Genomic DNA, 57671 nt, shown 5'->3' with positions numbered 1-57671 from the left:
TCCAGCGTGCCCCGCTCTTTTTCGCCGGCGACCAGATCGGTGGCGGCCGCCACCCCGCCGGAAGCGAGCGACAGCACCACCATCAGGGGAATGATCCCGGCCAGAATGCCGCCGGTCTGCCGTTCGTCGGACGCAGCGTTTTCGTACGTCGTTTCAATTGGCTCGATCGCTTCCACAGACAAACCCGCCTGCCTGAGCCGCATGCTGACGATGTCGGAGCTGTACTGCTGCACTGCGCTGTCGATCACGCTTTTTGCGTACACCGACTTTTGGTTGGTGTTGTCGTAGGCGACATGCAGCTGGACTCTCCCCCCGCTCCGCAGTACCTGGTCGAAATGATCAGGGATGGTCACAATTGCCCGCAGTTCTCCCGCCTTCAGCGCCTCCATCGGTCTGTCCGGCGACAGGATGCGGACGCCTGGCTGAGAGCGGAGATGATCCACCAGTTTCGACGTGCCTTCAACGGCGATCGGTACGTAGGAGCGCGCTTCCTTTTCCACGTTGCTGTACGACATGCTGAGCAAAAAGAACACAAACGGTATCACGACAAGCGGTATGAGAAACGTGCCGATCAAGGTCTTGCGGTCACGCAGCAGATCGAGCATCTCCTTGGCGAATATGGTCCACACGACATTTTTGTCCATCAATGTCTGCCCTCCTCGACCATCGCCATGAAGATATCGTCCAAGTCATTCATGCCGCAGCGCTCTCGAAGCGCTGCCACCGTACCCGCATAGCGGATGCTTCCCTTGTGAATGATCGCGATGCGGCTGCACAGCTTTTCAATTTCCCCCATATTGTGGCTGGAGAACAGGATAGTCTTTCCCTCTTCCCGGAGCATCGTCACCATGCGCCGAAACATGTTGGCCGCCGTCACATCCAGTCCGGTCGTCGGTTCGTCCAGCAGTATCACGTCAGGATCGTGCACCAGTGTGCGGGCGATCGCTACTTTTTGCTTCATCCCCCGGGAAAACCCGCCGACCCGCCGATCGATAAACGCCTCCATTTGAAGCATCCGGCTCAACTGATCGATGCGTTGGTCCAGGCGCGGCCCCGTCAGACCGTACAGCCTGCCGAAATAGGCGATGTTTTCCCGCGCCGTCAGCCGGTTGTACAGGCCCACGTCACCCCCGAACAGAATGCCGATACGCCGGCGAACTTCCACCGGCTGGGTGCGGACAGAATATCCCCCGATTCGAATATCTCCCTCGGTTGGCTGCAGGATGGTCGCCATCATGCGCATCGTCGTCGTTTTGCCTGCGCCGTTTTCACCGAGCAGCCCGTACACTTCGCCGGAGGAGACGGAAAACGTCACGTTCCGCACTGCCGCGACGTTGCCAAATCGTTTGCTGACCTGATCTACTTCGATCACTGACTGCTCTCCTTTCTGATCCACTAGCAACACCACGAGAATATTTGGCTTATCATCCATTATATATGAAATCAACTGGCCGATGTCCCCTGAGAGTACGGTATACGGACAAATAAAAGAAAACCCTTGCAAGTTACGCAAGGGATAATCCAACGTGTTTTCGTTTGAAATCTTCCAGCGAAAATCCGGCAAACAGCGACAGAAACTTGTCGGTGTCGTTGATGTAGTGGCGGTTTCCCCGCTCATCCGGGTGTTTTTCCAAGAAGAGCACGGCCACCAGCCGGTTGACCGGAATGCCCTCCGCATCCTGATCGTAGATGCCCCGCTCGGCCAGCACCTTTTCAAAGTAGCGAACGTAGGTGACGGTGACCGTTCTCTGCTGTCCGTTCACCTCACAGGTCGCGATGGATCGTTCAAATGTATCGGCAGGCGACCCACCTTTGCTCGGCGGCACGCTTTCTCCCGTGACGGACACGATGTTCATTTCCATGCCCTCCTCCTCCACACATTGTCCCTTTTCATTATAGGGGAGCGGGCACAATCTTACAATTCAAACAAGGACTTCCTGCCTTGACGGCAAACGCTTGTATCAACACAACAGCAGCCGGTCTGTCAGAGATGCTTCTCAGGATTGAAAACGCTCCTCGTTACTTTTTGTTTGCTTTTTTATTATCCAGCCTTGATTTTATGTTAAGAATCAACACAAACAGAAATAGAATTCCGCCGACTGTTCCTGTAATCAGTTGATTGTCAGTCGAAAAATTAACGATCGTCACGATTAACAGGCATATGGCGCCTACCAGGGATAAATTGTCTTTCATTACAAATATCCTCCTTTTCTGTATAATATTATACGAAAAACTCTTGAAAAAATTCTATTTTTATTGATATGTTTAAGTTACGCAGAGTAATAATTTTTAGTAAGGGAGAGAAGGCTTTTGCAGGTTAAAAAGTTTCTGTTGTGTTTCTTGTCATTTTGTCTCTTTGTTACTGTAGTTCCTAACGTTGCCAATGCGGATGAGAATGAAAACCTGCCAGCAGAACAGTTAATTGATAATGAAGTCTTTGATCAAACCACTGTTATTCTTCAAGCGATTGAAGATATTCCACAAAGTGTTTTGGATCAAGGCCCTCAAGCAACTGCGATATGGTTCCAGGAAACAACCGGACTATACGTTACTGTAGACAGTGAAGATAATTTACACTTTAGCGAGGTAAAACCAAATCTTAAAGTTTCCAGAAGCGTTGCAGGATGTATTGCTGCAGTGGGAATAGCTTTGGTAACCAATGCATTTTCATTCACTAAAATAACAAAAATTAAATCAGCTATCAAAGCTCTTGGGGGAACTACAAAAGCAGTAAAGACGATAAAAAAATATTATGATGAATTCCGGTACAATGGTTTTTCCAGAAAGAAATCAATTTCAAAAGCTTTGGACAAAGCTTCTGAAGGATTATCTAAATCTGTGAAGGATGCATTATTAGATTTCTTTAATCTCACGAATGTAGTTGCTAACTGTTTTTAGCATCAAATAATAGGTTCATCTGTAAATGAACGAGAAGGTCCATGCATGCCCTTGATTTATGATTTGTTTACCCGTCGCTCGATTTGATTAAAAAGCACCCAATTAACGGGTGTTATTTTTTTGGGTGAATACTGTTGGATTCCAAAGCGTTGCACACCGACAGGGTCCCGATGATATACATAATGGTTTTCACCTTTATCCTACGATTAACTACTTCTGCCCAGGTGCAAAATGCCCATCGGTCGCTGACAAAATACCAGGAGCGGATCTCTGTTCCCGCGCAACAAAAAGGGACACGCTCCTCAATGAGAAAGCGTGTCCCTGTTTTGTCCGTCTGTATCTTACGCGTTTTGCAGCACTTCCCGCAAGAGCTTGTTGACCATCGGCGGGTTTGCTTTGCCGCGGGTCTGCTTCATTACCTGACCGACGAAAAAGGCGACGGCCTTCTCGTTGCCGGCCTTGTAGTCGGCGACAGCCTGCGGGTTGGCGTTGACCACGTCCTGGACGATCTGGCGCAGGGCGCCTTCGTCGCTGATCTGCACCAGCCCTTTTTCCTCGACGATCTGTTTCGGCTCCTTGCCGGTCTCCACCATCTCCTTGAAGACGGTCTTGGCGATCTTGGAGGAAATCGTGCCGTTTTCGATCAGCTTGATCATCTCGCCCAGTCCGTGCGGCGTAATTTTCACGTCGGCCAACGTCAAGTTGTTGGCGTTCAAATAGCCCAGCAGTTCCACCATCAGCCAGTTGGCGGCCGCTTTGGGATCAGCGCCCGTCTTGACGGTTTCGTCAAAGAAGTCGGCCGTTTCCTTGGACATGGTGATGACGGCGGCGTCGCTTTGCGGAAGGCCGTATTCGTTCACGTAGCGAGCCTGGCGAGCGTCAGGCAGCTCCGGAATGGAAGCCCGCACGGCTTCAATCCACTCTTCGGAAATCTGCATCCGCACCAGGTCCGGGTCCGGGAAGTAGCGGTAGTCGTGCGCCTCTTCCTTGGACCGCATGGAGAGGGTCTTCCGGTTGGTTTCGTCCCAGCGGCGGGTTTCCTGCACGACCGTGCCGCCGGAGAGAACGACCTGCTTCTGCCGCTCCACTTCGTACTCCAGTGCCGCCTGCACGTTGCGGAACGAGTTCATGTTTTTCAATTCCGTCTTGGTGCCGAATTCCTTTTGGCCCACCGGACGGATGGAGACGTTGGCGTCACAGCGCAGCGAGCCCTGCTCCATGCGCACGTCCGACACGCCGGTGTACTGCAGGATGGCCTTCAGCTTTTCTAGATACGCCTTTGCCTCTTCAGGCGAGCGGATGTCCGGTTCGGAGACAATCTCCACCAGCGGCACGCCGACGCGGTTAAAGTCGACCAGCGTATCGCCGAAGTCGCTGTGAGTCAGTTTGCCCGCGTCCTCTTCCAGATGCAGGCGGGTGATGCCGATCCGCTTTTTCTCCCCGTTGACTTCGATCTCGATCCAGCCGTTTTTGCCGATCGGCTGGTCAAATTGGGAGATCTGATACGCCTTGGGCAGGTCCGGGTAGAAGTAGTTTTTCCGGTCAAACTTGGTTTCGCGGGAAATTTCGCAGTTGAGCGCAAGCGCTGCCTTCATCGCGAACTCCACGGCCTGCTTGTTGGTGACGGGCAGGACGCCGGGATGCCCCAGGCAGATCGGGCAGGTATGGGTATTCGGCGGCGCACCGAACTCTGTCGGGCAGCCGCAGAAGATTTTGCTGTTGGTGGAAAGCTCGGCGTGTACTTCCAGGCCGATGACGGTTTCAAACTGGCTCATCTCTCTTACCCCCTCACCCGTTCCGGCTTGCGCAGATAATGGCCGGCAGCCTGTTCGTAAGCGTGGGCCACGCGCAGCACGGTGGATTCGTCAAACGCCTTGCCGACGATCTGCATGCCGATCGGCAGGCCGTTTTGGGCAAATCCGCACGGCACGCTGATGGCCGGCAGCCCTGCCAGGTTGACCGGTACGGTGCAGATGTCTTCCAGGTACATTTTGACCGGATCGTCGATGTTTTCCCCGATCTTGAAGGCCGTGGTCGGTGTGGTCGGGTGCAAAATCACGTCAAAATCGGCAAACACGTTGGTGAAGTCCTGGATAATCAGGGTGCGAACCTGCTGCGCTTTTTTGTAGTAGGCGTCGTAGTAGCCCGACGAGAGCGCGTAGGTTCCCAGCATGATGCGCCGCTTCACTTCCGGTCCGAAGCCCTGGCTGCGCGACTCCTTGTACAACTCGATCAGGTTGTCGGCGTTTTCGGCGCGCACGCCGTAGCGCACCCCGTCAAAGCGGGCCAGGTTGGACGACGCCTCCGAGGACGCGAGCAGGTAGTAGGCCGGCACGGCGTACTCGGTGTGCGGCATGGAGACTTCACTCCAGGTGGCGCCCATGCTCTCCAACTGCTTCAGTGCAGCCAGCACTGCTTCGCGCACCTCGGGGTCGATGCCCTCGCCGATCAGCTCCTTGGGCACGCCGATGCGCAGTCCTTTCACCTCGCCGGTCAATGCGGAAAGGTAGTCAGGCACCTCGACGCTGGCCGACGTGGAGTCGTACTCGTCGTGGCCGGCAATCGCCTGCAGCACGTAGGCGGCGTCTTCCACGTTTTTCGTAATCGGTCCGATCTGGTCCAGCGACGACGCAAACGCCACCAGCCCGAAACGGGAGACGCGGCCATATGTCGGCTTCAGTCCGACGACACCGCAGAAAGCGGCCGGTTGGCGGATGGAGCCGCCGGTGTCAGAGCCGAGCGTGAAAAAGAAGTGGCGGGATGCCATGGCGGCAGCCGAACCGCCGCTGGAACCGCCCGGCACGTACTCGGTATTCCACGGGTTTTTCACCGGGTAAAAGCCGGAGTTTTCGTTGGAGCCGCCCATGGCGAACTCGTCCATGTTCAGCTTGGCCACAATCACCGCGTCCGCTTCCTTCAGCTTTTTCGTGACGGTGGCGTCGTAAATCGGGTCGTAGTTGGACAGGAACTTGCTGGCACAAGTGGTGCGCACGCCTTTGGTGACGATGTTGTCCTTCAAACCGGCAGGCAGGCCGTAGAGCAGGCCCAGCTCCTCTCCTCCCTTGGCCAGACGCTCGTCCAATGCTTTGGCTTGAGCCAGGGCCCCTTCTTCGTCCACGTACAGAACGGAACGGATGTCTTCGTCGTGCTCCTTGACGCTGGCGATGGACGCCTGCACCAGGTCGGTGACGGACAGCTCTTTTTTGCGCAGAGCGCTATGTATTTCCGACAATCGCTTGTCAAACAGCGACACAATGGTGTCCTCCCTTCTCCTGTATGTCTGCGGTTATTCAAATACAGCCGGTACCTTGAACTGGCCGTCTTCGTGGTCGGGCGCGTTTTTCAGCGCATCTTCGCGCGAGAGGGACGGACGGTTCACGTCCTCGCGCATGACATTCTTCACGTCGGTCGCGTGGCTGGTCGGCTCAACGCTGGACGTGTCCAGCTCGTTCAGCTTGGCGGCGAATTCCAAAATGGCGTTCAGGTCTTTCGTGTATCGCTCCGCTTCTTCTTCGGTCAGCTTCAAGCGGGCGAGGTTGGCTACATGCTCCACTTCCCTGCGGGTAATGGCGCTCATCCATTCCACCTCCGAAACTATCACATAACTTTGATCTTACTTGAAAAGAGCAGGTTCAGTCAATTTCAGCCGGGATTTTTCGATTATGAGCGGAGATCATATGAAAAGACAAACAAACCCGAGAGCGTGCTCTCGGGCTTGCGTTTAGCATTCACTGCCTGGTTATTCGCTTGCTTTCAGTTGTGCCAGCTTTTGTCCCATCAGCACCGTGCTGCCGATGGAAACGTTGTCCGCCCATTCCAGCTGTCTGGATTCAAACAGCAGGATGACGGTGGACCCGAATTCAAACCAGCCCAGTTCGTCTCCCTTGTCGAGACAGGGCTCTCCCTGGATCGGACCGCTCGTCTGCCGGCCGTGTTTGACGTTGGTCGTGGCGGTGTTGTACACGACTTTTACGCTGCCGACAAACAGGGCACCCACCTTGACCAGCGCGACGCAGCCCATCTGTTCCGTCTTCATGTAGGTGACGAGGCGCTCGTTGCGGGCGAACAGCCTGTCGACGTGTTCAATCCCCAGTTGGTTGACCGGATACAGGCGCCCCGGCACGTACGTGTAGCGGAGCAGTTTGCCTGTCACCGGCATGTGGATGCGGTGATAGTCACGCGGACTCAAGTAGATCGTGATGAACCTGCCGCCGTAGAAGCGTTCCGCCATTTCCGGAGCGTCGCCCAACAGCTCGGCAAGGCTGTACTGCTTGCCTTTGGCCTGAATCAGCGTCCCCTCGCGAATGTCCCCCATTTGCGATACCGTTCCGTCCACGGGGCTGATGACGACATCCGTTCCCGGAGCAATCGGACGGGCCCCCGGTTTCAGGCGGCGCGTAAAAAATTCCTTCAGCGTGCGATATTCATGAACCGGCTTTTCCATAATGGTCGGATCGATCTTGTAATGGCGGATGTAATGGCGAATCGCCAGCCGGCTGAAACGGGATGCGGTGATTTTCCCCATCGTCCGCGACAGCGCATTCTGCGGCAGGCGGTGTATCAAGCCGGGAAGCAGCTTCTTACGCATATGACAACTCCTCATGGTTCCGTTCAAAGGTCATAACCCTACTGTACCATTTCTTTACACGGGCCGTAAAGCCCGGACTCCGACCATGGTCTCATCATTTTGAGGTGGGCGATTGCTATACTATAATGGCGGTACAAGCTTACCTACAGGAGAGACCGGGGCATGGGACAACAAGACATTGAGGTGCTGATCAATCAGTACGGCAGCGTGCTGACCCGTTTTTTTGAACATATGTCCGATATGGTATTTCTCATGGCAGTCGAAGAAGGACCACGTTTTCGCTACGTGCTGATGAACCCGGCCGCCATGCAGGCGGCTGGTCTGACGGAAGCGGCATACGGAAAGCTGATCGAAGAGGTCAATCCGGAAGAAAAGGCAGCCGTCCTCAACAGCATGTACCGGCAGGCGGTGGCGAGCGGAACGGCAACCCATTTCACCACCTACGGCGAACTCGTCGGTGAAACCATCCTCACCCCGATCTGCGACAGCAATGGCGTTTGCACCCACGTGTTTGCCGTGACGCGGGACATCACTGAACGCAAAAAACTGGAATCACAGCTGGCGCACATGGCGTACCACGACATGCTCACCGGCCTTCCCAACCGACGCTTGCTGCTGGATCGCATGCAGCAGGCCATCGCCAAGGCAAAGCGTTCGAATCAACTCCTGGCCGTCTTGTTCCTCGACTGTGACAACTTCAAGGATATCAACGACACCTGGGGCCACGACGTCGGCGACCAGTTTTTGCAGGTGATGGCCAAACGCCTGACATCGTGCGTACGGGATGTGGACACGGTCGCCCGCCTCGGCGGCGATGAATTCGTTATCCTGCTGACATCCCTGGAATCGGAGACAGAGGCGGCCAAAGTGGCAGCCCGCATCCTGGACGTGCTCCAGCAGCCGTGGTTGATTGCCAAGCAACAGTTTTCCATCACCACCAGCATCGGTATCGCCTTCTTTCCCCACGACGGCACTGACACGGATCAACTGCTGCGCCACGCGGACCAGGCTCTGTACAAGGCCAAGAGCAGCGGGCGAAACAACTATCGCTTCTACTCCCCATCCAAAAAGTAACATGAACAATCACAGAGACATCATTGAAAATGCCAAAATTTTTGGCATCTATGCAAAATAAATGGTCACCAGCCACTCTTTCGTCCGTTTTTCAACGGGCTTGTTTTATTTGCGGGCGAAAAGAGCGGCTGGAGCAGCAAAAAGGCTGCCCCGTATGGGGGCAGCCTTTGTCGTCTCGTTGATTACAGTTTTTCGGAAACAAGTTTGGCCTGCGTAAACAGCAGCAGGTAGTCCGGACCGCCCGCTTTGGAGTCCGTACCGGACATGTTGAAGCCGCCGAACGGATGCACGCCAACCAGAGCACCAGTGCACTTGCGGTTGAAGTACAGGTTGCCCACGTGGAATTCGGTGCGTGCTTTTTCCAGATGCGCGCGATTGCGGCTGATTACGGAGCCGGTCAGGCCGTACTCGGTGTTGTTGGCGATTTCCAGCGCGTGGTCAAAGTCACGTGCCTTGGTAAAGGCCACCACCGGACCGAAGATTTCTTCCTGCATGATGCGCGCCTGCGGATCAACATCGGCAAATACGGTCGGCATGATGAAGTAGCCGCTGTCCGGTCCTTTTTCGCCGCCGACCATCAGCTTGCCTTCCTGTTTACCGATCTCGATGTATTCGAGAATCTTGTTGTATGCTTTTTCGTCAACAACCGGACCGGTGAAGAATTCCGGATTGCGAACATCGCCGACGGTGAGCTGTTTCGTCAGCTCCACGACGCGGTTCAGCACCTGGTCATATACATCCTGGTGAACGATCGCCCGGGAGCATGCGGAACATTTTTGACCGGAGAAGCCAAACGCGGATGTCACGATGGCTTGCGCCGCCAGTTCCAGATCGCAGTCGTTGTCTACGATGATGGAGTCTTTACCGCCCATCTCGGCAACGAGGCGCTTGATCCATTTTTGGCCCGGACGGTGTTTGGCCGCCAGTTCATTAATGCGCAGGCCCACATCGCGGGAACCGGTAAAGCTGATGAAGCGGGTCAGCGGATGCTCCACGAGGAAATCGCCGATTTCGCTGCCGGAACCAGGCACGAAGTTGACGACACCCGCCGGAACGCCTGCGTCTTCCAGGATTTCCATGAACTTCGCAGCGATGACCGGCGTGGTGGATGCCGGCTTCAGCACAACCGTGTTGCCCGCTACGATTGCAGCCGTGGTCATGCCCACCATGATCGCCAGCGGGAAGTTCCACGGCGGGATCACGATGCCAACGCCCAGCGGGATGTAGTACAGTTCGTTGTCTTCGTCCGGAATGCGGGTCAGCGGATGGCGTTGAGCCAGTTTGTCCATTTGGCGTCCGTAGTATTCCATGAAGTCGATCGCTTCCGCCGTGTCAGCGTCGGCTTCTGCCCAACTCTTGCCTGCTTCCTTGACCAGCCACGCAGAAAATTCGTGTTTGCGGCGGCGCAGAATGGCAGCTGCTTTGTAGAGGTAGCGGGAACGCGCTTCCGCCGGAACAGCTTTCCAGCTCTCAAAGGTTTGAGCGGCAACCTGAATCGCTTTTTCCGCCAGGGCCTGATCGGCCTGGGAAACGATCCCGATCACTTGTTCTTTATTGGAAGGGTTGATGGAGCTGGATTTCTTTTCCGTTTTGATGCGCTCGCCGCCGATGATCAGATCGTACTCGCGGCCCAGCTCGCTTTCCACTTTGGCAAGCGCTTCTTCAAACGCCTTCTTGTTCTCCGGCAAGCTAAAATTGGTAAACGGCTCGTTTTTGAATTCCACTTGCATCTGTGACGCCTCCTTATCATGTTCTCCAAATTGTCATCACAAATTATATGCAAGGATCATACCAACCTTGTACGACCTGCAGACCACTATAGTGTTTGCATTTTTACCGAAAAGCAACAGTCCGTAAATGGAATTGGATATGAACAAAAATGTGCAATTATCTGAACACACGTAGACAAAAGTGTCTCCTTATTTACTTCACTTGATATCTTCATCATGATGAAGTTGCTGCTTGCGAAAACAGAAGCCGGTCATCCCCGTATACGCGGGAAAACCGGCTTTTTCATTTTCATATATGAAGTATTTCTCGCTTTCTTGCCAATAGACAGGACGTTTTTACTGACGATAGATGTGCATGTACGGCTCTCCGCTGGCCGGCCGGATGTAAATCGCCAACGGCCGGTTGATCGACTGCACGTACAGATTGACGTGCACGCTTTTGTCAAACGCCTCATCAATCGCAGCTGCAGCAAATTGTGTGAACTGCAGCACCTCTGTTCGTGAATCGTACTCGGCTGTTGCGGTAATGGTGAGTTCCGTCAACTTGCCGCCCATGAATCGACCAAGTCCGGTCATGCCGATGTATTCTCCGAAGAAGTTTTGCGTTTGCCGCTTAAACTTGTCGAACTGCAGCGATTGCTGTGCATAATTTTTCTCCGCAACATCGCTGGGGAACAGGAAGTATTCCTCGTTAATGGGCTGCCATTTGGAAATGGCAGTCTCATTGGCGTTTACGGTTCCCGACATGATGAAATGGCCCGGCACCAGCGTCGAGTTTTTGTCCGGCACCTGGTAGAGCGCGAGCACGATCGGGATCTGCGGATTGTCTGCGCGGACCGCCTGCACGATGCGGGCGGCCACCTGCTGCCCTTTGGCGCGCAGTTCATCCGTATTGTAGGTCTTCTCCTTGCCCGTCGCGTCCATGTAGATCGGCGACAGGGAGATGCCGAGCACCATGCCGGCCAACTGCTTCTGCTGCTTCTCCAGATAGTCGTGCTCCAGCACATTGACGAGCAAGCCCGTCTTCTTTTTTCCGTCCGGGGCTTTGATATTGTACTGCGCAATCCATTCGCTGACCTGTTCCGCTTTTATCTGCTGCCCTTCCTGAAACAGGTACTCGTCCGTGGGAAACGTATCACGGGCAATTTCCATCAACCCCAGCTCCAGACGGCTGAAATCGATCCGGTAGCTGTTTCCTGCCAGCATGCCGCGTGTCTGGTTGGGTTTGTAAGGAACGATGCTCCCGTAGTAATCTTCCGACACCGCCACCACCGAAGTGATGGTGGGATTGGGCGGCAGGTTGTTTTTCTGGCCGCCCCCGGGCCAAAACGAGCAGCCCGCTGTGACAACCGACAGGAGTGCCGTCAACGCCAGTGAATAGAACTTGGACTGTTTTTTCATTTTCATAACCAGTACTCCCTTGTATTTGCAAACAGGCATAACGCCCTTGTTTCTCGCCTGGGTGGTCAGTTCCACTTCGTCCACTTGTCATCAGTGAGTGCGTACACAAAGGCAGATTCGCCGATGCCCACCCACCTGTACGGGCCTGCTCCGGGCGCAACCACGATCAGCTTTTCCGGAGCCTTGGCCGCAAGCGGTCGCCACTCTCCGTCCTCTTTTTCCATGATGCCCTGTTCGGTGGCTACCGCCAGTATCCCCGTCGTCCGGTCGACGGCCAGACAGTAAATCTGCTGCACATTCGGTACCGTTTCCGTGTACCACTGCCCGCTCTCGTGATAGAGCAGATTGTATTGCGCAGCCACGTACAGGCGGTCTTCCAGCGGATTGTAATCCATCGCGTACACTTCCTGATCCAGCGGCAGCCACATCTTCCACTGGTCACCCTCGTCAGACGACTGGTAAATGCCCTCGCCGGTGACAAAGGCAAACAACCGGATCTGGTCACCCTCACGTGTGCCGATAAAACTGCGAATATTGGCCGGCTTGGGAAGCCCTTCGTCCGCCCGATTCCACGTCTCTCCCCCGTCTGTGGAGCGCATGACCCCGTCACTTCCGGCCATGAAGATCTGCCGTGGGTTCTGCGGATCGACATACCAGCCCGCTACGTCCTCCTGCTCCAACTGCGGGAAGAGAAGTCCCCACAAACCGCCGCCGGCCGAGCTGTACAGACCGGAGTGGGTCCCCACCCAGACCTGCCGGGCATCCGCTGTCATCGCCAGGTTGTGCACCACTTCCCCTTTTTGCAGAACGTCTTGGTAGGTCAAGTCACCCGGTATGGCGGCCGCTGTCACTGCAGGGGTCACCGGCTTGCTCCGCTCGTTCTCGCTGCAGCCTGCCAGAAGCGCCAGCGCCGTTATGACCATTCCCGCACGCAGCAAGCGATACATGCTTACCACACCCTTTCCCGTTCTCAAACACAGGTGGCCGCTGTATGGCTACTTGTTGTTCCCTTCCAAAAGCTGCAAAAAGCCGGCCTCGTCCATGACGGCCACACCCAGTTTTTCCGCTTTTTCCAGTTTGGAGCCTGCCTTTTCACCGGCAATGACCAGGTCGGTCTTTTTGCTGACACTGCCCGTCACTTTGCCGCCCAGGCGCGTTATCGCTTCTTCCGCTTCCTGGCGGGTCATGCTGGACAGCGTGCCGGTGAGGACAATCGTTTTACCGGCCAGCGGCAGGTCGGCTCCGCTTTCCGCCCGTACGCCCTTGTAGGTCATGTTGACGCCTGCCGCCTTCAGCCGTTCGATCACTGCTTCGGCCTGCGGCTGCCGGAAGTAGTTGACGAGGCTGGCAGCCATTTTCGGTCCGATCTCGTTGATCTGCGTCAGTTCTTCCTCACTGGCGCGCATGATGGCGTCCATGTCGCCGAAGTGTTCGGCCAGGACGCGCGCCGCCTTGGCTCCGACGAGGCGGATGCCGAGGCCAAACAGCAGCCGCTCCAGCGAGTTTTCCTTGCTGGCTTCGATTGCCGCCAGCAGGTTGTCGACCGACTTTTCGCCCATCCGCTCCATGCCGAGCAGCACGTCCCGCTGCTGGTGCAGATAGTAGAGGTCGGCGACGCTGTGAATGATGCCGGCGTTAAACAGCTGGGCCACCACTTTCTCTCCGAGCCCCTCGATGTTCATCGCCTGCCGGGAAACGAAGTGGATGATGCCTTCGCGAATCTGCGCCGGACACATCGGATTGATGCAGCGCAGGGCCACCTCATCGTCCAGGCGAACCAGTTCGCTGCCGCATTCCGGACAGTGCGTCGGCATGGAAAACGGCACTTCCCCGCCGGTTCGCCGTTCGGGCAGGACGGCCACAATCTCGGGGATGATGTCCCCCGCCTTCTTGACCACCACGTGGTCGCCGATCAACAGCCCCTTTTCCCGGATGATGTCCTCGTTGTGCAGGGAAGCCCGTTTGACCGTCGTTCCCGCCAGGCTGACCGGCTTCAGCAGGGCGGTCGGAGTGACTGTCCCCGTGCGGCCCACGGACACCTCGATGCCCTCCAGAATCGTGACCGCCTCTTCCGCCGGGAATTTGTAGGCGATCGCCCAGCGCGGGCTTTTGGCGGTAAAGCCCAGTTCCTGCTGCTGGGCGTAGCTGTCCACCTTGATCACCATGCCGTCGATGTCGTACGGCAGGTTCCGCCGCTTGTCCGTCCAGCCGTGGACGAATTCGATCACATCCTCGATGTTGTCAAACACCCGTCGCTCCGGGTTGACCTTGAAGCCCAGCGACTCCAGCAGGTTAAGCCCTTCGCTGTGCGACTCCACGCTCTCCCCCTGCAGCTCGCCGATGCTGTAGATAAACGTGTCCAGTTGGCGGGACGCGGCAATTTTCGGATCGAGCTGGCGCAGCGAACCGGCCGCCGAGTTGCGCGGGTTGGCAAACAGCGCTTCCCCCCGCTCTTCCCGCTCCCGGTTCAGCTTTTCAAACGCGCTGCGCGGCATGTACGCCTCGCCCCGCACCTCCAGTGTCAGCGGCCGGGTCAAGCGCAGCGGGATGGACCGGATCGTCCGGAGATTCTGCGTGATGTCCTCTCCGGTGGTGCCGTCACCGCGGGTCGCCCCCTTGACGAACAAGCCGTTTTCGTAGTGCAGGGAGACGGCCAGCCCGTCGATTTTCAGCTCACAGACGTAGTGGACGGTCTGGCTGCCCACCGTCTGCCGCACGCGCCGGTCAAAGTCGCGCAGGTCCTCGTCGTCAAACGCGTTGCTCAGGCTGAGCATCGGCGTCTTGTGCACCACTTTTTCAAAAAAGGGCAGCGGTTCGCCCCCGATCCGCTGTGTCGGCGAATCGGGCGTCACCATGTCCGGGAACAGGTCTTCCAGATCCTGCAGTTCCCGCATGAGCATGTCGTATTCCTGGTCCGTAATTTCCGGTCGGTCCTCTACGTAATACAGACGGTTATGCCGCTCGATTTGTTCCCGCAGTTCGCGAATTCGTGCTTCTGCCGTCAATCGGTCCATCTCATTCATCCTTTGCTATACCGTTTCATATTTCACTTTTTGTTAAGCTCGTTCAATCGGGGCAAACTTAGCCAGCAGTTTCTTGATGCCGATCGGGCTGGGGAAGGCGATGTCCAGCTCCATGTCGTCTCCGCTTCCCTTCACCTTGACCACTGTTCCGATGCCCCATTTTCCGTGCTTCACCTTTTCGCCCACTTTCCAGTCGATACCTGCGGCCGCGCCGTGACCCGGCAGCTTGGCCGCAGACTGCGCAGGCCGGCCAAACGGCGAGGCACCCGTCCGCATGCCTGTCGCGGATCGCAGCCCCGTCTGTGTCTGCGCGCCAAACGGCCGACCAGCCGCTTCCCGCTGGCCGAACACCCCGATACGGGCAAAGCGTCCCTCGATCACCGGGCTGCCGTCCAATAGTTCTGCGGAAATTTCCTGCAAAAAGCGGGAAGGGGGATTGTTCGTGGTCCGGCCAAACAGGGTGCGCATCCGGGCGCAGGTCAGGTAGAGGCGCTCTTCCGCCCGGGTGATGCCGACGTAGGCGAGGCGGCGCTCCTCCTCCATTTCCCCTTCGTCAAACAGCGCCCGGCTGTGCGGAAACACCCCTTCCTCCATGCCGACCAGAAAGACCACGGGGAACTCCAGCCCCTTGGCGCTGTGCAGGGTCATCAGCACGACCTGGCCTTCCGCGGAGGGGTCTTCTTCTGCTGTCCCGTCCTCCGTCAGCGTGTCAATGTCGGCAATCAGCGCCAGGTCGGTGAGGAAGGCGAGCAGGCTCTTGTCGTCGTTTTTCCGCTCAAACTCCTGGGTAACGGACAACAGCTCCTCAATGTTTTCCAGACGGGCGGTCGCCTCCAGCGTCTTCTCCTCTTTCAAAGCCTCCCGGTAGCCGGTCCGCTTCAGCACCTCTTCCACCAGCTCTGTCACCGTCAGGTAATCGGTCATCTGCATCAGGTTGGTGATCAGCTCGTTAAAGGCGAGGATGGCGTTGGTCGTGCGCGTCGGCAGCCCCATGTAGCCCACTTCCTGAATCGCACCGTAAAGCGACAGGCCGTGCGCGCTGGCGTAGTTCTGCAGTTTTTCCACGGTCGTCTCCCCGATGTTGCGCTTTGGCACATTGATGATCCGCGCCAGGCTGATGTCATCGTCGGGGTTGGAGATGACCCGCAGATAGGCGAGAATGTCCTTGATTTCCTTGCGATCGTAGAATTTCGTGCCGCCCACGATCGTGTACGGAATGTTCGATTTGATAAACACTTCCTCGACCACGCGGGACTGGGCGTTGGTCCGGTAGAGCACGGCGAACTTGTCGTAGCGCTTGTAGGCGGGCATCAGCTTGTTGATCGTGTCCACGATGAAGTACGCCTCGTCGTGCTCGGAATCACCCTGATAGCAGCCGATCTTTTCCCCGGTCGGATTTTCCGTCCAGAGCTTTTTCTCCTTGCGCATGACATTGTGGGCGATTACCTGGTTGGCCGCCTGCAAAATCGTCTTGGTGGAGCGGTAGTTTTGCTCCAGTTTGATCATTTTCGCTTCCGGATAGTCCTTTTCAAAGTTCAAAATGATGGAAATGTCCGCGCCGCGCCACTTGTAAATGCTCTGGTCGGCGTCCCCGACGCAGCAGACGTTGCGGTAGCGGTCGGCCAGCATGGAAATCAGCATGTACTGGGCCCGGTTGGTGTCCTGGTACTCGTCCACATGGATGTAGCGGAACTTTTTCTGGTAGTATTCCAGCACTTCCGGCACTTCCTTGAACAACCGGACCGTCGTCATGATCAGGTCGTCGAAGTCCAGCGACTGGTTGCTCTTCAGCTTTTTCTGGTACGCCTCGTACACCCTGGCCACGACCTGGCTGTACGGATCGGCCGCCCGTTTGGCGTACGCCGCCGGGTCCGTCAGCTCGTTTTTCGCTCCGCTGATTGCCGCCAGGATGGCGCGCGGTTCGTATTTCTTCGGATCGAGATTCAATTCCTTGAGGCATTGCTTGATGACGGACAGCTGGTCGCCCGCGTCAAGAATGGAGAAGCTGCGGCTGATCCCCAGGCGGTCGATGTCCCGCCGCAATATCCGCACGCACAGCGAGTGGAACGTCGAGATCCAGATGTCCTCCGCTCCCGCGCCGACGATGGACGCCACGCGGCTCTGCATTTCCCGCGCCGCCTTGTTGGTGAAGGTAATGGCGAGGATGCTCCACGGCGCCACCTGTTTTTCGCTGATCAGGTAGGCGATGCGCTGGGTCAGCACCTTGGTCTTGCCGCTGCCCGCACCCGCCAGAATCAGCACCGGCCCCTCCGTGGTCAGGACCGCTTCCCGCTGCTGCGGATTCAGTCCAGCTAAAATTCGGTCAATTGTTGCCATATGTATACGTCCACCTTTCTTGCCTGTCAAAGCGCTCCCGAACGAAAGCATATGTTCCTATTTTCGCACAGATCGAAGGCAAGTTCCAGTTGAATCCGATCCCTCGCTCATGCAATCCCTGCCAACGGAAAGACCGCCGTACCCGCGCAGGAGCAGCGGCGGTCCTTTTCATGGCGCATCCAATATCACCGGCAGTCCATAACGTCCCCTCGCATCGCTGTCAGCGGGATTGCTGGGACGACAGCAGCGGTTCGTACATCATCATCGCGCGATTTTCCGCGATAAATTCGTCATCGAGCCATTCTCCGTCCAGCGTGTACACCCGGCGGTGCAGGACATTGGTTCGCTCGTAGCCTCCCCAGATGGCCGGGGTAATGGCATGCTCCTTTTCGTACACTTCGTACCGCCGCGTGGGAGGGTATTCGGCTCTCCACTCGCCGACGAGGTGAGTGTCGGTGAGAAACACGTGCAGCTGGAACGATTGCTGAGTCTGGTTGGCGATTTGCAGATCGAGGTAGTTGTAAAAACAGGTGGCCCCGCTGCCGAACGGCTGGGTCCGGTTGGCGTCGGGAAACACGTCATAGCCGTGCCGATGCCGCTCCGTGACCGTCAGCGGAGTGTGCAGGGTCATCCAGTATACAAGGTTGGACAGCTGGCACAGTCCTCCCCCCACACCGGATATGACGCGGCCGTGTGACAACAGCATGCCCTCCACGTACCCTTTCCTACGCGTCGGCTTGCCGATCAGCCGCCAAGCCAATAGGAAAAGGTTTCCCCGGGACGAACGATCACCCCGTTCAGCCGTTCGGCAGCCAGGCGCAGATTGATGATTTTGTTGTGCTGCATCCACATGTCCACATTCTTGAGCCGACGCAGGAGCGGCGTCTGATGACGGATGTGCAGATGGGGCAAGAGTTCGCTTTGCTTTTCACGCGAATACTGCTTTCCCCCCAGCAGCCACTCTGCGTACCGTTTCAGGCGGTAGAAGCACACTCCCGCCGCCAGCCGCAACCGACTTCGCGCAACAGGTCTCATTTGCTACCTTCCTTTCCGGCAACTCTTTGGATCATGCACACACGATTACGGATTCGTGTGTGAACAGAATGGGCGATACATTTCTTCCCCCTGCAACCAAAGACCCGCACATTCACATACTGATAATCTAGGGAGGAGATGCGCATGTTTCGCACGGGAATCACCTTGTCCGCCACCCTGTTGACGGCGCTGCTTCAGCCGGCTGCCGTTTTGACCGTCGCATCCGATTTTTCGTACCACCGGACGGAAACGATCGCACACCGGGGGGCTTCCGGCTACGCACCGGAGAACACCATGGCCGCGTTTCGCAAGGCGGTGGAGATGAAGGCGGATTACATCGAGCTTGACGTGCACGTCAGCAAGGACGGTCATCTCGTGGTCATCCACGACAATACGGTCGATCGGACGACCAACGGCACCGGCCGCGTAGGCGCCCTCACCCTCAAGGAGATGCTCAGGCTGGATGCGGGCCGTTTCTTCCACTCCGCCTTTGCCGGGGAACCGATCCCTACCCTTGACCAGGTGCTGGACGAATTCCGCGGCAAAATCGGCATCCTGATCGAGCTGAAGTCGCCGGAGCTGTATCCCGGTGTAGAAAGCAAGGTGGCCGACGCCCTGCAGAAGCGCGGCATGGATAAGGCACGCAGCGCAAAGGTTATCGTGCAGTCCTTCCATTTTGAATCGCTGAAACGGTTTCACAAGCTCCTGCCGGACATACCGATCGGTGTGCTGACCAACAAGGCGAGTCATTTGACAGACGCGATGCTGGACGAGTTTGCGACCTACGCCAACTACGTGAACCCCAGCCGCAATCTGGTGACCGCCGATCTGACCGACCGCATCCACGAACGCGGCATGCAGGTCTTCGCCTGGACCGTGCGCAAACGGGCCGAGGTGAATCCGCTGCTGATTGCGGGCGTTGACGGCATCATTACCGACTTTCCGGATTATGTGCCCTCCAGCCATCGCAGATAAGCGCCATCTGCCACACCCGGCGTCGGGCAAAGCAGACAAAGGGTCGCCCCACGGAATACGGGCGCCCTTTTTTTGGTGCCGGACGGCATTTTGTCTAGTTCATAATCGGCACTTCCCCAATGGAAACACACAGATTTTGGCCGTTTGCCGTTTACCAACATCGTAACACAAAAGTTTGTTGATTATTGGAATTTTTTCCACATTTTCAGGTGAAATAAAAAACCATTTCGCGAGTCCGGCTATCTAATAAATGGGAGGAAGGAGGCAACGAGATGACAGATTTCATCGAGAAGGCAAAAAAAGGAGATGGTGAGCGGACGTTTCTCGTACAAAATCGAACAGGCCCGGATCGTCGGCAAGGAAGAGCGCATGCAGACCGCGATGACAAAGGCTGATCAGGAATTGGTCGAACCGGAAAAGCAATTTTCGCCAGGAACGGCTTACCTTGTCTATCAACGAACGGATCGTCCGGATATGGAATCCCATTACTACCAACAAAAGAGCCTGGTCATTGCCGATTTGTCCGCATTCCAGGACCAGTTGGGCCTGTTTGCAGAGATTCCGGAAGTATTGGCGGGCGGTTACCGATTTGTCGAAGGGTCACTGGACTTTGAAATAGACCGAGCGGGTTACGATGAGCTCCTTTGACGACCTGCCCAGCGGAAAAACGAAAGACGCGGGAAAAACAGGGGGCACAAGTCTCACTTCGTCGAAACACCCAGATGTTTGCCCCCTGCCCGCGTCACGTCTTGGAGCGGACATCATCCACTTCTTTGCTGGGCGTCAAGAGAGCGAGCGGGCCCGATCACCCATGCGCCATGGACTTTGTCTACAAACTGAAAGGAGACTCATCAATGAGTCTCCTTTTCCCTTACCGCTGCTTCTGCACGCCTTTGACAGCGGCAACCGTCGCGAGCGCCGCCTGCAAGTCGTCGTAGATCACGTTGCCCACCACGACCGTGTCGGCGATCGCCGCCATCTCCGCCGCCTGCTGCGGTGTGCGGATGCCGCCGCCGTAAAACAGATGCGCCCCTTCGGCTCCCGCCCGGCACGCCCGGACCAGTTCCGGGTCGCCGTAGGTGCCGCTGTACTCCACATAGACGATGGGCAGGCGGCAAATGTTTGCCGCCACCTGGGCATATGCTTTGGCCTCGTCGCTGTCTGCGATTGGGCGGGCCTTGGTCAACTGCGCCACGCTAGCCTCGGGGTTGGCGATCAGGTAGCCTTCCGTGAAGATCTCTTCCCAGTGGATGTAGGAACCGTACGCCTTCAGGCCGGAGACATGCGGCGCAAAGATCCAGTCCGGATCGCCCGCGTTGAGCACCAGTGGTATGAAATAGGCGTCAAAGCCGGGCACTACCGCATCCAGCGAGGAGATTTCCAACACGGCCGGGACCGCGTAGCGGCGGACCCGTGCCATCAACTCCAGCGTGTTGTCGTACGTCACGCCATAGGTGCCGCCGACGATGATCGCATCCGTCCCCGACTCGCACAACGCTTCCAATGCCTCGTCGCCAATCGTTTTGTCCGGGTCCAGTTTGAAGGTATGGCGCCAGCCACGATAGTCAATCACCGATGTCTGCCTCCCACTCTACTTGCCGATCCGCTCCAGCGCCAGTTGGTAGCCGTCGTTGCCGTAGTTCAGACAGCGCTTCACACGGGAGATGGTCGCCGTGCTCGCTCCTGTCTCCGCTTCGATCTGGTTGTACGTGTACCCCTTGCGCAGCATGCGGGCCACTTCCAGGCGCTGCGCCAGCGACTGCATTTCGTTCACGGTACAGAGATCGTCGAAAAAGCGATAGCACTCCTCGATGGTTTCCAGGGAGAGAATCGCTTCAAAAAGCTGCTCGATCCCTTTGCCTTTCAATTTTTCCAATTGCATCACAATCACCCCATCATTTCGCAGGGAATGTTTTTCACTGTAAAATTTTCAAGCACTAAAGCCCTAAGGCTATTCTAATCTTAGAAGATATGGCGCCACTTCGCAAGCCCTTATTGGTATTTCACATAGTGGGACAGCGATGGTGCGTTGGGGACGATCTCCACCCACGTGTTGCCCGGCAGCAGCGGCAGTTCCTTGGTCATGGCCGCGTCCTCATACGCGCGAATGATGCCGCCCTGCCGCTTCCACTTGATCTTGCGCGCCATTCCCTGTTCAAACAGATAGCCGTCACCCGGGCCGACTACATCCACCTGGCGCCGTCCTTCCTTGTCCAGCACGCGGTGTCGGGCGGCGATAACCAGCACGTTGGTGGCGGATAACTGCTCGCCGGTTGTCAGGTCGAGGTGCGGCTTGCCGTCGGTCAGACGCAGGTATTTTTTCTTTTCATTGTCGTACTGAAAAGCTGCCTTGTTCAGGCGATGGAACGTGATGTCGATCTGACTGGCCGGCTCTCCCCCGGTAATCTCAGCATCAGCCGGCAAAAAGGACATCCGCGGCAGATCGCTGTTCGTCCGCATGCCCTTGTCGCGGATCGCCTGCTCGATCAGGTCGGGCTTGGTGTAGAGATTATGCGGCGGGTTGCGAAACGTTTCCCGCCAAAAATAACGGCCGTTGGGAATCTCGTCCAGATGACTGTAGTCGGAACGTGCCAGCGTCGCCAGTGCTTCCGGGCTGCCGCCCGCGTGTACGAGCACGGCGTCCAGGCCGACGCCAATCTCGATAAAATACTGGCGAATGCTGCGTACCGGGCCGATCACGTCCGGCCGCTGGCTGTGAAAGACAGCGAGAAAACGGGTCATTTCCCCCTCCGCCAGCACCTCGTACACCAGGTCTGCCTGATTCAACCCGGACTGCGGACGCGCAGCCGGCGCGTTGTTGATCATCACCATGATCGGCCGCTGTTCCAGCTTCACCGGGCTTCCCAGACCGGTAAACGGGGCGGTGTAAGCGTATTTCGGCTGTTCGGTCGGAGGTGTTTCTACATGGGGAGCGGGCGGTTGCTCCGGCTGGGGCGTGGTGTCGCCCGGTTTTCCGGTACACGCCGTGAGCAGCGCCAGAGTCAGCAGCGTCAACATGAATGGTGTGCGTCTTCGCATGGGAGCGCTCCTTTCCAGTTTTCTCATTGCCTTCCTCTCTTTTCTGCGCGTGACAGGAGAATCCTGCTTCCACACGTTTTGCACGATTCTCATACGCCCCTCCCACACATCACCAACGGCGCTGTGCTACAATGTTACCAAACGACTGAGGCAAAGCGAGGAATGAACCATGCAGACTCCCTACCTCGTCTATCTCGTGGACGACGAAACCAATCTGCTGGGGCTTTTGCAGTCCTACCTGGAAAGCGCCGGTTTCCGGGTCAGGGCGTTTTCCAGCGGGGCCGACGTGCTGCCGGTGCTGGACGAGCCGGAACAGCCCCACATCTGGATTTTGGACATCATGCTGCCCGACATTGACGGATACGAGCTCCTGCGGTTGATACGCAGCAAATCGGACGTGCCGATCATTTTCATCTCCGCCCGGGATCAGGACATCGACAAAATCATCGGGCTGGAGCTGGGCAGCGACGACTATCTGGCCAAACCGTTTTTGCCCAGGGAACTGGTCATCCGGGTGCAAAAATTGCTGCAGCGCACGTACGAAAAAGGGCCAGTCCTCGCAGCAGCCCAGCCGCAGGCGTACCAGGATTGGGTCGCGGTAGGGCCGTACCTGATTTCGGAGAAAGGCCGGCTGGTCAAGGAAGGGGACAACCTGATCGAGTTGACCACCAAGGAGTTTGAACTGATCATCTACCTCCTGCACAACCAGGGGCTTGCCCTGAACCGGGAACAAATCTTGACGGCCATCTGGGGAGAGGATTACATCGGATCGGACCGGGCGGTGGATGACCTGGTCAAACGCATCCGCAAAAAAATGCCCAAATTCCCGCTGGAGACCGTCTATGGCTTCGGCTACCGTTTGACCCGGCCGTGATGAATCCCATGATGAATAAATTCCGTTTGAAAAACCTGCCGCTCTCCCGGCAGATATTGATCTTGTTCATGCTGCTGACCAGCGTGCTGGGGATCGGCGTGGGCATCGTCTATCCCTTTGCCGTCAAGCATTATCTGGTCAACAACACGTATGCCCTTTTGGAGGAAGAGTTCTACACCCTGTCGGAACACATCGCCTTCAACGAGCACAACGAGCTGCTCCCCGTTCCCGCGGCCGCTCCCTACTTTTTGCAATTGCTCCTGTCGCGCTATGAATACTCGTTTGACATGATCGTCTTTTCCGCGGACGGCCATGTGCTGGGCAAGCGCTTGACAGACAATCTCTCCTACGAGGACACAGTCGACCTGTTCAGGGGGGCGTCCTCCTTTCCCCGGAACCGACTGCAGCACGGCACGCTCGAACGGGGCGGGGAGGACTACCTGTTTGTCAGCAAGCTGATGGATTACCACGGCTTTCCCTACTACCTCGTCCTCTTCTCCAAGGAGCGGGAACTGAACCAGATCAATGCGCTCTTGACCCGCCAGTTTATGATCATCTTCATTATTCTGCTGCTGGTGAGCTGGCTGTTGGCTGTCTGGTTCAGCCGCTATCTGAGCAAACCGCTGCGTACCTTGGACGAGTCGTGCCAAAAGATTGCCCGCCGGCAGTTCGACATCCCGCTGACGATGGACCGGGAGGACGAGATTGGCCAGCTGGCCCGCTCGTTTGAGTCGATGAAAAGCCAACTGAAGGAATACGACGAGTCGCAGCGCCACTTTATCCAAAACATCTCGCACGAGTTGAAGACACCGATCATGGCGATACAGGGGTATGCCCACGGCCTGCTGGAAGGCGTGTTTAAAGGCCCGCAGGCGGAAAAAGGGCTGGAGATCATCATGGAAGAGAGCAAGCGGCTGGAAAAGGTAGTGGGTCAGCTCCTCTACCTGACGAAGATCGAGTCGGTCTCCCAGATGATGCAGATGGGGCGCGTCGATTTGGCGGAAATGTTCAGCCTCCTGCAGCAGCGCCTCTCTGTGCTCAACCCGGCCGTCAACTGGGAACTGCGCCTGCCTGCTGCGCTGGTGCTGGAAGGAGACGGCGAACAGCTCAGCACGGCGTTCGTCAACATCCTGGAAAATCAACTCCGCTACGCAAACAGCCGGCTGACGATCACCGGTACCCAGACGGGCGATACGGTGACCGTCACCATCTCCAATGACGGGCCGCCCATCGAGGAAGCCCTGCTGCCCCATCTGTTCCAGCGTTTTCGCAAAGGCAAATCGGGCAAGCACGGCCTCGGTCTGGCCATCGCCCGCGCCGTCTTCGAAGCCCACGGCGGAAGCATTTCCGTGCGAAATGAGGCGGACGGCCCCTGTTTTACGGTGACGCTGCCGGTTGACAGAAAATAGACTTCCGGAATGAATTGAAGTCCCGGTCATCCCGGGACTTTTTTGCTGCGCGCCGACCGTTTATGTCCAAAACAATTTCCATTTTCACACAATACGGAATATTCATTGACGTATATGCTATATCCTGATATGTTAGAGAAAAATATATTTCTCACAAATGATATGGGGGTTACGTCATGAAATCACAAACCGTTCGCTTGTTGCTTGCCGGATTGCTGGCAGGTTCGCTCGTTGCTGGCTGCGGCGGGGGCAATTCCACTTCTTCGGGAGGCAATGAAGGCAGCGGCGGAAACGCCGGCTCCAACGTTATCAAAATCGCCACGCAAAGCCCGCTGTCCGGCACGCAGTCGCTGGAGGGCGACGGGATCAAGCTGGGGGCGCAGTTGGCCGTCCAGGACCGCATGGAAGACTTCAAAAAGCTGGGCTTTGACCTGCAGCTCTTCCCGCAGGACGACCAGGCAGACCCGAAAATCGGCGTCTCCAATGCGGAAATGCTGATCGCCGACCCGGATGTATACGCCGTGATCGGCCACTACAACACCGGTGTCGCCATCCCCTCGTCCGTCAAGTACGAGGAAGGCAAACTTGCGATGATCTCTCCGGCCAACACCGGCGTTGAACTGACGGAAGCAGGCAAAAAGAGCGTAAACCGCCTGGTGGCGCGCAACGACCAGATCGCGCCGGCAGCAGCCAAATACGCCAAGGAAAAGATGGGCATTACCACCGTCTACATCGCCCACGACAAGACCGCGTACGGACAGGGGCTGGCCGATGAGGTGCGCAAGGCGTTCAAAGAGCTGGGTGTGAAAGAGGTGGCCTATGAAGGCATCAACCCCGGCGAAAAAGACTACAGCGCAATCGTGAACCAACTGGTGGCACACAAGCCCGACCTCGTCTTCTACGGCGGCATGTACGCCGAGCTGGGAATCATCGCCAAGCAGGCCCGCGAGAAGGGCTACACGGGCCAATTCATGGGCGGTGAAGGGCTGGAGTCGAACGACATGTACAAAATCGCCGGACCTGCCGCAGAAGGCATCGTCTACGCAACCGTGGTCAGCGACATCCGCTCCCAGGAGGAAGGCAAGAAGTGGGTGGAACGGTTCAAATCGGCATTCAACAAGGAACCGGGCGCATTTTCTCCGTTTGCCTATGACGCAACCCTGGTCGCTCTGAACGGCATCGAGCAGGCGATCAAGGAAAACGGCGGCAAAAAGCCGACGCGCGAACAGGTGATGAACGCCATCCGCGCCACAAGCGAATTCAACGGTTTGTTTACCAAAGTGAGCTTTGACGAAAAGGGAGACAACAAGCACTCCCAGGTGTATATCTACAAGTTCGGCAAAGAGAAAGCCGAGTTTATCGGCGAAGCGGGACAATAACCCGCTTTCCGGCGCCTGCGCACAGCAGGCGCATTTTTTTTGCCTCTGTCGGCTTGCACACAGCAAAATACCCCTTTGCGCTCGCAGCCTGACATAGCCGGCAGACGCTGCGCAAAAGGGTTGTCCATCAACAAACAGGCTTGTTCCTCGACATGTGCTACACCTCTTCGATCAACCGAGCCAGCAGGGCAGCGCGTCTGGGAATCTCGTCCAGCTCCACAAATTCCTCCGGCGAGTGGGCAAACCCGCCTTTTGCCCCCAGCCCGTCAAGGGTAGGGAGACCGCAGGCGGCGGCGAAGTTTCCGTCGCTGACGCCGCCGGTGCCCGACTCCCGCAGCGACATACCCAACTCCTCTGCCCCAATCTTCCGGGCCAGGGCAAACAGGGCGGCGACCTGCTCCGTCCGTTCCATCGGCGGACGGCGGATGCCGCCGGACACCGTCAGCCGCGCGCCGGACAGGCTGGGCGTCAGTCCCGCAAACAGCCGCTCAATTCGCCGCGCTTCCTCCAGCGTCCTCACCCGGACGTCCACTTCTGCTTCGGCGTAATCGGCCACCACATTGGAGCCGATTCCCCCTTTGACCAGCCCCACGTTGACGGTCGTCCCGCTCGCATAGTCGGTCAGTCCGTGCAGGTACTGCACCAGCCGGGACAGCTCCTCAATCGCCGACACTCCTTTGTCGTGGTCCACCCCGGCGTGGGCGGAAACGCCGTGGACGTGCAGAGTAAAGTGGGCGCTGCCTTTGCGCCACGTCTTCAGCGCGCCGTCCGGCTCCATCGGCGGCTCCAGCACGAAGCCGGCCAGGGAACGGGACGCCTCCCGTTCGACGAGTGCCCGCGAGGTAGGGCTGCCGATTTCTTCGTCGCTGTTGAGCAAAAGCACCACCTGCTTGTCAGCCGGCAGACGGTTCAGCTCCGCCAGCGAGCGCAGCGCAAACATCGCCTGCAGCACGCCCGCCTTCATGTCGTAGACGCCCGGGCCGTATGCTTTTCCCTCCCGGATGAAAAACGGACGACGGGCTGCTTCCCCTCGCGGCCAGACCGTGTCGTAGTGGCCAATCAACAGGACTTGTCTGCTGCCGCTTCCCAGCACGCAGCGGACCTGGTCGCCGTAGACGCTGTTGGGGATTCGCTCCGCCCTGCCTCCGGTCAGTTCCTCGAAGCAGCGGGCAAACCACTCCGCCATCCGATCCCCCGCCTCCTTGTCGCGTGAGGGGGAATCCATGTTGACGCAGGCTTCCAAGAGCTGGATCAGGTGTTGGTGATGTTGTTGCAAATACGAGTGAATTGACATCGTGCCTCTTCCTTAATGGGATTGGGAATTGAGTCCAAACAGGCGCTCCAGCCCGTACACCTTTTCCAGCAGGACGATAAACACCAGGCTGAGTAGGATGACGACCGCGGAGATGGAGGCCACCAGCGGGTCCAGCGTCTCCTGCATGTAGGTGAAAATAGCCAGCGGCAGCGTTGTCGTGTCGGGCGCCACCAAGAAGAGCGACACCGTCACGTTGTCAAACGAGGTCAGAAACGAAAAGATCATACCCGACACGATGGCCGGCCGCAAAAGCGGCAGTGTGACGTCCCAAAACACCCGCAGCGGCCGGGCTCCCAGCATGTAGCCCGCCTTTTCCAGGGTGTAGTCGAACGTGCTGAGGCCGGTCAGCACCAGCCGCACCACGTACGGAATGGAGATCAGCGTGTGGGCCAGGAGCAGGCCGGTAAACGTGCCGGCAATGCCGATCCGCGTAAAGAACAGCAGCGCGGCGATCCCGATGATCAGCGACGGCACGGTCAGCGGCGACAGCAGCAGGCCGTTGATGACCCCGCTGCCGCGGAATTTGTACTTGCTCAAGGCAAAGGCCGCCAACGTGCCGATCAGCGTCGCCAGCACGGCCGTAATCGCGGCAAGCTGCAGGCTGAACCAGAACGACTCGATAAACTCCGGCCGATCCAGAATCTTGTCGTACCACTGCCAGGAAAAGCCATCCGGCGGAAACGACAGGTATCCGGCCGCGGTAAACGAGCTGGGGATGATAACCAGAAACGGCAGGTTGACCAGAAGCAGCACAAAGAAGGTGATCAGTCCGAACCCGTTCAGCTTTTTCATGACGCAAACACCTCTTTGTATCGCTTGGTTTCAATCAACCGCGTGTACAGAGTGACCAGCAGGATCGTGCTGCCCAGCAGCAGGAAGGACAGTGCCGCTCCCAGCGGCCAGTTGAGCGTCGACATAATCTGTTCGTAGGCGATGACCGGCATTACTTTCACAGAGGTGCCCCCCATCAGCGCCGGCGTCACAAACGCGCTCATCGACAAGCTGAACACCAGTGTCGTACCGGCGATAATACCCGGCAGGGTGAGCGGCAGCGTCACGGTGAAAAACGTCCGCAAGCGAGACGCTCCCAAAATGGACGCCGCCTTGGACAGCGACGGATCAATCGCATACAGGCTGGTGGCGATCGCCAGCACCATGTAGGCGATAAATGAATCGGTCAGGCCAATGACCACGCCCAGCTCGTTGTACATCAGGCGCAGCGGTTGGTCGATCACGCCCAGCCTCAGCAGCGTTTCGTTGATCCAGCCCTTTTCACCGAGTACAACCACCCAGCCGAAGTTGCGGATCACCACGCTGATCAGATGCGGCGCCAGAATCAGTATGGTGACGACGCCCCGCATCCGGCCTGAAGCCTGCGCCATGAACATGGCCACGGGAAAGCCGAGCAGGAGCGTGCACAGCACCGTCCAGAGGCTGATGCGGATGGTCCGCCACAGAATCTCCAGGTAAAATGGGTCCTGGATGAACAACAGGTAGTTTTGCAAGCTGAACGCCTGCGTGTCGTCCTGAAAACTCAACAGGAGCATCAGCAGCATCGGAATCAGAAACACGCCCAGGAGCACGATCATGCTCGGCGCCGTCAGCAGCAGAATGGAGATACGCTTGCTCATCGGCTATCCCCTCTCCGCCGGCATGACCAGCACGTCTTCGCTCTCCCAGCGGCAGTTGACCGCCCTGCCGGGGGTAAGCGGCATCCCCTGCCCGTCCATCTGCACCTTAACGGACAGGGTATGACCTCCCACCTTCACCTCGCACTCGGTAAAGGCGCCCAAAAATGAGGCAATCATCAACTGGCCGCTGACGTGATTGACCTCACTCGCTGCCGCTCCGTCCGCCATTCGGATTTTTTCCGGCCGCACAAACATCGCCACTCTTTCGCCAGGAACAAACACCCGCTGCTGCCGGGCCGCCCTGACGATGAGGCCGCCCATCGTTTTCACGGTGAGACTCTCTCCGTCCTGAGCGAGTACGACTCCTTCCAGGCGATTGGTCTTGCCGATGAAGGTGTGGACGAACTCGGAGGCGGGACGGTTGTAGATCTCCTCAGGCGTGCCGATCTGCTCGACGCGGCCGTGGTTCAGCACGACGATTCGATCCGACAAAGAGAGCGCTTCTTCCTGGTCATGGGTAACGAAAATGGTGGTCACGCCGATCTCCTGGTGCAGCCGCTTCAGTTCGTCGCGCAGTTCTTCGCGCAGCTTGGCGTCCAGGTTGCTGAGCGGCTCGTCCAAAAGAAGCAGCGACGGCTCGATCACCAGTGCGCGGGCGATCGCAATCCGCTGCCGCTGACCGCCGGACAACTGCTTGGGATAGCGGTCGGCCACATGCGGCAGCTTGACCAATTCCAGCACCCGCTTCACCCGCTCCTGCATCTCGGCTTTGCCCACCTTGCGCAGCTTCAGCCCGTAGGCGACGTTTTCCGCCACCGTCATGTGCGGAAACAGCGAATAGGTTTGAAACACCATGCCCAGTTCGCGCTTGTAAGGGGGGACGCCGTTCATGCGCCGCCCTTTGATCAAGAGCTCCCCTTCGTCCGGGTCCAGAAATCCGGCGATCATGTTCAGCGTGGTCGTCTTGCCGCAGCCGGACGGCCCGAGAAACGAGACAAACTCTCCCTGCTCCACCTGCAGGTTGAAATCCCGAACCACGACGTTATTCTGGAACTTCTTCATGATGTTGCACAGTTCGACGTCAATTACCTTGCTCAAAGGGACACCTACTTTCCTGTCAGCGGCGCGATCTCTTTGTTGAAGCGATCGAGCCACGCGGACATTTCCTTGCTGATCGTGTCGTAGTCGAAGTTCACCACTTTACTGCGGTCAAACTCCAACTGCTTGGCCACGTCTTCCGGCAGCTTCACGGCCGTGGCCGGGTTGTAGTAGAGCTTGGTCGCGTACATGATCTGCACCTCGTCGCTCAGCAGGAAGTCGATAAACGCTTTGGCGGCGTTGGGGTGCTTGGCCCCTTTGACCAGCGTGGCGACGTTCGGCACGATGTTTCCGCCCTCTTCCGGGAAGACGAATTCCAACGGCAGGCCCGTCTCTTTTTGCGTCAGGCTGCGGGCCATCGTCCAGGTGGTGTAGGCTGCACTTTTGTTTTGCAGGTTTTGTTGGAGTTGGGCCGCGCTCTTGGCAAACGTCGGCATGTAGCTCGCAATCGTTTTCATTTTTTCAAAGCCGGGCTCGATGTTTTTCTCCGAACCGCCGTTGGCGTAGGCCAGCATGATCATCGTGGAGCGGCCGAAGTTGCTGGCCACGTCGGTCATTGTTATATAGCCCTTCACTTCCGGTCTGGTCAAGTCGTTCCATGACTTGGGCACCGGCAGGCCTTTTTCCTTGACGAGCTCCGCGTTGTACGAGATGCCCATCGGCGTAAAGTTGACGGTTACTCCGCTGTTTTCCGCGACGCGCAGGTCCTGCGGAACGTTTTTCATGTTGGGAATGTCCGTCTCGGAAAGCGCCTCCCACAGCCCTTCCTGGCGCCCTTTTTCCTGTTCGCCTCCCTCGACGATGGTGACGTCGATCTGCGGCGCGTTTTTCTGCGCTTTTACCTTGGCCACGATATCGGTCGAGACGCCGGAGACGTAGGTCAGCTTCACGTTCGGGTACTTCTCGTTGAACTTCTTGAAAATCTCGTCTTTCATTAGCTGTTCGACGGTGGCGCCGTTGCCCGCCACGACCAGCGTGTCCTCCAACTGCGCCTGTGCCTGGCTGCCGCCCTGCCCCACAGGCTGGCCGGACGCGGTTGACTGCCCGGCGGAAGACCCACAGCCGGCGAGCAATGAACCGGTTAAAGCAAGAATGGACAGTACCGATAATGCCTGTTTCTTCACGTGTTCATCCCCCGCTATGTGTATGTTTATTGGCAAATCGTTCACGAATAGAAAACACAGTTTCCTATTCGAGAACTATAGTGATATACTATCATAAAGGAGACTGACAATTCAAGGTAGTCTGAGTAAAGGGATGATTATCTCTTTTCGAACCGTAAAGTCTTCCCGGTTATGGTAGACTAATTCTAAATGTGAGCTTTGGAGGAGTCGTATCCATGGATCATTTTCTGTCTTCCGTACGCAACAGCTGCCGGCTCTTGAAAATCTTCCTCGACGCGCCCAAGGAGCTCGGCGTGACGGAATTGAGCAAGCGGCTGCAGCTCTCCAAGGGAGCGGTGCACAAGCTGCTGGCGACGCTGGAGGCGGAAGGATTTATCCGCCAAAACGAAAAAACCAGGCAGTACACACTCGGCTACACGCTGCTGGAGCTGGGCAACAAGGTGCTGAAAAACCACGACATCGTCGACTTTGCCGCTCCCTATATCAACCGCCTGGTATCTCGCACGCAGGAGCTGGTCGTGCTGTGCCTGCAGGACGTCACCGACGCCATCTACGTCACCAAGGTGGATTCGCCTCACCCGATCCGCTTTACGGTCGAGACGCACCGCCGCTTCCCCCTTTATTCCACCTCCGCGTCCCGCGTGCTGTTGGCCTACAAACCGGAATCGTTTCAGGACGAGGTGCTGGCGGAGGGAATCCGGACATACACGCCCTACTCGTACACGTCAGCCGACGAGATCAAGCGGGCGCTGCAGGAGATCAGGGAACGGGGCTACGAATTCAGCTCCGACCGGCGCAACGTGGGCGTTACCGGGATGGCGGCGCCGCTGTTTGATTCCACCGGTGAAGTAGCCGCATCGGTCAGCGTGATCGGCCCGTCCGACCGCGTTCTTCCCCAGAAGGATGCGATCCTCAGGGAACTGCTGGAGACCGTGCGAGAGATGTCTGCAGAATTGGGGTACCGTCCGTGAGCACTGCCGATGCTGTGCCCGGATCAGCCATTTGGTCTGGTCCGGGCTTTTTTGTGCACGCGGCTGGCCCATATAAGCGGAAAACAATAACGTTTACGTTAACGTTACCGTTTTGTATCATAAACCTTGTCTGTTTGTCGTCGTGCCATTACACACGCGTATGGGAGGGAGCCCGTTGTACCGCATTGAGGAGGCAGCCAAAAAAACCGGCCTTACGAAAAGAGCGCTTCGCTATTACGAGGAATTAGGGCTGGTCAATCCGTCCGGGCGAACGGAGAGCGGATACCGCATGTACACGGACGAGGACATCGCCCACATCCTGCACGTCAAAAACACCCGCGACCTGTTGGGAGCGTCGCTGCAGGAAATCAAGGACATGATGGACCTGTCCCACAAATACGAGCTGTTGAAGCAGGGCTATTACCAGGAAGTGTCCACCGAAGATAAGCTGAACCTGCTGACCGAACTGGAACGGACGCTCCTGGCCAAGCGCGGCTTCCTGCAGGACAAACTGAACAAACTCTCGGAGCTGCTGGCCGACTACGATGAGAAGCTGACCCGCATTGCCAGAAAAAAACAGGAACTGCAGACAGAAATCGAAATCAAAAAGGAGGATTCCTAATGGAAAGTCACGCGCATGCCTGGCGCATCATCATGCAGCAGCCAAAATCAGCCTGGGCTGTCGCGTTTGCCTGTGTGGTCGCTTTCATGGGGATCGGATTGGTCGACCCGATCCTGCCCGCGATTGCGAGCCAACTGAATGCCACGCCCAGTGAAGTATCCCTGTTGTTCACCAGCTACATGCTGATGACCGGCTTGACCATGCTGGTCACAGGATGGGTCTCCAGCCGGATCGGACCCAAGGCGACGCTCCTGGTCGGCCTGGCCGGCATCATCCTGTTTTCCTTTCTCGGCGGCATGTCCGACTCGGTGATGCAAATCGTCTGGTTCCGCGCCGGCTGGGGAATGGGCAACGCCTTTTTCATCTCCACCGCCCTGGCGGTGATTGTCAGCGTGGCCAGCGGCGGCACGGCGGGAGCGATCGTCCTGTACGAAGCGGCCATCGGTCTGGGGATGTCCGTGGGGCCGCTGCTTGGCGGGCTGCTCGGGGGCATCAGTTGGCGCGGGCCGTTTTTCGGCGTCGCCGTGCTGATGGCGATCGCGCTGCTTGCTGTCTTCGTACTGCTCAGCGACGTGCCCAAGCCGAAGCGGCGCAGCTCGCTCCTTGATCCGTTCCGCGCGTTGCGGCACCGCGGCCTGTTTACCATGGCGCTGACGGCGCTTCTGTACAACTTCGGGTTTTTTACGCTGCTGGCGTTTTCTCCGTTTGTGCTGCACATGGACGAACACAGCCTGGGATACGTGTTTTTCTTCTGGGGCGTGATGCTCGCCATCACCTCGGTGATCGTGGCGCCGAAACTGCAGGAGCGCTGCGGGTCCGTCCCCACGCTGTTCGCCATGCTGCTGCTGTTGTCCGCAGACCTGACGGCCATGGGATTGGGCGTATCGTCGCAAGTGACGCTGGTGCTGGCTATCGTCCTGGCCGGCGCGATTTTGGGCATTATCAACACCGTCCTGACCGCATCGGTGATGGACGTCGCGCCGGTGGAGCGTGCCGTCGCGTCTTCCGCCTACAGCTTCGTCCGTTTTGTCGGCGGCGCGATCGCGCCCTGGCTGGCGGGCAAGCTGGCCGAGTGGTACTCGCCGCACGTCCCGTTTTACGCGGGCGCGCTGGCCGTTCTGTTCAGCATGATGGCGCTGTACGCCGGCAAAAAACAACTGGCGAGCCTGCATTGATGCGCAAGCTCGCCTTTTTTTACACGCTCTTCCCGATCTTCAGAAAAGGGCCCGCCACAGCACAATCGCCCCCACCCCGGCCAACAGCGCCCAGACGACCTGCTTTCTCCACAGGCCGACGGCGAGTGAAACCACCCCCGCCGCGAGGTACTCCGGACTCCACTGCCCGTCTTTCCCATAAAAGAGAATGGGCGGCACGGTCAGCGAACTGAACACCCCCACCGGGACCATGGCCAGTCCGCGCCGGAGCCAGTCGGGGATCTCCCAGCGCGAGCTGATCAGCAGCATGGGAAACCGCGTCAGATAGGTAATCACGGCCATCAAGACAATGATCAGCAGCACCTTATCGTTCACGGATCACCGCTCCCATCACCACTGCCGTCAGCGTTCCGGCAATCACCGCCGCCGTCCCGCCGCCTCCCCAGTACGCGAGGCAGGCGACAGCCGCAGCGCCGGCCGCCACCTTCACATGAAACGGGGAGAGCAGATTAATTGCGAGAAAGCCAAGGAACGTGGCCACAAACGCAAAGTCCAGGCCGTACGCCTCCGTTTCCGTAAACACCGCGCCAAACCAGGCGCCGGCCAGCGTGCTGGCGTTCCAGATCAGATAGTCGACCGCGCTCGCACCGGCAAAAAAGGAGAGGCTGGGCTTTTGGCCGGACGCCAGATAGGTGGATGTCAGGGCGTACGTCTCGTCGTTCAGGCCAGCCGCCATCAACGACAGCTTCCACGGTGGCGTCCCGCGAAAGTGGGGCCCGAGCGACAGGCCGTACAGCAGGTGACGGGCGTTCAGCAAAGCCGCGGAGACCAGAATGGGCCAGCCCACAATCCCCTGCGAGATCAGGCCGACGGCGGCAAACTGCGACGACCCTGCGTTGACGAGGAGTGAAAACAGCAAGGCTTCCGCGATGCCGAGACCTGCCTGCCGGGCGAGGATGCCAAACACAAGCCCGTCCACGATCCCTGCGGCGGCGACCGGGATAATTTGAATCATGCCTGTGACAAACAACGTGCGCGCAGAGTTCACTCGCTTCCCCCTCCATACACTGCTATACTCTACGCTTGTCAGTAAGTTCTGTCAAATGCAGGAGTGCATGTACGGCTTTTACACTCCGTATAGCAGCCGCAGCCCCGCATCCATCTCCTCCACCGACAAGGCCAACCAGTATTCACCTGGCTGGCCGCCTGATACCATGCTATTCCAAGCCCAACTCTTCCATGGTTTTTACCTGCAGCCCCTTTTCTACGCCATTGGGCGGTTGTACTGTCTGACCGTCTGTTACAAATTTCCCTTGATACACTCCCGCTATTACATAAGCGTCATCAGCAATCGGCCCTTCGTACTTTTCCAAAAAGACAATCGCCGTCTCCTTTTCCGTAAATGCCTTGTTCCCTTCAAACGTGTATTCCTTTCCATCCTTATATCCGCCGGTTTCGAGAATCTTGACGGTTTCTCCGTTTTGGACCTCTCCTTTATAGACATGCAGCAGTTTCGCTTCACTCAACGTAAACACAACGTGTTTGTATTGGAAGCTGTCCGCCTTTTCAATTTCAACCTCTGCAATCAATTGAGAGTTGTCCTTCAACTGTTCGATACTGGAAAAACTCTCATTAACATCTCCTCTTACATCTACCGCAGTTCCCGCCTTCTCCTTTTGTTCAGCCCCGTGAACGTTTGCTTGCCATTGAGTTGCCTGGTCGGATGCAGGTTGATTGGCATTTACGTAAAGGTATCCGCCGGCAGCGACACTGGCAGCGGCTATCACAGACAACATGACGGTTTTTTGGTACATCATCGGCATGCACCCTTTCGCGTGGACCGTTTTTGGAACAGCCATATTCCTCACGACTCACATCGTTTGCAGAGAGGTACGTTCCAACTCTGATGTCGAATCGTCCTGCAAACCTGTGCGTCTATACGAGGAGACGAAGAAATTTCCATTTCGTTACAAAAAACACCGATGGAGTCATTAGACTCCATCGGTGCTTCACTTCTATGCAAGGTACGCTTCCCGCACCTGCGGGTTTGCCAGCAGGGTGGCCGCCTCATCCTGCAGGATGATCTCTCCCGTCTGGATGACGTAGCCGCGATGGGCCACGGAGAGCGCCTGGTTGGCGTTTTGCTCCACGAGCAGGATCGTCATGCCCTCCTTATTCAGCTCCGTGATGATGTCAAAAATCTGTTCGACCAGAATCGGCGCCAGCCCCATGGACGGCTCGTCCAGCATCAAAATCTTCGGCTTCATCATCAGGCCGCGTGCGATGGCCAGCATCTGCTGCTCCCCGCCGGACATCGTGCCGCCCTTTTGGTTGATCCGCTCTTTCAGCCGGGGAAAGTAGCGAAATGCCCGCTCAATTCCTTCCTCGATCAGATTCTTGTCCGTTACGGAGAAGGCGCCCATCTCCAGGTTCTCCCGCACGGTCAGCTTGGGGAAAATGCGCCGCCCCTCCGGCACGTGGGCGATACCCAGCAGGGCGATTTCATGCGTGCGCATTTGGGTGATGTCCTTGCCGTCAAAGAGGATTTTGCCTTCCCGTGCGCGCGTCTGGCCGCAGATCGTCTTCAGCGTGGTCGACTTGCCTGCCCCGTTGGAGCCGATCAGCGTCACCACTTCCCCTTGGTTGACCTGGATGCTCAGCCCCTTTAACGCGTGGATGCCGCCGTAATAGGTGTGTACGTTATGCAGTTCCAACAATGCCATCTGTGATTCCTCCCCCGCTTACGACACTTCCGACGCGCTTTTGCCCAGGTACGCCTCGATGACTCTGGGATTGTTGCGGATTTGCTCCGGCGTTCCCTCGGCGATTTTGCGTCCGTAATCCAACACGTGGATGTATTCGCTCAGGCCCATGACCAGCTTCATGTCGTGTTCAATCAGGATGATGGTCAGTTCCAGTTCGTTTTTCAGCCGGCGGATAAACTCCGTCATCTCTGCCGTTTCGCGCGGATTCATCCCCGCCGCCGGCTCGTCCAGCAGAATGATTTGCGGATTGGTCGCCAGCGCGCGGGCGATCTCCAGGCGGCGCTGCAAGCCGTACGGCAGACTGCCGGCCTCTTCGTTGGCGACGTGGGCGATCCCGACGTATTCCAGGAGTTGATAGGCCTCGACGCGGGCCCGCTCTTCCTCTTCGCGCACCCGCTTGACGTTGAACAGGATGCCCAAGAGTCCTGCCGTCAGCCGGCTGTGCGTACCCACCATCACGTTTTCCAAGGCGGTCATCTGCTTGAACAAGCGGATGTTTTGGAACGTGCGGGTGATGCCCCGCTCGGCAATCTGGTCCGGCCGCAGTCCCTTGATGCTTTTCCCGTCCAGCAGGACATCGCCCTCGTCCGGCTCGTAAAAGCCGGTGATCATGTTGAAAAACGTGGTTTTCCCGGCCCCGTTCGGTCCAATGACCGCCGTAATCGTCCCCTTCTCAATCTTGACGGTGACGTCCTGATTGGCGACCAGACCGCCGAAGCGCTTTGTCAAGCCGATTGCTTCCAACAGTGCCATAATGATGCTCCCTCCTTGTACGCTACGACTGGTTGCCCTGCGACAGCTTGCCTTTCGCCAGCCTGCTCAGGATCCCCAGACGGTTTTCGCCCAATTTGCTTGTCCGGATGGCGTCGAGATCGGTCTTCTTGCGCTTCGCCGGAATCAAACCGTTGGGACGGTAGAGCGCCACGAGGATCAACATGATGCCAAAGATCAACCGCTGGAACTTGGACGGATCCAACTGGTTCGGCAGATTGATGACGCCCGCCTGTTGCAGCGAGTGGAGGAAATTGGAGAGCTCTTTCAGCAGCTGCACCTGCAGCACCGTGACGAATGCCGCCCCCAATACCACGCCAGGGATGCTTCCGCTGCCGCCGAGGATGACCATGACGAGAATCCCGATCGACTCCATCAGCGTAAACGAGGTCGGATCGATAAACGTCTGCTTGGCGGCAAAGATGACGCCGACCACACCGGCGAAGGAAGCGCCCGTGGCAAACGCGGCCAGCTTGGTGTTCAGCAGGGAGATGCCCATGGACTGGGCCGCCAGTTCGTCTTCCCGCACCGCGATCCAGGCTCGGCCGATGCGCGAGTTTTCAAAGCGGAAGTTGGCCAGGACGATAAAGGCGATGACGACTAACACGATAAAATAGAAGTGGAACGGCGTGCCCATCTTCATTCCCAACAATTCCGGCTGCGGGATCGGAGTGATCCCCTGCGGGCCGTTGGTGATGTTGATGGGTTTGTCCAGGTTATTGAAAATAATCCGAATAATTTCGCCAAATCCCAGGGTAACAATGGCCAGGTAGTCCCCTTTTACCCGCAAGACCGGCAGACCGAGCAATATCCCGAAGATTGCCGCCACGATCAAGCCGACGATGAGGAACGGCCAGAACCACTCGCCCGACAGCGGAAACAGGTCGCCGGGGATGAACTGGTTGGCCTGGGACGTGGAAAAAATCGCGTACGCGTACGCACCGGCGGCGAAAAAGGCGACGTAGCCGAGGTCAAGCAGTCCGGCAAATCCGACCACGATGTTCAGGCCGAGCGCCATGGCCACGTAGATGCCCACCTGCGAAGCCACTTCCATGTAGTAGCGGTTGTCCCCCGCCACCAGCGGAATGATGACCAGCAGCACCAGTGCTCCGATGAGCATGCGGACCTTGCTGGAGGCGTTGGTGTAGTAGATCAAAACAATGGAGGACAAGATTCCCAGAAACGCGATGACCGATTTGTCCAAGAAGTGCAGTGCGGCCGAAAAGCCAGCGATCCAAATCAGCGTAACCGGAAGCGGAATCCCTTTGAACGACTTCCATACCATGTTTGCCATGCGTTTCACCTACACTTTCTCTTTTACGGCTTCGCCAAACAGGCCTTCCGGTTTGAACAGAAGCACGAGAATCAAAATGCTGAACGCAAACACGTCTTTGTACTCGGCGCCAAACGCTCCGCCGGTCAGCGGACCCATGTACGCGCCGGACAGGGACTCCAGCAAGCCAAGCAGAACACCGCCCACCATCGCGCCGCGGATGTTGCCGATACCGCCGAGAACGGCTGCGGTAAACGCCTTGAGACCGAGAATAAAGCCGATGTAGGGGTCAATCGTGCCGTAGTTCTGCGCGAACAGTACCCCGGTTGCGCCGCCCAGGCTGGAACCGATCAAAAAGGTAAGCATAATGACTTTGTCCACGTTAATGGTCATCAGCGACGCTGTTGACTGGTCCTGCGCAACAGCCCGCATGGCGATACCCCACTTGGTCTTGTTGATGAACAAGGTCAGCGATATCATCATCACAATGGCGAGCACGATGACGATCAACGCCTTCGTCGGAATCGCGGCGATGCTGCCCAACGGGATGGAACCTGAAAAAAGAATGGGACTGTTCAGATAAAATTCGTTGCGGGCAATCGCTTCCGTAAACCGGACGAGGTCCTGCAGCAGGAACGACACGCCGATCGCGGAAATCAGCGGAACGAGCCGCGGCGCACCGCGCAACGGACGGTAGGCTACCCGCTCAATCCCGACGCCGAGGGCTCCGGTAATGGCCATCGCGATCAGCAGGGTTATAAACAGTGCGACAAACGGATTCATCCCCTGAAGCGCCCCCAGGGCGTCCGTAATCAGCAGGACCTCCGTCCCCACAAAGGCGCCCACCATGAAAATCTCACCGTGCGCGAAGTTGATGAACTCCAAAATCCCGTACACCATGGTGTAGCCGAGCGCAACGACGGCGTACATGAAGCCCAGCGTCAAGCCGTCAACCAACACCTGAGGCAAAATGTCGAGCAGCATACTTTCCCATCCCTCATTCCTTTGTAAACTTGCGGTAATTGTAAATTTTCTGTATTCGGCGATCAAAAAAACGACTTGCCGCCCGGCGGCTGTCGGGACAACCGCTGCTTTTTTGCCTGACGCGCTGTCTATGTGTGAGCGGTCGTACCGTCAGCGAAAGGCTTGTCCGCGCACTGGACAACTCCTCAAACAGAAAGGGCGCACACCTGAGTGTCGCCCCGGGTTGAAAGAGGCTTGTTCGGTAGTCTGCGATGTCTGGCCCTATTTAAGCAACGTATCCTGCGATACCGGAGCCGGCTGCTCATTTTGGATCGACGAATACAACGATGAAACCGTCCCCTTTTCCGTCACAGGTATTCTTTTCTCGAGCAAAGCACCCCTTCCACGGCGGGACAGGTTAACATAATCATATCAGAACCACCCGTCCACCGCCACCCATGAAATCACTTGGCGGCCCGTAAAACGTCCACCCAGGGAGGATACCCGACATGGGCCAAACGTCTCACAGGACCGTTCCTGTCTGGCCTTTCTTAATTGTAAAATATATCAGGAATTTTACAAGAGATGAATAATGGTATTTTCAATAAACATATTTTTTATACATATAACAGCGTAAAGATGAAGCTGTATTAAATCCAAATAAATATATCAATACTTTACTAAGGTGAAGTAATTGATGTTTGCGAAGACATTCCTTTGCCGAAAACATGTTTTCCTCATGGAAGGGGAATGGGCGGCACCAAAACGGCCCCCGACTTCACATCGACGATCCCCTCGGCGGTAAGCCGGGCATACGGCAAATGGGTGGCGGTAAAAAACAGCAACGAATAGAGCGGGTCCAAATGCGCGTACCCCTTGTCCCGCAACAGGTCGGTCAGCGATTCCGCCATGCGGATGACGTCGTCCATCGGCGCGGGAGAAAACTTTCCGGCGAGCGGCAGCGGACATTCGCAGATCACCCGTCCCCCGTCGATCATGACCACGCCTCCGCCAATCTGCCGGACGCGCCGCAGCGATTCCGCCATGGCCTCCGGGTTGCGCCCGATGACCAGCCAGTCGTCGGAGGCCGTGTAGGTGCTGACCAGTGCCTCCAGCGAACGGCCGTATCCCCTTACCAGCGCCTGTGTCAGCCGCTCCCGGTCAGGATTGAGACAGCAGATTACCGCCAGCTCGGGATCGTTCTCCAGCGAAACGCAGCCATCCCGGTCTGCCGGCAGTTCCTCCCGCTCCAGTGTGGTAATGACCGCATTGCGCATGTGCAGGACCGGCAGCGGTCCGCCCGTGTGGCGAAGTCGAAACGCGTCCGCTCCCACGTCCCTGCCCAGCCGGTCGACGGGCGGAAACTCGTACTGCTCCCAATGAGGCAGCATCGTGGGCACCAGCAGCCGCCCTTTTTCCGCCGCCCGCCGTCCGTTGGCGATGACCAGCTCGGGCGTCGGCTCCTCCGGACGAGTAAGCAGCAGAACGTCGGCGAGTCGACCTGGGGCAATCCCCCCGATTTCGGCGTCCATGCCGTAGTAGACGGCAGGATTGAGCGTCGCCATCACGTAGGCCTCTTCCGGCGGCATGCCCGCTTCGATCGCCACTTTTATCGTGTAATCCATCAGGCCGTGCCGGTGCATCGGCGGCGTGCTGCCGTCCGATGTCAGCATCATGCGGGGCGACCAGGGCAGTCCCATCTCCAGCCAGCCGCGAACCAATTCCGGCAGGTCCGGCCGGATGGAGGAGTGGCGCAGTGCGACATACATCCCCAACTGCAGGCGGCGCAACAACTCCTCCGCCGTGATGCTCTCGTGGCAGGCGGTGATCCCGGCGGCAGCCGCTGTGTTCAGGGTCTCCACCGACGCTCCCGGATGGTGTCCTTCGATCCGTTTGCCAAGATCGCGGGCGTGCTTGAGTCCAAACAGCAGGGTCTCGTCTTCGTTCAACACGCCTTGCCAGTCGGTCAGTTCCCCGCCCTGGACGACCAGCGGATGCTCCAGCATTCGCGCCAGCCCTGCCCGGTCAAACGGCGGCTCTGCATGTGACCGCCTCCGCTGCGGATCGAGCCGACCCCAGAAAAACTGCTTGACCGGATGGGCCGACAGCCGCTCCATGATCTGTGCCACCTGCGCAAACGGCAGGCTCATCAGCATCATCGTGTCAGACACCAGGGTTGTCGTTCCCCGCTCCAGTGCGAAGTCGGCCAGCGAGAACGGATTGTACCACTGAAACGGATGGGCGTGCGGCTCCATGTACCCCGGCACCGCGTACATCCCGGCTGCGTCTACCACAACCGTATGTTCGGCCACCTCCGGCTCCTTTTCCCCCACATAGGCGATCCGCTCTCCGGCGACGACGACATTCACCTCCCGCCATTCCTTGGTATACACCTGCAGCACCCGCGCTCCCTTGATCCACATGTCGGCAGGGGCCTGCCGCTTCGCCACCCGTAACAGATGCAGGTAAGCCTTTTCGTTGATCGGACGGACTCGCATGGTATGCACTCCTTTCCCTGTTTGGCGCACGGATAGAGAATCCTCTGCCAGAGCAGCCGTTTCCTAGCGAACGCTCGCTCACTTCCTGTGTACACTTCTCCGTTCGCCTGCCGGACTCCTGTATCCAACCCCTCTGTTAACAACAATTCCCTCGCGTGATTTTTTCCGCCCGGCACACACTACCAACAGGAACTGTTAGGACAGGAGGAACAACCATGCAAAAAAACGTCGGAACCGTGGATGCTCTGATCCGCATCACTGTCGGCCTGTTGGGGCTGGCCTACGGCGTCGGCAGGATGAGCCGCCGCCCGTACCGCACTCCCTGGCTGTTAATGGCGCTGTCAGCCATGAAGGTGGCAGAAGGCGTCACCCGCTTTTGTCCGATGCTGTACGCGATGGGTGTCAACAGCTGCGGCGCCGGAATGCAAAACATGCTCAGCAAAGCAAAGGACATGAGGAACCAGGCAGGGAAACCGCGCAGTGGCACGGCTCCCAAGCAGGAGCAAACCAAACTGTCGGCCGAAGACAAACAGCTCGAAGCGGCTGTTAAGGAGTACGTCTCCTACCGCCAGGCCGAGGAAGCTTCCCGCAACGAAGAGCGCGCCAAAAAAACGGACGACCGCCACAGCCGCGACGAACATCTCGAGCCAACTTATTCCTAGGAGGGACAGCCCATGTCACTTGTCGGACCTCCGCTGTACGAATGGTTTTCCCACAATGCGTTTGTCTTTGCCTTGATCATCGGCTGTGTCGCCGTCATGGGCTACTTTATGTACGCTGCGAACAAGAAGAAAGGGAGATACCGTCAATAACCGGACGGATCTCCCTTTTTTTGCCATACAGGTCACAATTGGCACAAATCTAGCGTCTGCGCAGCGCCCTGTCGGCGATGTCCCGGCGGTAATGCGCACCCGCGAAGCTGATCTGCTCAACGGCAGCGTATGCCCGAGCACGCGCATCTTCCAGCGTTCGTCCTGTCCCGGTCACGCCGAGGACACGGCCGCCGCTGGTGACGATGCCCTGCTCCGTCTGTTTGGTGCCGGCGTGGAACACGGTGACGGACTCGCCCGCCTTTTCCAAGCCGCTGATCAGCTCGCCCTTGGGGTATTCACCCGGATACCCGGGAGCGGCCATGACGACGCATACCGCACTTTCCTGCTTCCACTTTACGTCGACCGATGCCAGTTCCCCCTGGATGGCAGCCGTGCAGATGTCTACCAGATCGGTCTCCAAAAGCGGCAGGATCACCTGCGTTTCCGGATCGCCGAAGCGGGCGTTGAACTCCACGACCTTCGGCCCCTCGTCCGTGATCATCAGGCCCGTGTAAAGCACGCCCCTAAACGGGATGCCGTCCTGTGCCATGCCGCGGGCCATCGGTTTGACGATCGTCTCCACGATCTGCTCCACCAGCTCTGCCGACATGTGCGGCACAGGCGCATAGGTGCCCATGCCGCCGGTGTTGGGGCCCTGGTCACCGTCAAAGACGCGCTTGTGGTCCTGGGAAGTCACCATCGGCTTGACCGTTTCCCCGTCGACAAACGACAGCAGGGACAGCTCTTCGCCGCGCATGCACTCCTCGATCACGACGCGCGCCCCCGCCTGGCCAAACACGCCTTCCTTCATAATCCGGTAGAGCGCCGCTTCCGCTGCTTCCAGCGTTTCCGCAACGACCACCCCTTTGCCGGCTGCCAGTCCGTCCGCTTTGACCACGATCGGCGCCCCCTGTTCACGCACGTAGGCCAGGGCCGACTCGTAGTCGAGAAACGACTCGTACCGGGCCGTCGGGATGCCATAGCGCTTCATCAGATGCTTGGCAAAACTTTTGCTGCCTTCGATCTTCGCTGCCTGCGCAGTCGGCCCGAAGATCGGCAGGCCGCGCTCCGTGAAAAAGTCGACGATTCCGCCCAACAGCGGGTCTTCCGGACCGACCACTGTCAGGTCAACCCCCTCGTCTTTGGCAAACTGGGCCAGGGCGGCAAAATCGTCAACGGGAATCGGCACGTTTTCCGCCAACAGCGCCGTACCGCCGTTGCCAGGCGCGCAGAAAATCTTTTTCACCTTGGGACTTTGCGCCAACTTCCAGACGATGGCGTGTTCGCGGCCCCCGCCGCCGATTACCAGTACGTTCATGCGTACTCCCTCCTGTCAGCGGTTCTGACAAATCCGCTTTTCTCTTTCGCTCTCATCAATTCGTCAGCGATTAGTGTTTGAAATGGCGTACACCGGTAAACACCATCGCGATGCCATGGCGGTTGCAGGCGTCAATGGAGTCCTGGTCGCGGACCGAACCGCCCGGCTGAATGATCGCTGTAATACCTGCCTTCGCTGCCGCTTCTACGGTGTCCGGCATCGGGAAGAAGGCATCGGAGGCCAGCACAGCCCCTTTCGCTTTTTCTCCCGCCTGAGCGATGGCAATGCCGGCAGCACCGACGCGGTTCATCTGGCCAGCGCCCACGCCGATCGTCATGTTATCCTTGGCGAGCACGATGGCGTTCGACTTGACGTGCTTGACGACCTTCCAGGCGAATTTCAGCTGCGCCAGTTCTTCGGCGGTCGGCTGTTTGTCGGTCACCACGCGGATATCGGCATCGTCCAGTTGTTTCACGTCGTAGTCCTGCACCAGCGCTCCGCCCGCCACCGGCGCGATGCGGAATCCCTGCGCGGCTTCCCGGGACTCGTTCAGCGAGGGGATGCGCAGCAGGCGCAGGTTTTTCTTCTCGGTCAGCACGGCCAGCGCTTCTTCGGTGAAATCAGGCGCGAGGATGATTTCCAAAAACGTTTCTTTCATCAGCAGGGCAGTGTCGCGGTCCACCGGACGATTGGCCGCCACGATGCCACCAAAGATGGAAACGGGATCAGCCTCGTACGCCTTTTGGTAGGCTTCGCGAATGTCGGCACCGATGCCTACGCCGCACGGGTTGGAGTGTTTCACCGCGACCACGGCAGGTTCGGCAAACTCGCGCACGATGGCCAGAGCGGCGTCAGCGTCGTTGATGTTGTTGTAGGAAAGCTCTTTGCCGTGAAGCTGTTGGGCACGTGCGATGCTGGCTCCGCCTGCCAGCGGCTCGCGGTAGAATGCGGCCCGCTGATGCGGATTTTCGCCGTAACGCAGATCTTGCGCTTTTTCGTAGGTCACTGTGTAGCTTTCCGGCAGGAAGTCGCCCACCTGTTCGCTCAGATAGCGGGAGATCAGCGCGTCGTACGCAGCCGTATGGCGGAACACCTTGGCGGCCAGACGGCGGCGCGTATCCATGGACGTATCCCCATTCTGCTCGATTTCCGTGGCTACCTGCTCGTAGTCGGCGGCGTCCACCACTACAGTGACGTACTGGTGGTTTTTCGCAGCCGCACGCAGCATGGTCGGCCCGCCGATGTCAATATTCTCAATCGCCTCCGCAAACGTCACGTCCGGTTTGGCGATCGTCTGCTTAAAAGGATACAGGTTGACGACAACCAGATCAATCGTTTCAATCTGCAGGTCGTTCAGCTGCTTCCGGTGGGCTTCATTGTCGCGCACAGCCAAGAGGCCGCTGTGGATGTTCGGATGCAGCGTTTTGACGCGCCCGTCGAGAATCTCCGGGAAACCGGTCACTTCGGAAATGCCGATAACCGGAATGCCCGCTTCTTTCAGCATGGTCGCCGTACCCCCGGTGGAGATGATCTCCACGCCGGCATCAGCCAAACGGCGCGCAAACGGAATCAACCCTGTCTTGTCGGAAACGCTGATCAGTGCCTTTTTCACACTCACGGATAGAACCTCCTGATATTATTGGAAAGAATATAGAAAACACGAACATTATAAGTTAATTAAAACATAATTGTACGTATTTATCAAGGTTTCCTCCCAAAAAAACGAACGCAGCCGAATCGTGCCAAGGCACGCGAGACTGCGCTTCGTTTGCATTACACGTCTATCGCCTTTTCTTTCTCCCGTCCTGCCATTTTCTCAATCGTTCGGCAAGCGGATCGCTTTTCACCTTTGCGCTGGCATGCGACACCTCTTTCTTCGGGGTGTCTGTTCCCTGTGCCTGCCTGTTCGCCAGCGCGCTGATGGATTCGAGCGATGGGGGTTTACCGTCCTTCAACTGTTCCTTCACCTTCACCCGCGTTTCCTCGCTCAGATTGAGCCCCATGTCTGACAGTTCGTCAAACACATCATCCAGGTTTCCATTCCCTCCCTTCGGCAGCTTTTGCGCCAGCCGCACGATATCCTCCATCGTCCAGTTCCGTCCTGTTTTCTTGCTCAGCTTACCCAGCAGATCGGATATCAAATCGCCCATGTGGGCCCCCTCCTTTTTTCCGCTTTCGTACTACTGTATGTAGCAAACGCCCGGGTGGGGACCGTTTTTTCCAAAATAGCCCGGTGTGCAGACAAAGTCCGTAATGGGTGCATCATGGGTGTACGGGAAGGGAATTGTGCATACCGTAAAGAATTAACAACTTTTACTTCGTACACTAATGGAAGTACCGGAGATGAAACGTCTGGAGGAATCCTTTCATGACCAATCGTGATGACGTCGCTTCCCGTCCGCTGCCGACGGGAAACATGCTGCTTGTCGCGGGCATCATTCTCGTCGCCTTCAACCTGCGCCCCGCCCTCACCTCCGTAGGGCCGCTGATCGGCTCCATCCGAACGGATACAGGCCTGTCCGGCAGCATGGCGGGTTTTTTGACCACGCTGCCGCTCATCGCCTTTGCCGTCCTGTCCCCGATCGCTCCAAAGATCGCAGAACGCTACGGGAATGAACGGACCATCTGGGCGGGACTGTGTATCTTGCTCGTCGGCATCATCCTCCGCTCGCTCGGGGGACTGCCGCGTTATTTGCCGGCATGGGCCTGATCGGCTTGGGAATCGCCATTTCCAACGTGCTGCTGCCGGGGCTCGTCAAGCGGCGGTTTCCGGACAGGATCGGACTGATGACGAGTGTGTACACCACGGCGATGGGCACCCTCGCTGCGCTGGCGTCCGGTCTTAGCGTCCCGCTGGCCCAGGCGCTGCGTCTCGGATGGCAGGGAGCGCTGGCCTGCTGGTCCCTGCTGACCCTCGTCGCGCTGGTTGTGTGGCTGCCGCAGCTCCGTGCATCCGTCCACATCACAAGCGACCAGGGCAAAGCGTCCGACAGCAGCCGACTCTGGCGTTCACCGCTGGCCTGGCAGGTTACCGTATTCATGGGATTGCAGTCGTTTGCGTTTTACTGCACCATTGCCTGGCTGCCGGAAATCCTCCATCACCACGGCATGAGCACCTCCACCGCCGGTTGGATGCTCTCGATCCTGCAGTTTATCAGTCTGCCGGCCACATTCCTGGCACCGGTGCTGGCCACCCGCATGACCAACCAGATGGGCATGGCCCTGGTGATCGGTCTGTGCTTTCTGGCCGGATTCGGCGGGCTGCTGGTCGGTGAAAACAGCCTGCTGCTGTTTGGATCACTGGTGCTGCTCGGCATCGGGCTGGGAGCCAGCATCAGCCTGGCGATGACGATGATCGTCCTGCGAACAACGGACACGCATCAGGCTTCCGCGCTGTCCGGCATGTCGCAATCCGTAGGGTATTTGCTGGCCGCCGTCGGGCCGATCCTGATCGGACTTTTCTACGATTGGACCGGTTCGTGGACGTTCCCCCTGCTGACGCTGCTGGCGGTCAGCCTGCTGATGACGATCGCCGCTGTCGGGGCGGGACGAAACAAATACGTCTAAGTAGGCCCCTATGGCACGAAACAAAAAAAGGCCCTCCGCCACGGGAATCACACCCGTCGCAGAGGGCCGCTGTTATTTCTCCAGCCGCACGTGCCGCCCTTCCAGCCTCATCCGGCCGGTCAGCAGTCGTCCGATCACGTCGACCAGCAGTTCGTGCTCCACTTCATGAATCCGGGCAGCGAGGCTTTCTGCCGTATCCGTCTCGTGCACCGTCACGGGAACCTGCGCGATTATCGGTCCGGTATCCAGACCGGCATCGACGACATGTACCGTTACTCCCGTTACCTTCACCCCGTAGGCGAGAGCCTGCCCGATCGCATCCTTGCCGGGAAAGGCCGGCAGCAGCGAGGGATGCAGGTTGATGATCTGTCCTTCATAGGCGGACAAGAGCGTCGGCCCCACCAACCGCATGTACCCGGCCAGCACGACCAGCTCGACGTCCCGCCTGCACAGCTCGGCGACGATTTCTGCCTCAAACGCCGCCTTGTCCGGGTACGCTTTCGGCTCAAACGCGAACGCTTCCACGCCCAATCGCGCCGCCCGCTCCAGCACTTTGGCTCCCGGCTTGTCACAGACGAGCAGTACCACTTCCGCGCCTTCCAGCCGGCCGCTTTTCGTCGCCTGCACGATTGCTTCAAAATTGGAACCGCTGCCCGAGGCAAAAATGGCTATCCGTTTCACCACGTCACCCCGTTGTAGACGACGCGCCGCTCGCCCGCCCGAATTTGACCGATCAGGTACGGCTGTTCGCCCATTTGCTGCAGCGTGCCGATCACGTTGACGACGTCGTCCTGTTTGACGACCAGCACCATCCCGATGCCCATGTTGAACGTGCGGTACATGTCGGCCGGGTTGATGCTGCCCGCCTCCTGCACCAGCCGGAAAATCGGCAGCACCGGCCAGGAACCGACGTCGATCACCGCCTGCGTTCCCTCGGGCAGGACGCGCGGAATGTTTTCCGTGAAGCCGCCGCCGGTGATGTGGGCCATCGCCTTGATCTCATAAGACTGGAGCAGCGAAAGAATCGGCTTGACGTAAATCCGGGTCGGCGTCAGCAGCTCTTCCCCCAGTGTTTTGCCGAGCTCGTCCACATGGTCGTGTAGCGACATTCCCCGATCCGCCAGCAGCACTTTGCGCACGAGGGAAAAGCCGTTGCTGTGCACGCCGCTGGAGGCAAGCCCCACCAGCACGTCACCCGGCTTTACATCAGCACCGGTGATCAGCTTATCTTCGTCCGCGACACCGACGGTAAACCCGGCGATGTCGTACTCGCCTTCCGCGTACATGCCCGGCATTTCCGCCGTCTCCCCGCCGATCAGCGAGCAGCCTGCCTGGGTGCAGCCGTCGGCGATGCCCTTGACGATTGCCTCGATCTTTTCCGGAATCACTTTGTCGCAGGCCAGGTAATCGAGGAAAAAGAGCGGTTCCGCTCCCTGCACGACTACGTCGTTGACGCACATCGCCACGGCGTCGATGCCGATTGTGTCGTGTTTGTCCATGGCAAACGCGAGCTTCAGCTTGGTGCCCACGCCGTCCGTGCCCGAGACGAGCACCGGTTTTTTGTACCGGGACACATCCAGGCGAAACAACGCGCCAAATCCGCCCAAATCAGTCAGCACCTCGGGACGGAACGTCCGCTTCACATGCTTTTTCATCCGCTCTACCGCTTCGTTGCCCGCCTCGATGTCGACGCCTGCTTGCTTGTATGCTTCGCTCATGGTTTCACCCTCTTAACACTTGTCTGCCGGCAGTGCCGCCTCAAATTCAATCTCCGTGGGATACTGGCCGGTGAAGCAGGCCAGGCAGTGGCCGTTGTTGGGAGCCGCGTCCGTACGGCCGATCGCTTCGATCATGCCCTCCACCGACAAAAAAGCCAGCGAGTCCGCGCCGATGATGCGGCGAATCTCTTCGACCGATTTGGTGGCGGCGATCAGTTCGTCCCGGGTGGATGTGTCGATGCCGTAGAAGCAGGGATTTTTCACCGGCGGCGAACTTACCCGCACGTGCACTTCCCGCGCCCCCGCCTCGCGCAGCATGCGGACAATGCGGCTGCTGGTCGTGCCGCGCACGATCGAATCGTCGATCATCACCACCCGCTTGCCTTCCACCACCTTGCGCACGGCGGACAGCTTCAGGTGTACGGCCCGTTCCCGCAGTTCCTGCGTCGGCTGGATAAAGGTGCGTCCCACGTAGCGGTTTTTAATCAACCCGATCTCGTAAGGAATGCCGGTCGCCTCCGCGAAGCCGATGGCCGCCGAGATGCTGGAATCGGGCACGCCCGTCACCACGTCGGCCTCCACCGGCGCCTCCAGCGCGAGCTGCTTGCCCAGCCGCTTGCGGGCCATGTGCACGTTGATCCCGTCGATGTCGCTGTCCGGACGGGCGAAGTAAATGTACTCAAACGTACAGATGGAACGGACGGTTTTGTCCGTAAACGTCGTCTCGCGGATGCCGTCCTCGTCGATGATGATCAGCTCGCCCGGCCGGACGTCGCGCCAATACTCTGCGCCGATGATGTCAAAGGCGCACGTCTCGGAGGCTACGCAGACGGCGTCGCCCAGACGGCCGAGCGACAGCGGACGCAGACCGTTCGGGTCGAGCGCAATAATGAGCTGCCGCTCGTTCATCACCAAAAGCGCATATGCGCCCTTGATGTGCTGCAGCGCTTCCCGGACCGCTTCCGCCAGATCGCGGCTTTGCGAACGGGCGATCAGGTGGGCGATCACTTCGGTGTCGCTCGTCGTCTGGAAAATGGAACCCTTGGCCTCCAGCTCTTTTCGCAGCACAGAGGCGTTGACCAGGTTGCCGTTGTGGGCGACGGCCATGCTGCCGTGCGCGTAGCGGAAAAAGAGCGGCTGCGCGTTTTCGATCTTGCTCGCCCCGGCCGTGGTGTAACGCGTGTGGCCGATGGCGATATGGCCGCGAAACTTCTCCAGGTCGCCCTTGCCAAACGCCTCCGAGACCAGCCCCATGCCGCGGTGCTTGTACCACTTTTCACCGTCGGAGGCGCAGATGCCCGCGCTCTCCTGGCCGCGGTGCTGCAGGGCGTGCAGCCCCAGATAGGTCAGCGGGGCTGCTTCCCGGTGGTTGTAGATGCCAAAGACGCCGCATTCTTCGTTCAGTTTGTCCCAGATCAACCGATCAAACATGGAATCGCATCCTTCCAAGCGGCTTTCAAATCGGCAAGCGGCGCATGGATCACTTCCGTTCCGTTGACGTTCACCACCAGTCGCTTGCCGCCAGTCGTTCCAATTACCTGTGCCGGCACACCCCGTTCTTTTGCCAGCGCCAGCACGGCGTCCGTTTGTTCTTGTGCGACGCTGAGCAGAATGCGCGATTGCGACTCGCTGAACAGCAGCACGTCACTGCGCAGGTCGGACTCAAGCGAAACGGTTGCGCCGATCTCGTTGCCAAAGCACGATTCCGCCAATGCGACGCCAAGTCCTCCTTCCGACAGATCGTGCGCAGATTTTACCAGCCCCTGGCGAATGGCGTCGTACACCAGTTTCTGCACGGCCGCTTCTTTTGCCAGGTCAATGTGCGGCGGACGTCCCGAGATGGAGCCTGTCGCCCATTTTTGATACTCGCTGCCGCCCAGTTCGGCGTAGGTCTCCCCGAGGAGGATAATCGCGTCCCCTTCGGCCTGGAAATCCTGGGTGGTGATGTGATCGACGTCCGCGATCAGACCAACCATGCCGATGGTCGGCGTCGGGTAAATGGCGTCGCCGCTGCGTTCGTTGTAAAACGACACATTACCGCCGATGACCGGTGTGTTCAGCGCGAGGCAGGCTTCGCTCATGCCGTCGACCGCTTTTTCAAACTGCCAGAACACCTCCGGCTTCTCGGGATTGCCAAAGTTGAGGCAGTCGGTGATCGCCAGCGGTTCGGCACCGGAACATACCACGTTGCGGGCCGCTTCCGCCACGGCGATTGCGCCGCCCACCTGCGGGTCGAGGTAGACGTAACGGCCGTTGCAATCCGTGCTCATCGCCAGTGCCTTGCGGGTGCCGCGAATCATTACCACGGCCGCGTCCGAACCAGGTTTGACCGCGGTATTGGCGCGGACGATGTGGTCGTACTGTTCGTATACCCACGCCTTGTTGGCGATCGTCGGCTGAGACAGCAGGGCTTTCAGCGTTTCGTTGGCGTCAGCCGGTTCGGGGATGGCCGCCACCGGATCGACGTTGGCGTTCGCTTCGTAGTACGCCGGCACAGCCGACGGTCTGTGGTAGACCGGCGCGTCATCCGCCAGGGTCTTGACCGGCACTTCCGCCACTACTTCGCCGTGGTGCAGCAGGCGCAGCATGCCGTCGTCCGTCACACGGCCGACAACTGCCGAAGCCAGGCCCCACTTGTCAAAAATGGCGATCGCTTCTGCTTCCTTGCCTTTTTCCACGACGACCAGCATGCGCTCCTGGGATTCGGAGAGCATCATCTCGTAAGCGGACATGCCCGCCTCCCGCTGCGGGACCAGGTCGAGGTTCATCTCGATGCCGTTGCCCGCCTTGGAGGCCATCTCCGCGCTGGAGCAGGTGAGACCAGCCGCGCCCATGTCCTGAATGCCGACGACGATGCCGGTGTCGATCAGCTCCAGGCATGCTTCCAGCAGCAGTTTTTCCATGAACGGGTCGCCTACCTGTACAGCCGGCCGCTTTTTCTCCGACTCGTCGTTCAATTCCTCGGAGGCGAATGTCGCGCCGTGAATGCCGTCCCGGCCGGTGCTGGCCCCCACGTAGATAACCGGGTTGCCGACGCCCGTCGCCACCCCTTTTTGAATCTTGTCGTGGTCGATCAGGCCGACGCACATCGCGTTCACCAGCGGGTTGCCCTCGTAGGTGGCGTCAAAGTTCACTTCGCCGCCCACGGTCGGGATACCGATGCAGTTGCCGTAGCCGGCGATGCCCGCCACCACGTTTTCAAACAGGTATTTCACGCGCGGCGAGGTCAATTCCCCAAAGCGCAGCGAGTTCAAAAGCGCCACCGGTCGGGCGCCCATCGAAAAGACGTCGCGGATGATGCCGCCCACCCCGGTTGCCGCCCCTTGGTACGGCTCGATGGCGGAGGGATGGTTATGGCTTTCGATCTTGAAGACGACGGCCTGGTTGTCGCCGATGTCGACGATCCCGGCCCCTTCGCCCGGTCCCTGCAGCACGCGCGGCCCGCTGGTCGGAAAGCGGCGCAGCACCGGCTTGGAGTTTTTGTACGAGCAGTGCTCCGACCACATCACGCTGTAGAGTCCTGTCTCCGTCCAGTTCGGCTTGCGGCCGAGGATGTCCACGACGCGCTGATATTCTTCGTCAGTCAAGCCGATCTCCCGGTACAGGCGCTGGTCGGCGATTTGATCAGCGGTCGGTTCGTTACGAGTGAGCTGTGACACTGTTTTTTTCCCTCCATGTCTTCAGAATCGAGGTAAACAGGCGCCGGCCGTCGGCGGAACTCATCCATTCGTGCACGGCCCGCTCCGGGTGAGGCATCATGCCGAGCACGTTGCCCCGTTCGTTGCAGATGCCGGCGATGTCATCTATGGAACCGTTCGGGTTTTCCCCTTCGTAGCGGAAGACGATCTGGTTGTTGGCCTGCAGCCGTGCCAGCGTCTCGTCGTCGCAGTAGTAGTTGCCTTCGCCGTGAGCGATGGGAATCCGGATCACTTCACCCGCAGCGTAGTCGCGGGTAAACGGCGTGTCGTTGTTGACCACGCGCAGCGGCGACAGCTTGCAGCGGAACTTCAGCGAACGATTGCGGAGCAGGGCGCCCGGCAGCAGTCCGACTTCGGTCAGGATCTGGAAGCCGTTGCAAATGCCCATCACCAGCTTGCCGTCCTCAGCTGCCTTGACCACCTGTTCCATCACCGGCGAAAACCGGGCGACGGCCCCGCAGCGCAGGTAGTCACCGTAGGAAAAACCGCCCGGCAGCAGGATGACATCGTAGGCGGAGAGGTCGGTCTGTGCGTGCCAGACGTAATCCACCGGCACTTCCATCACGTCTTCAACGGCGTTGTACAAGTCGATGTCGGCATTGGAACCGGGAAAGACGATTACGGCTACTCGCATGGCTCAGCCCTCCACGATGTCAAAGCGGTAGTCTTCAATCACGGTGTTGGCCAGCAGTTTTTCACACATCGCGCGGACGCGCTCCTCCGCCTGCGCCCGGTCGGCCGTGTCCAGCACCAACTCCATGTACTTGCCGATGCGCACGTCTTTTACTTCGTCAAACCCAAGGGTGTGCAGCGCTCCCTTGACTGCGTGTCCTTGCGGGTCGAGCACGCTTTGGCGCAGCGTCACGTATACAACAGCTTTACACATGTGCTTCTCCTCCCAATCGTTTCAGCATTTCCCGATACGCTTCTTCCACATTGCCGAGATCGCGGCGGAAACGGTCCTTGTCCAGTTTCTCCATAGTCTCGGCATCCCAGAACCGGCACGTATCCGGCGATATTTCATCCGCCAGAAGAATCTCTCCCTCCGGCGTGCGTCCAAACTCCAGTTTAAAGTCGACGAGAATCACGCCGCGCTCGCGCAGGTACTCCTGCAGCACCTCGTTTACCTGCAGGCCGATACGCTCCAGCACGGCCAGGTCGTCTTCGCTGGCGACTCCGAGCACCTTGATGTGCGAGTGGTTGACCAGCGGATCGCCCAGTGCGTCGTCTTTATAGTAAAACTCCACGACCGGGTGCGGCAGGGCCGTTCCCTCCGCCATCCCCAACCGCTTGGCCAGGGAACCGGCCGCGATGTTGCGGACGACCACTTCCAGCGGAATGATCTCCACTTTGCGGACCAACTGTTCCGTGGGCGACAGCAGGCGGATAAAGTGGTTGTCGATGCCCCGCTCTTTCAACAGCGTGAAAAAGATGGCGGTGATGCGGTTGTTCAGCTCACCCTTTCCGGTGATGGTGCCTTTCTTTTCCCCGTTGAACGCGGTCGCATCGTCCTTGTACTCCACCCAGTATTGATCGGCCAAAGACGTACGATAGATGCGCTTTGCCTTACCTTCATAGAGTTGTTCCCGTTTTTCCACTTCCGGAGTCACCTTCCCCGAGCAAAGGTTGCGTAATGCGTAATATACACGAACATTTCAACTCAATTAAAACACAATTATACGCATTTATCAACGAAAATGAGCAGATTAGCATTCGACAAACGTTCGGTAATTTATGCAATTTTCCCCGACCACTCAAATTTAACATTCGGCAAACAATCATGTACGCCATATTCTTTCCCTGTCCCGGGAGGTTCAGTCTGCGCTCCGCCCTCAAGAGAAGCGAAGCCAATCAGCCGCTGGCTGCCGCAGCAGAAAAGAAGAAAAGTCCGGATTCCCGGACTCAGACTAAAGACAAACGGTTCATTGAGTTAGCGTCCACAAAAAATGATTTCCAGGCCGAAAGGCCTGCCCATTCATCAACCGAAGCGGAAGACAATGGGCATCGCATGGAGGGATGGGCCAAGCGAGCTCCTTTGACGACCGGCTCAGCGGAAAAACGAAGACGCGGGGACCAACAGGGGACACAAGTCTCACTTCCTCGAAATACCCAGATGTTTGTCCCCTGCCCGCGTCTCGTTTTGGAGCGGACTTCATCCGCTTCTTTGCTGGGCGTCAAGCGAGCGAGCGGGGCCGATCTCCCATGCGCCGCGGACTTTGTCTACACGCTGAGTCCGGATTCCCGGACTCAGACTAAAGACAACCTGCATTTTTCATTAATATTTTCCAGGAACCGATCTTCCCATCGGTTCCCGGCAGGGCACCATCACCATGACACCGCGTTCACTCCATTTTCAACCGCTCTTCACGCATTTCGGCAACAGATTTCGCGTCGCGATGTTCAAGCGCTTCGCCATACTGCAGCGGCGGTCTGATCTCCACCATCGGAGCGGCGCTTTCGTTCTCCAGCAGGCTCATCTCGGCCGGATCGCCGACATTTCGCATGGCGGGCGGAAACCGGTTTTCCGCAGTCATCTGCAGTTCCCTCCAGTCTTCATGGAATGCTGTTACGATGTAGGATGACCAGCTTGACGAAAAAAATCCAAAATCCCTGATTTTTACATCTGGTGCACAGCCGCCCCCCAGGTCTGAAGTGGTACAGAGCGACTTGTCTCAGCTTGAGGGCAGCCGGGTGACTTACGCTTAAACTGCGGCGGCTTTCCTTTTTTATGCTACACTGGTAGAGGATAAATTTATCGGGGAAAGGATGAGTCCACATGTTTCCGTTTGAGGTATTATTCCCGACCCGGATTTTCTTTGGCACCGGCGAAATCGCCCGGTTGGGGCGGGAAGCGAAAGCGCTCGGCCGCAAAGCGCTGCTCGTCACCGGCGGCCGTTCGGCCAAACGGACCGGTCTGCTGGACCGTGTGCAGTCGCTTCTGGCGGAAGAACAGGTGGAGTACGTGCTGTTTGACAAGATAGAACCCAACCCGCGCACCACTACCGTCGACGAAGGAGCGGCTCTCGCCCGCGAACACGGCTGCGACTTTGTCATCGCGCTCGGCGGCGGATCGGTGATGGACGCCTCCAAAGCGATTGCGACGGTGGCCCTCTCCGGCCGACCGATCTACGATTACCTGCGCGGCAATCCCTCTGGTACGGCCAAAGAGCTGGTGCCCGTGCAGGAAGCCCTCCCGCTGCTGACCGTGCCCACCGTGGCAGCGACCGGGTCGGAAGCGAACAACATCAGCGTGCTGACCCACTGGGAAACCCACGAAAAATCGTCGATCAACGGCCCGGGTCTGTATCCGAAGGTGGCGATCCTCGATCCGGCGCTTACCTACACGGTGCCGCCGCACGTCACCGCGGAAGCGTGCGCCGACATCTTCGCCCACCTGTTTGAATCGTATCTGATCAGCGCGGAAGGCACGCATGTGCAGGACGGCTTTACTGAGACGCTGATCCGGCTGGTTGCAAAACACTCGCTCACGGCCATCCGCCAGCCCGATCACGAAGAAGCGCGCGCCACGCTGCTGTGGGCAAGTACGCTGGCGATCAGCCCGTTTACCCTGTCGGGGCGCGGAGCCGGCTATCCGCTTCACGGCGTAGAGCACCCGCTGAGCGGCTATTACGACATGGCCCACGGGCGGGGATTGGCCATCTTGTCCCTGCCGTACTTTGAACAGATCATTCTGCCCGACCGCCCGGAGCGGCTGGCGCGCATGGGGCGTCAGTGCTTCGGGGTCACGGAAACAGACGACCATGCCGCCGCACGGGCGACGATCCAAGCCGTCCGCAGCTGGTACGAAGCGATGGGCATCACGCAGCGCCTCTCCGACTTTGGCGTCACCCGCGACGCCCTGCCGGAATTGGCACGGGATGCAGTGCAGATCGGCGGTCGAGGTGCCGGCCATCTGGCAAGCTCCCGTCCGCTGCATGAGCAGGATGTCATCGCCATCTACGAAGCCTGCCTGTGACACTTGGGCTGCGTCACCTTTGCGAAGCGGTCCGCCTCCCCTCCCGGACGACTGCCTGGCCGAATGCCGGTCTGGCCGGACATTCGGGCGGTTGACCGTGTGCGTTCATCCAATCAGCCAGCCCCGCCATGCATGTGGCGGGGCTTGGCTTGCATACAGACGGAAGAAAATCTATACTTGCAGATATAGTAAAAAAATTTTTACTACTGGAGGGTTCCACACGATGGCAGATCCACGGATTAACGAACTGGCCAGCCGTCTCATCCGCTATTCGCTTAATTTGCAAAAAGGAGAAAAAGTGCTGATCGAAAATATCGGCGTGCAGGTGCCGCTGGTGCGCGCCCTCGTCCGCGAGGCGTTTGCCGTAGGCGCCCTCCCGCTGGTGACACTGAAGGATCAGGAAGTGCTCCGGGCGCTGATCCAGGGGAGCAACGAGGAACACATGGAACTGATCGCCAAACACGAGCTGACGCGCATGCAGGACGTCGACGCATACATTGCGGTGCGCGCGTTTGAAAACATCAACGAGTTTTCCGACATTCCCGAAGAAAAGATGGGCCTCTACTCCCGCATTTACTACAAACAGGTGCACTTCGGCGAGCGCATCCCGAAAAAACGCTGGGTCGTGCTGCGCT

Annotated in this window: 53 protein-coding genes and 2 pseudogenes (2 of these 55 cut by a window edge); 15 read left to right on the top strand and 40 right to left on the bottom strand. The window is 58.1% G+C overall.

The features are described from left to right. The 3 genes from IRT44_RS08215 to IRT44_RS08205 all read right to left on the bottom strand — a co-directional run. On the bottom strand, positions 1-644 hold the 5' portion of the coding sequence (locus IRT44_RS08215) for an ABC transporter permease (protein WP_230077727.1). It extends 535 nt beyond the left edge of the window; only the first 644 of its 1179 coding nucleotides appear in the window; it begins with the start codon at positions 642-644; its stop codon lies beyond the left edge, outside the window. Beyond that, positions 644-1372: an ABC transporter ATP-binding protein gene (locus IRT44_RS08210; protein WP_230077726.1), complete on the bottom strand. Its 729-nt coding sequence runs from the start codon at positions 1370-1372 to the stop codon at positions 644-646. The genes IRT44_RS08215 and IRT44_RS08210 overlap by 1 nt, the downstream gene beginning before the upstream one ends. A 133-nt stretch (positions 1373-1505) precedes the next feature. Then, complete coding sequence (locus IRT44_RS08205; protein ID WP_212132180.1) at positions 1506-1856, bottom strand: hypothetical protein; 351 nt, start codon at positions 1854-1856, stop codon at positions 1506-1508. 454 nt (positions 1857-2310) lie between these two features. Here IRT44_RS08205 and IRT44_RS08200 point away from each other — a divergent pair, with 454 nt between their 5' ends. Further along, on the top strand, positions 2311-2898 hold the full coding sequence (locus IRT44_RS08200; protein ID WP_230077725.1) for a hypothetical protein: 588 nt from the start codon (positions 2311-2313) through the stop codon (positions 2896-2898). 341 nt (positions 2899-3239) lie between these two features. On the opposite strand, the gene gatB is transcribed toward IRT44_RS08200, so the two are convergent. From gatB to asd, 4 genes are all read right to left on the bottom strand, one after another. Further along, positions 3240-4673: an Asp-tRNA(Asn)/Glu-tRNA(Gln) amidotransferase subunit GatB gene (gatB, locus tag IRT44_RS08195; RefSeq protein WP_171565238.1), complete on the bottom strand. Its 1434-nt coding sequence runs from the start codon at positions 4671-4673 to the stop codon at positions 3240-3242. A gap of 5 nt (positions 4674-4678) precedes the next feature. Continuing rightward, positions 4679-6151 (bottom strand): Asp-tRNA(Asn)/Glu-tRNA(Gln) amidotransferase subunit GatA, encoded by a 1473-nt coding sequence (gatA, locus tag IRT44_RS08190; protein ID WP_171565239.1) that lies wholly within the window; start codon positions 6149-6151, stop codon positions 4679-4681. 33 nt (positions 6152-6184) lie between these two features. After that, positions 6185-6475 carry an Asp-tRNA(Asn)/Glu-tRNA(Gln) amidotransferase subunit GatC gene (gene gatC / locus IRT44_RS08185; RefSeq protein WP_171565240.1) on the bottom strand — a complete coding sequence of 97 codons (291 nt, stop codon included), beginning with the start codon at positions 6473-6475 and terminating at the stop codon, positions 6185-6187. Positions 6476-6637: 162 nt separating this feature from the next. Then, the gene (gene asd, locus IRT44_RS08180) at positions 6638-7486 is read right to left on the bottom strand and encodes an archaetidylserine decarboxylase (protein ID WP_230077724.1); all 849 of its coding nucleotides are present in this window, start codon (positions 7484-7486) and stop codon (positions 6638-6640) included. A gap of 162 nt (positions 7487-7648) precedes the next feature. On the opposite strand from asd, the gene IRT44_RS08175 reads away from it, so the two are divergent. Next, a complete protein-coding gene (locus tag IRT44_RS08175; protein ID WP_171565242.1) occupies positions 7649-8560 on the top strand; it encodes a diguanylate cyclase domain-containing protein in 912 nt (303 codons plus the stop codon). A 182-nt stretch (positions 8561-8742) separates the two neighbouring features. Here the strand turns inward: IRT44_RS08175 and pruA are convergent, their stop codons facing one another. The 6 genes and pseudogenes from pruA to IRT44_RS08145 all read right to left on the bottom strand — a co-directional run bounded on the left by pruA (position 8743) and on the right by IRT44_RS08145 (position 18086). After that, the gene (gene pruA, locus IRT44_RS08170) at positions 8743-10290 is read right to left on the bottom strand and encodes an L-glutamate gamma-semialdehyde dehydrogenase (RefSeq protein ID WP_230077723.1); all 1548 of its coding nucleotides are present in this window, start codon (positions 10288-10290) and stop codon (positions 8743-8745) included. A gap of 336 nt (positions 10291-10626) precedes the next feature. Further along, positions 10627-11697 carry a CamS family sex pheromone protein gene (locus IRT44_RS08165; protein ID WP_212132182.1) on the bottom strand — a complete coding sequence of 357 codons (1071 nt, stop codon included), beginning with the start codon at positions 11695-11697 and terminating at the stop codon, positions 10627-10629. A 59-nt stretch (positions 11698-11756) separates the two neighbouring features. Continuing rightward, on the bottom strand, positions 11757-12638 hold the full coding sequence (locus IRT44_RS08160) for a WD40/YVTN/BNR-like repeat-containing protein (RefSeq protein ID WP_171565245.1): 882 nt from the start codon (positions 12636-12638) through the stop codon (positions 11757-11759). Positions 12639-12686: 48 nt separating this feature from the next. Then, a complete protein-coding gene (ligA, locus tag IRT44_RS08155; protein WP_376717855.1) occupies positions 12687-14714 on the bottom strand; it encodes an NAD-dependent DNA ligase LigA in 2028 nt (675 codons plus the stop codon). A 33-nt stretch (positions 14715-14747) separates the two neighbouring features. Continuing rightward, positions 14748-17051: a DNA helicase PcrA gene (pcrA, locus tag IRT44_RS08150; protein ID WP_212132183.1), complete on the bottom strand. Its 2304-nt coding sequence runs from the start codon at positions 17049-17051 to the stop codon at positions 14748-14750. Between the two features lie 220 nt (positions 17052-17271). Next, positions 17272-18086: pseudogene (locus tag IRT44_RS08145) on the bottom strand (VanW family protein). A gap of 144 nt (positions 18087-18230) precedes the next feature. Between IRT44_RS08145 and IRT44_RS08140 the strand changes: the two are divergent. Next, the gene (locus IRT44_RS08140) at positions 18231-19061 is read left to right on the top strand and encodes a glycerophosphodiester phosphodiesterase (protein WP_171565249.1); all 831 of its coding nucleotides are present in this window, start codon (positions 18231-18233) and stop codon (positions 19059-19061) included. 306 nt (positions 19062-19367) lie between these two features. After that, positions 19368-19709, top strand: a complete 342-nt coding sequence (locus IRT44_RS08135; protein ID WP_230077722.1) for a hypothetical protein — start codon at positions 19368-19370, stop codon at positions 19707-19709. A 223-nt stretch (positions 19710-19932) separates the two neighbouring features. On the opposite strand, the gene IRT44_RS08130 is transcribed toward IRT44_RS08135, so the two are convergent. The 3 genes from IRT44_RS08130 to IRT44_RS08120 form a co-directional block, all read right to left on the bottom strand. Further along, positions 19933-20634 carry a heptaprenylglyceryl phosphate synthase gene (locus IRT44_RS08130; RefSeq protein ID WP_171565251.1) on the bottom strand — a complete coding sequence of 234 codons (702 nt, stop codon included), beginning with the start codon at positions 20632-20634 and terminating at the stop codon, positions 19933-19935. 18 nt (positions 20635-20652) lie between these two features. Further along, on the bottom strand, positions 20653-20943 hold the full coding sequence (locus IRT44_RS08125) for a YerC/YecD family TrpR-related protein (RefSeq protein ID WP_029100795.1): 291 nt from the start codon (positions 20941-20943) through the stop codon (positions 20653-20655). A gap of 110 nt (positions 20944-21053) precedes the next feature. Beyond that, positions 21054-22100, bottom strand: a complete 1047-nt coding sequence (locus IRT44_RS08120; protein WP_230077721.1) for a DUF3048 domain-containing protein — start codon at positions 22098-22100, stop codon at positions 21054-21056. Between the two features lie 169 nt (positions 22101-22269). On the opposite strand from IRT44_RS08120, the gene IRT44_RS08115 reads away from it, so the two are divergent. The 3 genes from IRT44_RS08115 to IRT44_RS08105 all read left to right on the top strand — a co-directional run bounded on the left by IRT44_RS08115 (position 22270) and on the right by IRT44_RS08105 (position 25762). Beyond that, entirely contained in the window at positions 22270-22974 is a 705-nt protein-coding gene (locus IRT44_RS08115) for a response regulator transcription factor (protein WP_171565253.1), read from the top strand. Between the two features lie 11 nt (positions 22975-22985). Continuing rightward, on the top strand, positions 22986-24383 hold the full coding sequence (locus tag IRT44_RS08110; protein WP_212132186.1) for a sensor histidine kinase: 1398 nt from the start codon (positions 22986-22988) through the stop codon (positions 24381-24383). A gap of 176 nt (positions 24384-24559) precedes the next feature. Then, positions 24560-25762: a branched-chain amino acid ABC transporter substrate-binding protein gene (locus IRT44_RS08105; protein ID WP_212132187.1), complete on the top strand. Its 1203-nt coding sequence runs from the start codon at positions 24560-24562 to the stop codon at positions 25760-25762. A gap of 157 nt (positions 25763-25919) precedes the next feature. Here the strand turns inward: IRT44_RS08105 and IRT44_RS08100 are convergent, their stop codons facing one another. Genes IRT44_RS08100 through IRT44_RS08080 form a run of 5 tightly spaced genes read right to left on the bottom strand, consistent with a single transcriptional unit; the run spans position 25920 to position 30930 of the window. Next, positions 25920-27056, bottom strand: coding sequence for a M20 family metallopeptidase (locus IRT44_RS08100; RefSeq protein WP_212132189.1), 1137 nt, complete (start codon positions 27054-27056; stop codon positions 25920-25922). Between the two features lie 12 nt (positions 27057-27068). Beyond that, entirely contained in the window at positions 27069-27869 is an 801-nt protein-coding gene (locus IRT44_RS08095; protein ID WP_171565256.1) for an ABC transporter permease, read from the bottom strand. Next, positions 27866-28708 carry an ABC transporter permease gene (locus tag IRT44_RS08090; RefSeq protein ID WP_212132191.1) on the bottom strand — a complete coding sequence of 281 codons (843 nt, stop codon included), beginning with the start codon at positions 28706-28708 and terminating at the stop codon, positions 27866-27868. Before IRT44_RS08090 ends, IRT44_RS08095 begins: the two co-directional genes overlap by 4 nt. 3 nt (positions 28709-28711) lie before the next feature. Continuing rightward, positions 28712-29806, bottom strand: coding sequence for an ABC transporter ATP-binding protein (locus tag IRT44_RS08085; protein WP_230077719.1), 1095 nt, complete (start codon positions 29804-29806; stop codon positions 28712-28714). An 8-nt stretch (positions 29807-29814) separates the two neighbouring features. Continuing rightward, positions 29815-30930 (bottom strand): ABC transporter substrate-binding protein, encoded by a 1116-nt coding sequence (locus tag IRT44_RS08080; RefSeq protein WP_212132195.1) that lies wholly within the window; start codon positions 30928-30930, stop codon positions 29815-29817. Positions 30931-31145: 215 nt separating this feature from the next. On the opposite strand from IRT44_RS08080, the gene IRT44_RS08075 reads away from it, so the two are divergent. The 3 genes from IRT44_RS08075 (at position 31146) to IRT44_RS08065 (ending at position 33698) form a co-directional block, all read left to right on the top strand. Next, complete coding sequence (locus tag IRT44_RS08075; RefSeq protein WP_171565260.1) at positions 31146-31901, top strand: IclR family transcriptional regulator; 756 nt, start codon at positions 31146-31148, stop codon at positions 31899-31901. 175 nt (positions 31902-32076) lie between these two features. Then, on the top strand, positions 32077-32523 hold the full coding sequence (locus IRT44_RS08070) for a MerR family transcriptional regulator (RefSeq protein ID WP_212132197.1): 447 nt from the start codon (positions 32077-32079) through the stop codon (positions 32521-32523). Continuing rightward, a complete protein-coding gene (locus IRT44_RS08065; protein WP_230077718.1) occupies positions 32523-33698 on the top strand; it encodes an MFS transporter in 1176 nt (391 codons plus the stop codon). The genes IRT44_RS08070 and IRT44_RS08065 overlap by 1 nt, the downstream gene beginning before the upstream one ends. A 39-nt stretch (positions 33699-33737) precedes the next feature. Here the strand turns inward: IRT44_RS08065 and IRT44_RS08060 are convergent, their stop codons facing one another. The 8 genes from IRT44_RS08060 to IRT44_RS08025 form a co-directional block, all read right to left on the bottom strand. Beyond that, positions 33738-34052 carry an AzlD domain-containing protein gene (locus IRT44_RS08060; protein ID WP_230077717.1) on the bottom strand — a complete coding sequence of 105 codons (315 nt, stop codon included), beginning with the start codon at positions 34050-34052 and terminating at the stop codon, positions 33738-33740. Further along, positions 34042-34725, bottom strand: coding sequence for an AzlC family ABC transporter permease (locus IRT44_RS08055; protein WP_230077716.1), 684 nt, complete (start codon positions 34723-34725; stop codon positions 34042-34044). The genes IRT44_RS08060 and IRT44_RS08055 overlap by 11 nt, the downstream gene beginning before the upstream one ends. Positions 34726-34894: 169 nt before the next feature. After that, the gene (locus IRT44_RS08050; protein ID WP_230077715.1) at positions 34895-35494 is read right to left on the bottom strand and encodes a hypothetical protein; all 600 of its coding nucleotides are present in this window, start codon (positions 35492-35494) and stop codon (positions 34895-34897) included. 198 nt (positions 35495-35692) lie between these two features. Beyond that, positions 35693-36400, bottom strand: a complete 708-nt coding sequence (locus IRT44_RS08045) for an ABC transporter ATP-binding protein (RefSeq protein WP_171565265.1) — start codon at positions 36398-36400, stop codon at positions 35693-35695. Between the two features lie 18 nt (positions 36401-36418). Continuing rightward, entirely contained in the window at positions 36419-37195 is a 777-nt protein-coding gene (locus tag IRT44_RS08040) for an ABC transporter ATP-binding protein (RefSeq protein ID WP_171565266.1), read from the bottom strand. A gap of 22 nt (positions 37196-37217) precedes the next feature. Continuing rightward, positions 37218-38507, bottom strand: coding sequence for a branched-chain amino acid ABC transporter permease (locus tag IRT44_RS08035; protein ID WP_230077714.1), 1290 nt, complete (start codon positions 38505-38507; stop codon positions 37218-37220). Between the two features lie 9 nt (positions 38508-38516). Then, positions 38517-39470: a branched-chain amino acid ABC transporter permease gene (locus IRT44_RS08030; protein WP_230077713.1), complete on the bottom strand. Its 954-nt coding sequence runs from the start codon at positions 39468-39470 to the stop codon at positions 38517-38519. Positions 39471-40186: 716 nt separating this feature from the next. Next, the gene (locus tag IRT44_RS08025; RefSeq protein ID WP_230077712.1) at positions 40187-41947 is read right to left on the bottom strand and encodes an adenine deaminase C-terminal domain-containing protein; all 1761 of its coding nucleotides are present in this window, start codon (positions 41945-41947) and stop codon (positions 40187-40189) included. Between the two features lie 215 nt (positions 41948-42162). Between IRT44_RS08025 and IRT44_RS08020 the strand changes: the two genes are divergently transcribed. Further along, positions 42163-42609, top strand: a complete 447-nt coding sequence (locus IRT44_RS08020) for a YgaP family membrane protein (RefSeq protein ID WP_171565270.1) — start codon at positions 42163-42165, stop codon at positions 42607-42609. Positions 42610-42621: 12 nt separating this feature from the next. Beyond that, on the top strand, positions 42622-42759 hold the full coding sequence (locus IRT44_RS08015) for an EYxxD motif small membrane protein (RefSeq protein WP_171565271.1): 138 nt from the start codon (positions 42622-42624) through the stop codon (positions 42757-42759). A 49-nt stretch (positions 42760-42808) separates the two neighbouring features. On the opposite strand, the gene purD is transcribed toward IRT44_RS08015, so the two are convergent. The 3 genes from purD to IRT44_RS08000 all read right to left on the bottom strand — a co-directional run bounded on the left by purD (position 42809) and on the right by IRT44_RS08000 (position 46227). Then, entirely contained in the window at positions 42809-44077 is a 1269-nt protein-coding gene (gene purD, locus IRT44_RS08010) for a phosphoribosylamine--glycine ligase (RefSeq protein ID WP_171565272.1), read from the bottom strand. 70 nt (positions 44078-44147) lie between these two features. Further along, positions 44148-45695 carry a bifunctional phosphoribosylaminoimidazolecarboxamide formyltransferase/IMP cyclohydrolase gene (gene purH / locus IRT44_RS08005; protein WP_230077711.1) on the bottom strand — a complete coding sequence of 516 codons (1548 nt, stop codon included), beginning with the start codon at positions 45693-45695 and terminating at the stop codon, positions 44148-44150. 163 nt (positions 45696-45858) lie between these two features. Beyond that, a complete protein-coding gene (locus IRT44_RS08000; RefSeq protein ID WP_171565274.1) occupies positions 45859-46227 on the bottom strand; it encodes a hypothetical protein in 369 nt (122 codons plus the stop codon). 218 nt (positions 46228-46445) lie between these two features. Between IRT44_RS08000 and IRT44_RS07995 the strand changes: the two are divergent. After that, a pseudogene (locus IRT44_RS07995) lies at positions 46446-47644 on the top strand (CynX/NimT family MFS transporter). A gap of 72 nt (positions 47645-47716) precedes the next feature. Here the strand turns inward: IRT44_RS07995 and purN are convergent. The 8 genes from purN to IRT44_RS07955 form a co-directional block, all read right to left on the bottom strand. Beyond that, the gene (purN, locus tag IRT44_RS07990; RefSeq protein WP_171565276.1) at positions 47717-48325 is read right to left on the bottom strand and encodes a phosphoribosylglycinamide formyltransferase; all 609 of its coding nucleotides are present in this window, start codon (positions 48323-48325) and stop codon (positions 47717-47719) included. After that, positions 48322-49362, bottom strand: coding sequence for a phosphoribosylformylglycinamidine cyclo-ligase (gene purM / locus IRT44_RS07985; RefSeq protein ID WP_171565277.1), 1041 nt, complete (start codon positions 49360-49362; stop codon positions 48322-48324). The genes purN and purM overlap by 4 nt, the downstream gene beginning before the upstream one ends. Before the next feature lie 12 nt (positions 49363-49374). Continuing rightward, positions 49375-50793: an amidophosphoribosyltransferase gene (purF, locus tag IRT44_RS07980; protein WP_171565278.1), complete on the bottom strand. Its 1419-nt coding sequence runs from the start codon at positions 50791-50793 to the stop codon at positions 49375-49377. Beyond that, positions 50778-53021 carry a phosphoribosylformylglycinamidine synthase subunit PurL gene (gene purL / locus IRT44_RS07975; protein ID WP_171565279.1) on the bottom strand — a complete coding sequence of 748 codons (2244 nt, stop codon included), beginning with the start codon at positions 53019-53021 and terminating at the stop codon, positions 50778-50780. Before purL ends, purF begins: the two co-directional genes overlap by 16 nt. Beyond that, positions 53002-53694, bottom strand: coding sequence for a phosphoribosylformylglycinamidine synthase subunit PurQ (gene purQ / locus IRT44_RS07970; RefSeq protein WP_171565280.1), 693 nt, complete (start codon positions 53692-53694; stop codon positions 53002-53004). The genes purL and purQ overlap by 20 nt, the downstream gene beginning before the upstream one ends. Positions 53695-53697: 3 nt before the next feature. Next, positions 53698-53946: a phosphoribosylformylglycinamidine synthase subunit PurS gene (gene purS / locus IRT44_RS07965; RefSeq protein WP_171565281.1), complete on the bottom strand. Its 249-nt coding sequence runs from the start codon at positions 53944-53946 to the stop codon at positions 53698-53700. Next, on the bottom strand, positions 53939-54658 hold the full coding sequence (gene purC, locus IRT44_RS07960) for a phosphoribosylaminoimidazolesuccinocarboxamide synthase (RefSeq protein ID WP_171565282.1): 720 nt from the start codon (positions 54656-54658) through the stop codon (positions 53939-53941). The genes purS and purC overlap by 8 nt, the downstream gene beginning before the upstream one ends. Before the next feature lie 744 nt (positions 54659-55402). Beyond that, positions 55403-55594, bottom strand: coding sequence for a hypothetical protein (locus IRT44_RS07955; RefSeq protein WP_171567451.1), 192 nt, complete (start codon positions 55592-55594; stop codon positions 55403-55405). A gap of 242 nt (positions 55595-55836) precedes the next feature. Between IRT44_RS07955 and IRT44_RS07950 the strand changes: the two genes are divergently transcribed. After that, positions 55837-57036, top strand: a complete 1200-nt coding sequence (locus IRT44_RS07950) for an iron-containing alcohol dehydrogenase (protein ID WP_212132216.1) — start codon at positions 55837-55839, stop codon at positions 57034-57036. Positions 57037-57259: 223 nt separating this feature from the next. Next, on the top strand, positions 57260-57671 hold the 5' portion of the coding sequence (locus IRT44_RS07945) for an aminopeptidase (RefSeq protein ID WP_171567449.1). Its footprint extends 704 nt past the window's final position; 412 of the gene's 1116 nt are visible here — the first part of the coding sequence; its start codon is at positions 57260-57262; its stop codon lies off the right edge, out of view.

Origin of the sequence: Brevibacillus sedimenti (genome assembly GCF_020923495.1) — a bacterium.
Taxonomy (GTDB): Bacteria; Bacillota; Bacilli; order Brevibacillales; family Brevibacillaceae; genus Brevibacillus; species Brevibacillus aydinogluensis.
The sequence above is the reverse complement of the archived record's forward strand: the minus strand, read 5'-3'. Positions and strand labels throughout refer to the sequence as shown.

Coding starts and splice junctions, on each gene's coding strand:
- IRT44_RS08205 (WP_212132180.1), bottom strand. CDS start 1,856: ATGAACATCGTGTCCGTCACGGGAGAAAGCGTGCCGCCGAGCAAAGGT.
- gatB (WP_171565238.1), bottom strand. CDS start 4,673: ATGAGCCAGTTTGAAACCGTCATCGGCCTGGAAGTACACGCCGAGCTT.
- gatC (WP_171565240.1), bottom strand. CDS start 6,475: ATGAGCGCCATTACCCGCAGGGAAGTGGAGCATGTAGCCAACCTCGCC.
- asd (WP_230077724.1), bottom strand. CDS start 7,486: ATGCGTAAGAAGCTGCTTCCCGGCTTGATACACCGCCTGCCGCAGAAT.
- IRT44_RS08175 (WP_171565242.1), top strand. CDS start 7,649: ATGGGACAACAAGACATTGAGGTGCTGATCAATCAGTACGGCAGCGTG.
- pruA (WP_230077723.1), bottom strand. CDS start 10,290: ATGCAAGTGGAATTCAAAAACGAGCCGTTTACCAATTTTAGCTTGCCG.
- IRT44_RS08165 (WP_212132182.1), bottom strand. CDS start 11,697: ATGAAAATGAAAAAACAGTCCAAGTTCTATTCACTGGCGTTGACGGCA.
- IRT44_RS08160 (WP_171565245.1), bottom strand. CDS start 12,638: ATGTATCGCTTGCTGCGTGCGGGAATGGTCATAACGGCGCTGGCGCTT.
- ligA (WP_376717855.1), bottom strand. CDS start 14,714: ATGAATGAGATGGACCGATTGACGGCAGAAGCACGAATTCGCGAACTG.
- pcrA (WP_212132183.1), bottom strand. CDS start 17,051: ATGGCAACAATTGACCGAATTTTAGCTGGACTGAATCCGCAGCAGCGG.
- IRT44_RS08140 (WP_171565249.1), top strand. CDS start 18,231: ATGTTTCGCACGGGAATCACCTTGTCCGCCACCCTGTTGACGGCGCTG.
- IRT44_RS08135 (WP_230077722.1), top strand. CDS start 19,368: ATGGTGAGCGGACGTTTCTCGTACAAAATCGAACAGGCCCGGATCGTC.
- IRT44_RS08125 (WP_029100795.1), bottom strand. CDS start 20,943: ATGCAATTGGAAAAATTGAAAGGCAAAGGGATCGAGCAGCTTTTTGAA.
- IRT44_RS08120 (WP_230077721.1), bottom strand. CDS start 22,100: ATGCGAAGACGCACACCATTCATGTTGACGCTGCTGACTCTGGCGCTG.
- IRT44_RS08115 (WP_171565253.1), top strand. CDS start 22,270: ATGCAGACTCCCTACCTCGTCTATCTCGTGGACGACGAAACCAATCTG.
- IRT44_RS08110 (WP_212132186.1), top strand. CDS start 22,986: ATGAATAAATTCCGTTTGAAAAACCTGCCGCTCTCCCGGCAGATATTG.
- IRT44_RS08105 (WP_212132187.1), top strand. CDS start 24,560: ATGAAATCACAAACCGTTCGCTTGTTGCTTGCCGGATTGCTGGCAGGT.
- IRT44_RS08100 (WP_212132189.1), bottom strand. CDS start 27,056: ATGTCAATTCACTCGTATTTGCAACAACATCACCAACACCTGATCCAG.
- IRT44_RS08095 (WP_171565256.1), bottom strand. CDS start 27,869: ATGAAAAAGCTGAACGGGTTCGGACTGATCACCTTCTTTGTGCTGCTT.
- IRT44_RS08090 (WP_212132191.1), bottom strand. CDS start 28,708: ATGAGCAAGCGTATCTCCATTCTGCTGCTGACGGCGCCGAGCATGATC.
- IRT44_RS08075 (WP_171565260.1), top strand. CDS start 31,146: ATGGATCATTTTCTGTCTTCCGTACGCAACAGCTGCCGGCTCTTGAAA.
- IRT44_RS08065 (WP_230077718.1), top strand. CDS start 32,523: ATGGAAAGTCACGCGCATGCCTGGCGCATCATCATGCAGCAGCCAAAA.
- IRT44_RS08050 (WP_230077715.1), bottom strand. CDS start 35,494: ATGATGTACCAAAAAACCGTCATGTTGTCTGTGATAGCCGCTGCCAGT.
- IRT44_RS08045 (WP_171565265.1), bottom strand. CDS start 36,400: ATGGCATTGTTGGAACTGCATAACGTACACACCTATTACGGCGGCATC.
- IRT44_RS08040 (WP_171565266.1), bottom strand. CDS start 37,195: ATGGCACTGTTGGAAGCAATCGGCTTGACAAAGCGCTTCGGCGGTCTG.
- IRT44_RS08035 (WP_230077714.1), bottom strand. CDS start 38,507: ATGGCAAACATGGTATGGAAGTCGTTCAAAGGGATTCCGCTTCCGGTT.
- IRT44_RS08030 (WP_230077713.1), bottom strand. CDS start 39,470: ATGCTGCTCGACATTTTGCCTCAGGTGTTGGTTGACGGCTTGACGCTG.
- IRT44_RS08025 (WP_230077712.1), bottom strand. CDS start 41,947: ATGCGAGTCCGTCCGATCAACGAAAAGGCTTACCTGCATCTGTTACGG.
- IRT44_RS08020 (WP_171565270.1), top strand. CDS start 42,163: ATGCAAAAAAACGTCGGAACCGTGGATGCTCTGATCCGCATCACTGTC.
- IRT44_RS08015 (WP_171565271.1), top strand. CDS start 42,622: ATGTCACTTGTCGGACCTCCGCTGTACGAATGGTTTTCCCACAATGCG.
- purD (WP_171565272.1), bottom strand. CDS start 44,077: ATGAACGTACTGGTAATCGGCGGCGGGGGCCGCGAACACGCCATCGTC.
- IRT44_RS08000 (WP_171565274.1), bottom strand. CDS start 46,227: ATGGGCGATTTGATATCCGATCTGCTGGGTAAGCTGAGCAAGAAAACA.
- purM (WP_171565277.1), bottom strand. CDS start 49,362: ATGAGCGAAGCATACAAGCAAGCAGGCGTCGACATCGAGGCGGGCAAC.
- purF (WP_171565278.1), bottom strand. CDS start 50,793: ATGTTTGATCGGTTGATCTGGGACAAACTGAACGAAGAATGCGGCGTC.
- purQ (WP_171565280.1), bottom strand. CDS start 53,694: ATGCGAGTAGCCGTAATCGTCTTTCCCGGTTCCAATGCCGACATCGAC.
- purS (WP_171565281.1), bottom strand. CDS start 53,946: ATGTGTAAAGCTGTTGTATACGTGACGCTGCGCCAAAGCGTGCTCGAC.
- IRT44_RS07955 (WP_171567451.1), bottom strand. CDS start 55,594: ATGACTGCGGAAAACCGGTTTCCGCCCGCCATGCGAAATGTCGGCGAT.
- IRT44_RS07950 (WP_212132216.1), top strand. CDS start 55,837: ATGTTTCCGTTTGAGGTATTATTCCCGACCCGGATTTTCTTTGGCACC.